Annotated in this window: 49 protein-coding genes, 1 tRNA gene and 2 pseudogenes (2 of these 52 cut by a window edge); 25 read left to right on the top strand and 27 right to left on the bottom strand. The window is 70.8% G+C overall.

Annotated elements, in window-relative coordinates:
• From ABH926_RS07960 to ABH926_RS07975, 4 genes are all read left to right on the top strand, one after another.
• Positions 1–1,190: the 3' portion of an FtsK/SpoIIIE domain-containing protein gene (locus ABH926_RS07960; RefSeq protein WP_370364737.1), read on the top strand. Its footprint begins 199 nt before the window's first position; the window shows 1,190 of its 1,389 coding nt (coding positions 200–1,389); the start codon falls outside the window, past its left edge; its stop codon occupies positions 1,188–1,190.
• Complete coding sequence (locus ABH926_RS07965; protein WP_370364738.1) at positions 1,181–1,423, top strand: hypothetical protein; 243 nt, start codon at positions 1,181–1,183, stop codon at positions 1,421–1,423. The genes ABH926_RS07960 and ABH926_RS07965 overlap by 10 nt, the downstream gene beginning before the upstream one ends.
• Complete coding sequence (locus tag ABH926_RS07970) at positions 1,420–1,572, top strand: hypothetical protein (RefSeq protein ID WP_370364739.1); 153 nt, start codon at positions 1,420–1,422, stop codon at positions 1,570–1,572. The genes ABH926_RS07965 and ABH926_RS07970 overlap by 4 nt, the downstream gene beginning before the upstream one ends.
• A gap of 289 nt (positions 1,573–1,861) precedes the next feature.
• Positions 1,862–3,301: a replication initiator gene (locus ABH926_RS07975; protein WP_370364740.1), complete on the top strand. Its 1,440-nt coding sequence runs from the start codon at positions 1,862–1,864 to the stop codon at positions 3,299–3,301.
• Positions 3,302–3,607: 306 nt separating this feature from the next.
• Here the strand turns inward: ABH926_RS07975 and ABH926_RS07980 are convergent, their stop codons facing one another.
• From ABH926_RS07980 to lepB, 4 genes and pseudogenes are all read right to left on the bottom strand, one after another.
• Positions 3,608–3,832 (bottom strand): hypothetical protein, encoded by a 225-nt coding sequence (locus tag ABH926_RS07980; protein ID WP_370364741.1) that lies wholly within the window; start codon positions 3,830–3,832, stop codon positions 3,608–3,610.
• Between the two features lie 50 nt (positions 3,833–3,882).
• Positions 3,883–5,565, bottom strand: a complete 1,683-nt coding sequence (locus ABH926_RS07985; RefSeq protein ID WP_370364742.1) for a recombinase family protein — start codon at positions 5,563–5,565, stop codon at positions 3,883–3,885.
• A 23-nt stretch (positions 5,566–5,588) separates the two neighbouring features.
• Positions 5,589–6,050, bottom strand: a pseudogene (locus ABH926_RS07990) (alkaline phosphatase family protein); the annotation flags it as partial.
• A 97-nt stretch (positions 6,051–6,147) separates the two neighbouring features.
• The gene (gene lepB, locus ABH926_RS07995; protein ID WP_370364743.1) at positions 6,148–7,050 is read right to left on the bottom strand and encodes a signal peptidase I; all 903 of its coding nucleotides are present in this window, start codon (positions 7,048–7,050) and stop codon (positions 6,148–6,150) included.
• 171 nt (positions 7,051–7,221) lie between these two features.
• Here lepB and ppc point away from each other — a divergent pair, with 171 nt between their 5' ends.
• Complete coding sequence (ppc, locus tag ABH926_RS08000) at positions 7,222–10,008, top strand: phosphoenolpyruvate carboxylase (RefSeq protein ID WP_370364744.1); 2,787 nt, start codon at positions 7,222–7,224, stop codon at positions 10,006–10,008.
• Between the two features lie 104 nt (positions 10,009–10,112).
• Here ppc and ABH926_RS08005 read toward each other — a convergent pair whose 3' ends face one another.
• On the bottom strand, positions 10,113–10,256 hold the full coding sequence (locus tag ABH926_RS08005) for a hypothetical protein (protein ID WP_370364745.1): 144 nt from the start codon (positions 10,254–10,256) through the stop codon (positions 10,113–10,115).
• A gap of 142 nt (positions 10,257–10,398) precedes the next feature.
• Between ABH926_RS08005 and ABH926_RS08010 the strand changes: the two genes are divergently transcribed.
• The gene (locus tag ABH926_RS08010) at positions 10,399–10,737 is read left to right on the top strand and encodes a DUF1330 domain-containing protein (protein ID WP_370364747.1); all 339 of its coding nucleotides are present in this window, start codon (positions 10,399–10,401) and stop codon (positions 10,735–10,737) included.
• Here ABH926_RS08010 and ABH926_RS08015 read toward each other — a convergent pair.
• The 9 genes from ABH926_RS08015 to ABH926_RS08055 all read right to left on the bottom strand — a co-directional run bounded on the left by ABH926_RS08015 (position 10,730) and on the right by ABH926_RS08055 (position 18,708).
• A complete protein-coding gene (locus ABH926_RS08015) occupies positions 10,730–11,383 on the bottom strand; it encodes a response regulator (protein ID WP_370365187.1) in 654 nt (217 codons plus the stop codon). The two genes, ABH926_RS08010 and ABH926_RS08015, sit on opposite strands and share 8 nt — an antisense overlap.
• Positions 11,383–12,666, bottom strand: a complete 1,284-nt coding sequence (locus tag ABH926_RS08020) for a sensor histidine kinase (protein ID WP_370364748.1) — start codon at positions 12,664–12,666, stop codon at positions 11,383–11,385. The genes ABH926_RS08015 and ABH926_RS08020 overlap by 1 nt, the downstream gene beginning before the upstream one ends.
• Positions 12,666–13,454 (bottom strand): ABC transporter permease, encoded by a 789-nt coding sequence (locus ABH926_RS08025; RefSeq protein ID WP_370364749.1) that lies wholly within the window; start codon positions 13,452–13,454, stop codon positions 12,666–12,668. The genes ABH926_RS08020 and ABH926_RS08025 overlap by 1 nt, the downstream gene beginning before the upstream one ends.
• Positions 13,454–14,422 (bottom strand): ABC transporter ATP-binding protein, encoded by a 969-nt coding sequence (locus ABH926_RS08030; protein WP_370364750.1) that lies wholly within the window; start codon positions 14,420–14,422, stop codon positions 13,454–13,456. The genes ABH926_RS08025 and ABH926_RS08030 overlap by 1 nt, the downstream gene beginning before the upstream one ends.
• A gap of 111 nt (positions 14,423–14,533) precedes the next feature.
• Entirely contained in the window at positions 14,534–15,130 is a 597-nt protein-coding gene (pth, locus tag ABH926_RS08035) for an aminoacyl-tRNA hydrolase (RefSeq protein ID WP_370364752.1), read from the bottom strand.
• A gap of 29 nt (positions 15,131–15,159) precedes the next feature.
• On the bottom strand, positions 15,160–15,786 hold the full coding sequence (locus tag ABH926_RS08040) for a 50S ribosomal protein L25/general stress protein Ctc (RefSeq protein ID WP_370364753.1): 627 nt from the start codon (positions 15,784–15,786) through the stop codon (positions 15,160–15,162).
• Positions 15,787–15,916: 130 nt separating this feature from the next.
• Positions 15,917–16,897: a ribose-phosphate diphosphokinase gene (locus tag ABH926_RS08045; RefSeq protein ID WP_370364754.1), complete on the bottom strand. Its 981-nt coding sequence runs from the start codon at positions 16,895–16,897 to the stop codon at positions 15,917–15,919.
• A gap of 63 nt (positions 16,898–16,960) precedes the next feature.
• Positions 16,961–18,487 (bottom strand): bifunctional UDP-N-acetylglucosamine diphosphorylase/glucosamine-1-phosphate N-acetyltransferase GlmU, encoded by a 1,527-nt coding sequence (gene glmU, locus ABH926_RS08050; protein WP_370364755.1) that lies wholly within the window; start codon positions 18,485–18,487, stop codon positions 16,961–16,963.
• A gap of 149 nt (positions 18,488–18,636) precedes the next feature.
• Positions 18,637–18,708, bottom strand: a tRNA-Gln gene (locus ABH926_RS08055).
• Between the two features lie 233 nt (positions 18,709–18,941).
• On the opposite strand from ABH926_RS08055, the gene ABH926_RS08060 reads away from it, so the two are divergent.
• Both ABH926_RS08060 and ABH926_RS08065 read left to right on the top strand, forming a co-directional pair.
• On the top strand, positions 18,942–19,907 hold the full coding sequence (locus tag ABH926_RS08060; RefSeq protein ID WP_370364756.1) for an acyl-CoA desaturase: 966 nt from the start codon (positions 18,942–18,944) through the stop codon (positions 19,905–19,907).
• Positions 19,908–20,035: 128 nt separating this feature from the next.
• Complete coding sequence (locus tag ABH926_RS08065; protein WP_370365188.1) at positions 20,036–20,698, top strand: TetR family transcriptional regulator; 663 nt, start codon at positions 20,036–20,038, stop codon at positions 20,696–20,698.
• A gap of 190 nt (positions 20,699–20,888) precedes the next feature.
• Here ABH926_RS08065 and ABH926_RS08070 read toward each other — a convergent pair whose 3' ends face one another.
• From ABH926_RS08070 to ABH926_RS08100, 7 genes are all read right to left on the bottom strand, one after another.
• A complete protein-coding gene (locus ABH926_RS08070) occupies positions 20,889–21,650 on the bottom strand; it encodes an AMP-binding protein (RefSeq protein WP_370364757.1) in 762 nt (253 codons plus the stop codon).
• Positions 21,651–21,726: 76 nt separating this feature from the next.
• Positions 21,727–23,715 carry a biotin carboxylase N-terminal domain-containing protein gene (locus ABH926_RS08075; protein ID WP_370364758.1) on the bottom strand — a complete coding sequence of 663 codons (1,989 nt, stop codon included), beginning with the start codon at positions 23,713–23,715 and terminating at the stop codon, positions 21,727–21,729.
• Positions 23,716–23,795: 80 nt separating this feature from the next.
• Positions 23,796–25,388, bottom strand: a complete 1,593-nt coding sequence (locus tag ABH926_RS08080; protein ID WP_370364759.1) for an acyl-CoA carboxylase subunit beta — start codon at positions 25,386–25,388, stop codon at positions 23,796–23,798.
• Positions 25,389–25,524: 136 nt separating this feature from the next.
• Positions 25,525–26,328: an SDR family NAD(P)-dependent oxidoreductase gene (locus tag ABH926_RS08085; RefSeq protein ID WP_370364760.1), complete on the bottom strand. Its 804-nt coding sequence runs from the start codon at positions 26,326–26,328 to the stop codon at positions 25,525–25,527.
• A 121-nt stretch (positions 26,329–26,449) separates the two neighbouring features.
• The gene (locus tag ABH926_RS08090) at positions 26,450–27,094 is read right to left on the bottom strand and encodes a DJ-1/PfpI family protein (RefSeq protein ID WP_370364761.1); all 645 of its coding nucleotides are present in this window, start codon (positions 27,092–27,094) and stop codon (positions 26,450–26,452) included.
• A 31-nt stretch (positions 27,095–27,125) separates the two neighbouring features.
• Positions 27,126–28,097 (bottom strand): GlxA family transcriptional regulator, encoded by a 972-nt coding sequence (locus ABH926_RS08095; protein WP_370364762.1) that lies wholly within the window; start codon positions 28,095–28,097, stop codon positions 27,126–27,128.
• 123 nt (positions 28,098–28,220) lie between these two features.
• Positions 28,221–29,288 (bottom strand): hypothetical protein, encoded by a 1,068-nt coding sequence (locus ABH926_RS08100; RefSeq protein WP_370364763.1) that lies wholly within the window; start codon positions 29,286–29,288, stop codon positions 28,221–28,223.
• A gap of 138 nt (positions 29,289–29,426) precedes the next feature.
• Here ABH926_RS08100 and hisC point away from each other — a divergent pair, with 138 nt between their 5' ends.
• Positions 29,427–30,497: a histidinol-phosphate transaminase gene (gene hisC, locus ABH926_RS08105; RefSeq protein WP_370364764.1), complete on the top strand. Its 1,071-nt coding sequence runs from the start codon at positions 29,427–29,429 to the stop codon at positions 30,495–30,497.
• 84 nt (positions 30,498–30,581) lie between these two features.
• On the top strand, positions 30,582–31,826 hold the full coding sequence (locus ABH926_RS08110) for a GAF domain-containing sensor histidine kinase (RefSeq protein WP_370364765.1): 1,245 nt from the start codon (positions 30,582–30,584) through the stop codon (positions 31,824–31,826).
• 16 nt (positions 31,827–31,842) lie between these two features.
• Here ABH926_RS08110 and ABH926_RS08115 read toward each other — a convergent pair whose 3' ends face one another.
• The gene (locus tag ABH926_RS08115) at positions 31,843–33,447 is read right to left on the bottom strand and encodes a multicopper oxidase domain-containing protein (RefSeq protein ID WP_370364766.1); all 1,605 of its coding nucleotides are present in this window, start codon (positions 33,445–33,447) and stop codon (positions 31,843–31,845) included.
• Positions 33,444–33,827, bottom strand: coding sequence for a hypothetical protein (locus tag ABH926_RS08120; protein ID WP_370364767.1), 384 nt, complete (start codon positions 33,825–33,827; stop codon positions 33,444–33,446). The genes ABH926_RS08115 and ABH926_RS08120 overlap by 4 nt, the downstream gene beginning before the upstream one ends.
• A 175-nt stretch (positions 33,828–34,002) precedes the next feature.
• Here ABH926_RS08120 and ABH926_RS08125 point away from each other — a divergent pair, with 175 nt between their 5' ends.
• From ABH926_RS08125 to ABH926_RS08160, 8 genes are all read left to right on the top strand, one after another.
• A complete protein-coding gene (locus tag ABH926_RS08125) occupies positions 34,003–34,542 on the top strand; it encodes a DUF501 domain-containing protein (RefSeq protein WP_370364768.1) in 540 nt (179 codons plus the stop codon).
• A gap of 15 nt (positions 34,543–34,557) precedes the next feature.
• The gene (locus ABH926_RS08130) at positions 34,558–35,514 is read left to right on the top strand and encodes an exopolyphosphatase (RefSeq protein WP_370364769.1); all 957 of its coding nucleotides are present in this window, start codon (positions 34,558–34,560) and stop codon (positions 35,512–35,514) included.
• An 88-nt stretch (positions 35,515–35,602) separates the two neighbouring features.
• Entirely contained in the window at positions 35,603–36,103 is a 501-nt protein-coding gene (locus tag ABH926_RS08135; RefSeq protein WP_370364770.1) for a SigE family RNA polymerase sigma factor, read from the top strand.
• A gap of 43 nt (positions 36,104–36,146) precedes the next feature.
• Positions 36,147–37,118, top strand: coding sequence for a hypothetical protein (locus ABH926_RS08140; RefSeq protein WP_370364771.1), 972 nt, complete (start codon positions 36,147–36,149; stop codon positions 37,116–37,118).
• Between the two features lie 315 nt (positions 37,119–37,433).
• Complete coding sequence (locus tag ABH926_RS08145; RefSeq protein WP_370364772.1) at positions 37,434–38,771, top strand: NAD(P)/FAD-dependent oxidoreductase; 1,338 nt, start codon at positions 37,434–37,436, stop codon at positions 38,769–38,771.
• 134 nt (positions 38,772–38,905) lie between these two features.
• Complete coding sequence (locus ABH926_RS08150) at positions 38,906–39,670, top strand: alpha/beta hydrolase (RefSeq protein ID WP_370364773.1); 765 nt, start codon at positions 38,906–38,908, stop codon at positions 39,668–39,670.
• 64 nt (positions 39,671–39,734) lie between these two features.
• Positions 39,735–41,006, top strand: a complete 1,272-nt coding sequence (locus ABH926_RS08155; protein WP_370364774.1) for a class I SAM-dependent methyltransferase — start codon at positions 39,735–39,737, stop codon at positions 41,004–41,006.
• Positions 41,003–41,161: a hypothetical protein gene (locus ABH926_RS08160; protein ID WP_370364775.1), complete on the top strand. Its 159-nt coding sequence runs from the start codon at positions 41,003–41,005 to the stop codon at positions 41,159–41,161. Before ABH926_RS08155 ends, ABH926_RS08160 begins: the two co-directional genes overlap by 4 nt.
• A gap of 133 nt (positions 41,162–41,294) precedes the next feature.
• Here ABH926_RS08160 and ABH926_RS08165 read toward each other — a convergent pair whose 3' ends face one another.
• Positions 41,295–42,377, bottom strand: coding sequence for a PP2C family protein-serine/threonine phosphatase (locus ABH926_RS08165; RefSeq protein WP_370364776.1), 1,083 nt, complete (start codon positions 42,375–42,377; stop codon positions 41,295–41,297).
• A 493-nt stretch (positions 42,378–42,870) separates the two neighbouring features.
• On the opposite strand from ABH926_RS08165, the pseudogene ABH926_RS08170 reads away from it, so the two are divergent.
• Positions 42,871–46,203 (top strand): annotated as a pseudogene (locus tag ABH926_RS08170) (HAMP domain-containing protein); the annotation flags it as partial.
• A complete protein-coding gene (locus ABH926_RS08175; protein ID WP_370364777.1) occupies positions 46,200–46,823 on the top strand; it encodes a two-component system response regulator in 624 nt (207 codons plus the stop codon). The pseudogene ABH926_RS08170 and the gene ABH926_RS08175, both read left to right, overlap by 4 nt.
• Before the next feature lie 62 nt (positions 46,824–46,885).
• Here the strand turns inward: ABH926_RS08175 and ABH926_RS08180 are convergent, their stop codons facing one another.
• Positions 46,886–47,797, bottom strand: a complete 912-nt coding sequence (locus ABH926_RS08180; RefSeq protein WP_370364778.1) for an EamA family transporter — start codon at positions 47,795–47,797, stop codon at positions 46,886–46,888.
• Positions 47,798–47,834: 37 nt separating this feature from the next.
• Positions 47,835–48,893: a LacI family DNA-binding transcriptional regulator gene (locus ABH926_RS08185; protein WP_370364779.1), complete on the bottom strand. Its 1,059-nt coding sequence runs from the start codon at positions 48,891–48,893 to the stop codon at positions 47,835–47,837.
• 93 nt (positions 48,894–48,986) lie between these two features.
• Here ABH926_RS08185 and ABH926_RS08190 point away from each other — a divergent pair, with 93 nt between their 5' ends.
• Genes ABH926_RS08190 through ABH926_RS08200 form a run of 3 tightly spaced genes read left to right on the top strand, consistent with a single transcriptional unit; the run spans position 48,987 to position 52,062 of the window.
• On the top strand, positions 48,987–50,147 hold the full coding sequence (locus tag ABH926_RS08190) for a Gfo/Idh/MocA family protein (RefSeq protein WP_370364780.1): 1,161 nt from the start codon (positions 48,987–48,989) through the stop codon (positions 50,145–50,147).
• Positions 50,148–50,155: 8 nt separating this feature from the next.
• A complete protein-coding gene (locus ABH926_RS08195) occupies positions 50,156–51,235 on the top strand; it encodes a DUF993 family protein (protein ID WP_370364781.1) in 1,080 nt (359 codons plus the stop codon).
• On the top strand, positions 51,232–52,062 hold the full coding sequence (locus tag ABH926_RS08200) for a sugar phosphate isomerase/epimerase family protein (RefSeq protein ID WP_370364782.1): 831 nt from the start codon (positions 51,232–51,234) through the stop codon (positions 52,060–52,062). The genes ABH926_RS08195 and ABH926_RS08200 overlap by 4 nt, the downstream gene beginning before the upstream one ends.
• 106 nt (positions 52,063–52,168) lie before the next feature.
• Here the strand turns inward: ABH926_RS08200 and ABH926_RS08205 are convergent, their stop codons facing one another.
• Positions 52,169–54,046, bottom strand: coding sequence for a putative Ig domain-containing protein (locus tag ABH926_RS08205; protein WP_370364783.1), 1,878 nt, complete (start codon positions 54,044–54,046; stop codon positions 52,169–52,171).
• Between the two features lie 257 nt (positions 54,047–54,303).
• Between ABH926_RS08205 and ABH926_RS08210 the strand changes: the two genes are divergently transcribed.
• Together ABH926_RS08210 and ABH926_RS08215 are read left to right on the top strand one after the other, a co-directional pair.
• Positions 54,304–57,183 (top strand): LuxR C-terminal-related transcriptional regulator, encoded by a 2,880-nt coding sequence (locus tag ABH926_RS08210; RefSeq protein WP_370364784.1) that lies wholly within the window; start codon positions 54,304–54,306, stop codon positions 57,181–57,183.
• A 32-nt stretch (positions 57,184–57,215) separates the two neighbouring features.
• Positions 57,216–57,671: the beginning of a LacI family DNA-binding transcriptional regulator gene (locus tag ABH926_RS08215; RefSeq protein ID WP_370364785.1), read on the top strand. Its footprint extends 627 nt past the window's final position; 456 of the gene's 1,083 nt are visible here — the first part of the coding sequence; the start codon lies at positions 57,216–57,218; its stop codon lies off the right edge, out of view.

Genomic DNA, 57,671 nt, shown 5'->3' on the forward strand with positions numbered 1-57,671 from the left:
ACGCCATGCTCGGGGGGATCCTGATCAAGGGCAAAGAGCTTGATCCGGTGGTCCCCCGCCTGTCGATGGCCTGGCCCCGGCCGTTTCTGGTGACGGTGCGGGCCAGGATGTTGCCGGGTCAGACTCCTGATGAGTTCGTTGACGCGGCTGAGGCGATGGCGCATGCGTGGCGGGTCCATTCGGTGCGGGTGTCGTCATCGGCTCGGGGCGAGGTGGAATTCACGATCTCGGCGAGGGATCCGCTGGAGAACGTCACGTCGTCGGTGCCGTCTGGGCGAAAGCACCACGGGCGGCCCTGGTTCCGCGTCTCGGTCACGACGGAGACGCAGGAGTCACCGGGCGCTGCGGCTGCGGCCCAACTCTTGCGGATCTTCGTCGGGTTCCTGGCGGACTGGAACGCGTGGGTTCTGGACCTGCGCCTGTTGCCGCACTGGCTGATCACCGGTGCTACGCAGTCGGGGAAATCGACGCTCATGAACGCGGTGGTGGTGGAGCTGGCGCCGCGTCCGGTCGCGCTGGTCGGGATCGACTTGAAGGGAGGTATGGAGCTGGGCAACTACACCGCGCGTCTGTCCGCGCTGGCCACGGATCGCCGATCAGCGGTGCGGGTGCTGAGCTACCTGGTTGATGTGGTGCTGGAGCGCACAACACAGTGCCGCATCGCTCAGGTTCGCTCGATCTGGGATCTGCCGGAGCAGATCAGGCCGGTGCCGATCGTGCTTCTGGTGGATGAGCTGGCGGAACTGTGCATGGCCACGGATCCGCGAGAGAAGGCCGATGCGCTGGCCTGCTCCACCAACCTGGTTCGCCTGGCACAGCTGGGCGCGTCCCTGGGGGTGCACCTGCTGGTGGCCGGACAGCGGGTCGGCTCAGACCTGGGGGCCGGGGTGACCATGCTGCGTTCCCAACTCAGTGGCCGGGTCTGTCACCGGGTCACCGATCCGGAGACGGCCAAGATGACGCTTGGGGACCGGTTCCCTGACGCGGTGGACGCAGCGCAGGGGATCAGCCCGCTAGAGCGGGGCGTCGCCGTGACCACCACCAATGAGGGCGGTTGGATGCGGGCCCGGTCGGCCAACATCGGCGCGGAGCAGGCACAACGGATCACCACTGACTACGCACACTGCCGGGTCCTGCTGCCCGGCCTGTCTGACATTGACCTGTCTGGGGGTGACACAACATGCCGGTGACCACCTCGGCGGCGCTGCTGTTCGGGATCGCAACGTTCCTGATGCTGCGGGCCCGAACCGTCAAAATACTGGAAACGATCATCGTGGCCCTGTTCGGGTTCACCCTGGCTAGCTCGATGTTCGGGACCATGATCAGCGCGGCGCTTCACTCGATCTTCTACGCGCACGCGACGAAGAACGGTGTGCCCGTCGCACCGGGTGCACCCACAGCGCCATGGACCAGTGGTCCGTGATGAACCGTGATTCGGACACGATCACCATGCTGTGGCTGCTGGCCGCGATTGGGGTCGTGGCCTACCGGTGGCATATCGCCTATTGGCTGGGGATAGGGCTGGTCATGCTGGTTCTGACAAGCCTGCTCCTCGGATCGCAGCACTCCTAGAGAACAGCGCCACCTGGGGCGCCGGACCGAACTCGACTCGGGTCCGGCGCCCCGCCCCTACAGATCACACGCGCACACACGCCACACCTCACATCGCCTCTCGCCCAGATCATGCATGCGGCCTTCTGTCGCACGGGGCCCGCCCCGGCAGACGCCTTCCGCCGCGACTCACTGACCCCACCTCTTGCCTTCTCCCGATGCCCCGCACCCGCGCGTGCCGTCCGCATCGTCCTGAGGCGCCTGCCAGCTTCATCGGCCGGCGCCGCCCGGTCTGCAAGGAGAAGCAGACATGCCCACCACAGGGTATGAAGACGCAGCACCCAACCCCGCCCGACTGGCACTGATCCCGATCGAGGATCGCGGCTGGTTCGAGCTGCTGTCACGGCCGGACTATCCGGCCATCGAGCAACAGATACGAGACGTCGGCGCGTGCGAAAACCCCGTCTGGCTTTCCGGCCGGACACTGCTGGTCTCCATCGCCACCGGGGAAGTCATCACCTCGTGGTCCTCGGACGGAACCCCGTTCGGCGCCATACCGATGCGCTGCATGAACCGACGCGCGACACGGTGTGCCTCATGCTCGCGGCTGTATGCCGGAGACGCGTTCCACCTCGTACGCGCGGGCCTGTCCGGCGGCAAAGGCGTACCGGACACTGTCTCCGGGCATCCACTGGTGTTTGCCACCCTGACCGCGCCATCTTTCGGGCCGGTGCACCGACGCACCAATCCCGACCGTCCCACGGACGTATGCCGGGCTCGGCGTGGCAAGCCGCGGTGCCCCCACGACATGCCGATGACGTGCCAGCGGCGCCATGAACCCGGGGATCCGCTGGTCGGGCAACCGTTGTGTGTCGCCTGCTACGACTACCCCGGGCATGTGCTGTGGAACGCCGGAGCCTCGGCGCTATGGGCTCGGATGGTCGACTTCCTGTACTGGCGGCTTGCCCGAACCGGCGGAGTCACCAGGTCGCGAATCCGGCGCACCCTCCGCGTGGAGTACGTGCGGGTTGCCGAATACCAGGCACGCGGACTCGTCCACTTCCACGCGGCGTTCCGCCTGGACGGACCCGACGACAGGTCACAGGAACCCCCGGCATGGGCCACGGCTGAAGTGCTCGCGGATGCCCTCGCGGAGGCGGCCTCTTCGGCACGCGTCCGCCTGGCCGAAACAGTCGCGATCGGCGCCCCGGTCCTGTCCTTCGGGCGACAGTTCGACGCCCGACCCATCGTGTTGGACGCTGAGCTGCCAGCAGAGCGCGCGGCGGGTTACCTGGCGAAGTACGTCACCAAGGGCACCGAGGATGCGCACGGGTCCGATGTGCCGATCACCCACCGATCGCAGATCGCCGCCCTGGCACGGACCGGCCATGTCCGGGCACTCATGCACACCTGCCGCATCGTCGGCGTGCTGCCGGAATATGAAGCGCTGGGCCTGCATCGCTGGACACACATGCTCGGATTCGGCGGGCAACCTCTGACCAAGACCCGCCGCTACTCCAGCACCTTCACCGCGCTACGGCAGGCACGCGCCGAATTCAAAAGCGCGGGTAGGCCCAAAGCTGATGGCGAAGAGACAGTGCGTGACCGTCAGTGGCGATACGCCTGGCAGGGATGGCCAAGCGGCACGATCGCGGAACAGGCCGCTGGCATCCGGGATGAGATCGAGAATGATCGGCAGTTGGCCAGTGATGCTGTTGGTGAGCAGGCACCAGGGCGGGGTGTCGCATGAGCCATCCGACCGCTGGTGCGGAGCCTGGACCAATGAGCCGGGAGGAGTGGTTGAACTTCTATGTCGAACAGGCACCGGCGATCACTGAGGAGCAGTGGCGGGAGACTGTGAGCATTCTGCACCTGACGCGACGGCGTCGGCGTGCCGGTGGTGGGCCGCCAGTCGCGGGTGAGACGAGCCGAACCGGCGCGTCTGGGGCGGGTGGGCGGGATGTGGAACCGCCGGCCGCCTGATCCACTGTCGATCATGCTGGCAGGTTGCGAGCCCCGACCGCTGAATAACGCGGCCGGGGCTCGTCGTCTGACGCTAGCGGCCCCACCGGGCATACCCGGCGTCGTAGCCAATCACGAACGCGCCTAGAGCGTGGTATTCGATGGTGGCCGTTCCGCCTTCGCCGTCGTAGTCGTACAGCTGCGCCGAGTCGGCATCTTCGCCTTCGCCCGGCTTCCACATGGCGATGTATCCGGCTTGGACCAGCAAATCAAGAGTCTTCCGCTGCTCGGGGGTTGGGCTGGTACCGACGTTCTCCACGGCTAGCACTCCTTTAGCTTGTAGTAGACATGGTGGCTGAACTGGGCGCGCTACGGCGTGGTTGTGGTGGAACCGATCTTCTTCCACACGGGTGTGATCGAGTTGTGGTCAAGTGGGGCGCGACCTCGTGTCGCCGACGGCGCCACTTTCACGGCGATCAGGTAGCGGGCGAGGATCGCGCGTTTGCCCGCGATGTCGTCGGCCTCCTCCCACTCCTTGATCACTTCTTCGGCGGTGTACTGGGGCGCGGTGGGCAGAGCCTGAGCTTCCACCTTTGCGGCGAGAGCTTTGATCTCTGCTTCCATCTTCGGCAGGGTCGAGAAGAACGTTTCGTCGGTCACCGTCTCGTCTCCGTCCGAGTAGCCCTGTCGAATAGCGGCTGCCCGTTGGCGCAGACGGGCCAGCTTCTCGGCCTCGGGGCTATCTGCTGCGATCGGGACCGTTGCTGCCGGGGCCTTGGTACGCGGGGCCTTGCGACGCAGATGACGGAACAGCAGATCGGTCACCAGCTCGTCGACGGGCTCGGCCAACCGGTGAATCCCGCCGCAGCCACCTATGGTTCTACCAGGGCACCTGTAGATGACTTTGGGCTCGTCAGTTCGCTTGCGCCGGAACAAGGTGCCGATCATGGGAGTACCGCATACGGTTCCGTCCTCGCGGACGTTGGCACAGCGAAGAATTCCGGAGAGCAGATACTTCTTCGTGGTCGGAATGCCGGGCGGCTTGCCCTCGGCCTTGTCCTTGACCCTGGCGCACAAAACTTCCCAGTCCTTGACGTCCAAGATCGGGGTGAGACCGTTCTTGATGTACTCGCCCTGGGGGTCCTTGATCGCGTCGGCTGCCGGGTCCTTGGCGTTCGGCTTGCCTCCGCCGGGCCGCATCACCCCCCGGTAGAGCGCAATTCCCGCGATCGTCGGCGACAGCAGCATGGCGCGTACAGACTTCTCATTCCACAGGCCACCCTTGACCGGAGGAACGTCTCCCTGCTGGAGTGTTGTGGTCGCCACGTGCCACGAACCGGTTTTCAACACGATCGCAGCTGCCTTCTGCGCCGCCTCCTTTTCTTCGGGGATGATTTCTCCAGCCATAGTCCAGCCGAAGCGGCGTACCAAGCGGGCCTTGCCTTCGACGGCATCCTCAAGCTTGGCGCGCGACACTCGGCGGGCGGTGTCCTCACTGCTCTTGACCGCCACGGCTGCCATCATCCGGGCCATAGCGCGACCCTCGGAAGTCATCAGGTTGATCTGGCTGGTAATCCCTGTGACCGGACGGTGGGTGTACTCCACAATGTCGATCAGGTCTTCCAGATCTCGCGGCTGGCGCAACAACCGGTCCTGATCCACCACGATGATCCCGTCGATCCGACCGTGGTAAAGGTCGTCAAGCATCTGCCGGAACTCAGGGCGGAACACTCGCCATGCCACCGACCCATCGGGAAGCGTGGTCTTCCGCTTGCGGTAGGCGGACGTGTCGTTCTCGCAGTAAGTCTTGCCAATCTTCCAGCCGATGTGACCGGCAAAGGTGTGCCCGTCTTCAGTCTGCCTCGTGACACCGCGCTCTTCACCGAACCGGTCGTCGGAGATGCGCACATACAGACCTGCGTTCTGCGGCTTGAACCCGAAGGTACTGGCGGCGCCGGTGATCAGTGCGGTGGTCTGGCGACGCTCCTCGGACACCGCGCTTGCCGTGACCCTGCGGCGCCTCTGAGCTGCTGTGTTCTCGGTGTCTGCCATGCTAATAGTGTACTTCTGTACGTGGGGATGTCCTCGCGCTCGAAGTGCGCCATGGTGCCCGGGCCCTTGGCCGGGATCCACTGGTCGTAGTTCCCGTGGTTCCAGGCCTGGTGCCCGCCGTTCCAGCTGTGGTCCAGGCCGTCCAGGAACTTCAGGCCGAGGTCCGGCACGCCGGCCGGCCGCCAGGGCAGGATCTCGGTGCCCGAGCCGTCCGCCTGGTGCCAGACCGCCTTGCCGTTCGGCAGCCGCGCCGGACGCGGGTCGCCGAAGCCGCGCACCCCGCGCAGCGTGCCGAAGTAGTGGTCGAAGCTGCGGTTCTCCTGCATCAGGATCACCACGTGCTCGATGTCCTTGATGGTGCCGGTCCGGCGGGCGGGCTGCACGGCGGCGGCGCGGGCGATGCTCGCGGTGAGCATCGGCATCGAGGTCGCGGCGGCGGTGCCGCCGGTGATCTGGAGGAACCTGCGACGATTCACAGCGCTCATGGGGGCGGTGCTCCTTGCGGTCATGGGAGGGCTCCCAAAGTGTCCGCAGAGCTCGACGAACACTCAACCACCGCAAAGGAAAGACTCGAGGAAGGACCTACGAACCCGCGGGATGATCGTCGCGCAGCCAGGACACGACTCCGACCACATGTCCGACCACGTTCTTGGTCGGCACGAAGCCCGCGTCGCCGCCCTTCTTCAGGTAGTTCCACGACGAGTCGCCGGAGTGCTCGCGGTTGTCGCCGAGCACCCACAGGTCGCCCTGCGGCACCGTCACCTTGTAGACGCCGTTGTAGCAGGGCATCCCCTGCTTGCCGTTCATGATGTACGGCTCGTCGAGCGCGACGCCGTTGCGGTACACCGGCCCGTCCTGCGTCTTGCACTCGATGGTGTCGCCGCCGACACCGATGATCCGCTTGATGAGCAGGTCGTCGTGCTGGTCCGGCAGGATGCCCACGGAGGCCAGGATGTCCGGCAGGTTGATCGGGCCGCCGGTGCTGCCGGCCGAGCTCATCAGCCAGTTGTGCGGGTCGTGGAAGACGATGACCTGGCCGCGCGCCGGGGCGCCGCCGACCCAGGAGGACAGCTTGTCGACGAAGACCCGGTCGCCCTTGTACGTCGTCGGCTCCATCGACGGCGAGGGGATGTAGTACATCTGCACCAGGAAGGTCTTGATCAGCGAGGTCAGCGTGAGCGAGATGACCACGTAGCCGAGGATCTCCAGCCAGGCCGGGATCCGGCGGCGCTTGGCCTGCCTGGTACCGGCCGCGCGGCGGCCGCCGCCGCGGCTGGGACGCGGCTCCGGCTCCTGCTCGGCGTTCTCGGGACCGGCAGGACCGGCGAGACTGGTGTCGGGGACGGGGACGGGGTCGTAACCGTTCTGCGCGCTGTAGCTGTACCCGTGCTCGGTGCTGTACCCGTGCTCCGTGCTGTAGCCGTCGCCGAAGGGCGGTTCCGCGGGCTGGGAGCCCACGGCCGCGTCGGGATCAGTAGCGGCCACGTGCGCCCCCGTTTCACGTCCTGGGTTATCGGTTCACCTTATGGCCGATCGGCGGGCCAAGGAAGAGCCATTGGTTCAGTCCACTGGCCGGACGGAGATCGGCCCGGACCGCGTACCAACCATAGAGTGGGCAGGAATGGGGACGATCCAGCCAGGTAACAGGAGGCTCTTGTGTCCGCCGTACCGTCGACCGAGAACGACGACGCAGCCGTAGAGACCCCGACAGAAACACCCGCCCGCACCGCCGACGACGCCGACCTGCGCGCCGCCATCCGCCGCTTGGGGGACCTGCTGGGCCAGACCCTGGTCCGCCAGCACGGCGCCGAGCTGCTGGAGCAGGTCGAGGCCATCCGCGCGCTGGGCAAGCAGGGCGCCGACGTGTCCGAGCTGCTCGCCGCGGTGGACCCCGAGCAGGCCATCAAGCTGGTGCGGGCGTTCACCGCCTACTTCAACCTCGCCAACACCGCCGAGCAGGTCCACCGCGGCCGCGAGCTGGCCGCCACCCGGGCCGCCGAGGGCTCGTGGCTGGGCCAGGCGGTGGACCGGATCCAGGCCGCGGGCCTGGCCGGGTCGGCCGCCGACGCGGTCTCGCACCTGTCGGTCCGGCCGGTCTTCACCGCGCACCCGACGGAGGCCGCGCGACGCACCGTGCTGGCCAAGCTGCGCAAGGTGGCCGAGCTGCTGGAGGCGCCGCAGACCGCGTACAACGAGCGGCGGCTGGCCGAGACCGTCGAGCAGCTGTGGCAGACCGACGAGCTGCGGATCACCCGGCCCGAGCCGGTGGACGAGGCCCGCAACGCCGTCTACTACCTGGACGAGCTCGCCGCGCACGCCGCCCCGGAGGTGTTGGAGGAGCTGGCCTTCGAGCTGCGGCGGCTCGGCGTGGAGCTGCCGCTGTCGGCGCGGCCGCTGAGCTTCGGCTCGTGGATCGGCGGCGACCGCGACGGCAACCCGAACGTCACCCCGCAGATGACCCTGGACGTGCTGGAGCTCCAGCACGAGCACGCGATCCGGACCGCGCTGGCGACCATGGACGCGCTGCGCGACCTGCTGTCCACCTCCGAGCGGATCGCGGCGCCGACCGAGGCGCTGCGGGCGTCCCTGGACGCCGATCTGGAGGCGCTGCCGGAGATCCCCAACCGCTACAAGCGGCTGAACGCCGAGGAGCCGTACCGGCTCAAGGCCACCACGATCCGGCAGAAGCTCCTCAACACCCGGACCCGCATCGCCGAGGGGCGCCTGCACGACCCGCGGCGGGACTACCTGGGCACCTCCGAGCTGCTGCGCGACCTGAGCCTGCTGCGCGACTCGCTGCGCGCGGACCGCGGCGAGCTGATCGCCACCGGGGAGCTGGAGACGGCGATCCGCACCGTGGCCGCCTTCGGCCTGCACCACGCGGTGCTCGACGTGCGCGAGCACGCCGACGCCCACCACCACGTGCTGGCCCAGCTCTTCGACCGGCTCGGCGACCAGCCCTGGCGCTACGCCGACCTGCCGCGCGACTACCGGACCCGGCTGCTGGCCAAGGAGCTGGCCTCCTCGCGCCCGCTCTCGCCGCTGGGCCAGGTGCCGGCCGACACCCTGCTGGACCCCGCCGGGGTGAAGACCTTCGGGGTGTTCACCGCGATCCGCACGGCCTTCGAGAAGTACGGCCCGGACGTCATCGAGTCCTACATCGTGTCGATGACCCGCGGCGTGGACGACCTGTTCGCCGCGGTGGTGCTGGCCCGCGAGGCCGGCCTGGTGGACGTGCACGCGCACACCGCGGCCATCGGCTTCGTGCCGCTGCTGGAGACGCCCGAGGAGCTGAAGATCGCCGGGGCGATCCTGGACGAGCTGCTCTCGGACCCCTCCTACGCGGCGATCGTCGCGGCGCGCGGCGGCGTGCAGGAGGTCATGCTCGGCTACAGCGACTCCAACAAGATGGGCGGGATCTCCACCTCGCAGTGGGAGATCCACCGCGCGCAGCGCGAGCTGCGGGACACCGCGCTGCGGCACGGCGTCCGCATCCGGCTGTTCCACGGCCGCGGCGGCAGCGTCGGCCGCGGCGGCGGCCCGTCGCACGAGGCGATCCTGGCCCAACCGTGGGGCACGCTCGACGGCGAGATCAAGGTGACCGAGCAGGGCGAGGTCATCTCCGACAAGTACGCGATCCCGGCCCTGGCGCGGGAGAACCTGGAACTGACGCTGGCCGCGACCCTGGAGGCCACGGTGCTGCACCGGGCGCCGCGCCAGTCCGCGGAGGACCTGGCGACGTGGTCGGCGACCATGGACCGGGTCTCGGCGGCGGGCCAGGAGCGCTACCGGGACCTGGTCGAGCACCCGGACCTGCCGGCGTACTTCTTCGCCTCGACGCCGGTGGACCTGCTCGGCGACCTGCACCTGGGGTCCCGGCCGTCCCGCCGCCCGGACACCTCGGCCGGCATCGACGGCCTGCGCGCGATCCCGTGGGTGTTCGGCTGGACGCAGTCGCGGCAGATCGTGCCGGGCTGGTTCGGCGTCGGCACCGGCCTGGCCGCGGTCCGCCAGGACCCGGAGTTCGCCGGCACCGACTGGCAGGACATGTACGAGCGCTGGCACTTCTTCCGCAACTTCCTGGGCAACGTCTCGATGACACTGGCCAAGACCGACCTGCGGATCGCCCGGCACTACGTGGAGACCCTGGTACCGCGCGAGCTGCACCACTTCTTCGACACCATCACCGAGGAGTACGAGCGCACGGTCGCCGAGGTGCTGCGCATCACCGGCGAGTCCGAACTGCTCGGGCGCAACGCGACGCTGGCCCGGACGCTGCGGGTCCGCGACATGTACCTGGACCCGATCTCCTACCTGCAGGTCTCGCTGCTCAAGCGGCAGCGCGAGGCGGCCAAGGCGGGCCGCCCGGTCGACCCGGACCTGGCGCGGGCGCTGCTGCTGTCGGTGAACGGCATCGCCGCCGGCCTGAAGAACACCGGCTGAGCGGTTACGCGGAAACGACAGTGGGCGGCGTCTGTACAGACGCCGCCCACTGTGGTTCTAGAGGTCTCTGATTCTGGAGTTCTGTGAGGCCTATGCGGCCGGTGTCATCTCACATGCGCCTCGTACCGATCGGCGGTGCCGCTGACCCGGGTCACCCGGCGCTCCCTGCCGCGCTTGAACAGTCCTGACAGGCAGATCCCGCCGACCGCCGCGGCGATGAAGGCATTCAGGACCATTCCCATCGACATCCACAACTCCCAGGTTAAGCACTGTTTTCGGCCCGCCCCGTGATCTAGGAATCTATTACCTGGCGGGTAATCGCGCCAGGTGTCATCCCCCTGAGAACCTTGATCTCGTCAGCGAATACGACAGCTTGAGGAGACCAGCGAAATGACCGCCTACGCACTGGCAAGCGTCCGCTCCGTCGAACTCTGCGCGGACATCATCGAGTACCTGGAGCGGATCCAGGGGACCATGGACCCCTTCGGCGGACGCTTCGCCTTCCACGGCGGCGCGAAGGACGTCGTCGAGGGATCGTGGGACGGGGACATGATCCTCATCGAGTTCCCCACCCTGGAAGCCGTCAAGGCCTGGTGGAACTCGGCGGAGTACCAGGCCATCAAGCACCTGCGGACCGACCACATGGCCGCCGACATCGTGCTGTTCGACACCCTGCCGCGGGACTACAACGTCGCGGAGACCGCGGCCAAGCTCGCGACCATTATTTGAGCAGGCCGCGCTTGTACGCCTCGGAGACCGCAGCCGCCCGATCGCGGACACCGAGCTTGGCGTACGCGTGCAGCAGGTGGGTCTTGACCGTGGCCTCACTGATGAACAGAGTGCGGGCGGTCTCACGGTTGGTGGTGCCGGAGGCGACGAGGCGCAGGACTTCCAGTTCACGGTCGGTCAGCGCCTCGCCGGCGGGCGTGGCGGGAGCCGCCGGCGCCTGGACCCGGGTCATCAGCCGCTGCGCGACCGTCGGCGCCAGCACCGGCTGCCCTTCGGCCGCGGCACGGACCGCGCGGATGAGGTCCTCGCGCGGCGCGTCCTTGAGCAGATAGCCGGTCGCGCCGGCCTCGATCGCGGGCAGCACGTCGGACTCGGTGTCATACGTGGTCAGGACCAGGACCCTGACACCAGGCTGCTCGACCCGCAGCCGCCGGATCGCCTCGACGCCGCCCATGGCCGGCATCCGCAGATCCATCAGCACCACATCGGGCCCCAGCTCCGCGGCACGCACCAAGGCCTGTGCCCCGTCGGCGGCCTCGCCGGCCACCTCGAAGCCCTCCTCGCCGTCGAAGACGCCGCGCAGGCCGTCGCGGACGATCGGATGGTCGTCCACGATCAAGAGGCGGATGAGAGTCACGCGCGCCATCATCTCGCGGTCGGCACCGCGCCGGGCAACTCGGGCAGTACTGCCGCTTCTGTCGGTGCGGTCGGTTCTGGCGGTGCGACCGGCACTCCCGCCCCCACCGGCACCACCGGCACCGCCGCGCTGATCGCGGTCCCGTCCCCCGGCTCGCTCTCGATCGTCAGCGTCCCGCCGACCTGCTTGAGGCGCGAGCGCATCGCGGTCAGCCCGTAGCCGGTCCCGTTCTCCGAGGGCTCCCCGCCCGGCTCGAAGCCGCGTCCGTCGTCGACCACGTCCAGGACGACCACGTCCGTCGTGTAGGACAGCGTCACCCCGACCCGTCCCGCGCCCGAGTACTTCCCGGCATTGGCCAACGCCTCCTGCGCGGCCCGGAACAGCACCACCTCCGCCTCCGGCGGCAGTGCCACCGCGTCCCCGGAGATCTCGACGCGCGCCGGGATCCCCGCGGTCCGCGACCAGGACGCGGTCAGCTCGGCCAGTGCCTCCGGCAGCTGGGCCACCGTCAGCGGCCCCGGCCGCAGGGCCTGGACCGATCGGCGCGCCTCGGCCAGGCTCTCGCGGGCCAGTTCCCGGGCCAGTCCCAGGTGGTGCCGCCGCTTGTCCGTGTCGTCCTCGAACCGCTCCGCGACCTCCAGCTGGCGCACGATGCCGGTCAGCCCCTGCGCGATGGTGTCGTGGATCTCCCCCGCCAGCCGCTGCCGCTCGTCGAGCACGCCGGCCTCCCGGGCCTGGGCGACCAGCTGTGCGTGCAGCCCCGCGTTCTCCTCCAGCATCTCGCGCAGCCGCTCGTTGGCCTCGGCCAGTTCGCGCCGGTGCTCCTGCTCCGCCGCACCCCGGACGGTCAGGGCGCCGGCGATCATCAGGTTCACCGCGAACAGGACGAGATACAGGTAGACGCCGGCGCCGTGGATGTATGCGATGCCGCCCATCTGCGTCGTCGCCATGGCGGCGGCGGTGCCCGCGATACCCGCCAGCTTCGTCCGGCCCGGGAGGACCATCGCGTGCAGGTATCCGGTGAAACCGAAGAAACCGAAGAGCGGACTGGTCAGGATCAGGGTCCCCATCAGCGCGAGCAGGACCACGTAGTAGACCGTCGCCCGCAGCACCGGAGGATCCGGGTCCTCCAGCATGGCCATGCCGCGCGGCAGCCACAGCGCCACCGCCGCCGAACCCCCGACGACCACGGCGTAGTGCACCGGGGTCCGGGGGCCGACGATCAGGGCCAGGGTCAGGGAGATGGCCAGGCCCGCGTACGGGATCCACCTCAGGGCCTTCGCTTCTTCCATCACTCCCACTTGAAGAATCGGGCCGCGGCCAGCGCGCCGCCGACCGTGTACGCGGCCAACACCGTCAGATGCTGCCAGGCCGCGCCGGTCCCGGACCAGGTGTCCACGATCGCGCCGTACGGCACGAACCCGCTGATGGTGCGCAGGAAGTGCGGCAGGGTCTGGAGCGGGACGTAGACCCCGGCGAAGAAGAAGTTCAGGATCATCGTCGGCACGCCGAACCCGGTGGCCACCCCGGCCGAGGGCGCGAGCGCCGAGATCAGCAGTCCGATCGCCAGCAGCGCCGTCGTCCCCAGGACGTAGGACGCCAGCATCAGCACCGGGTGCGCGGGGAACGCGGCCCCGAAGCCGACCACCCCGATCAGCACGACCGAGGCCGCGGTCGCGGCGGCCGTCGTGGCGATCACGGCGACCTGCGCCGCGAGCAGTCCGGCGGCCGGCACCGGCGAGACAGCCAGCCGCCGCAGCACTCCGCGCTCCCGCAGGTCGGCGAACGACACCGGCAGCGCGGTCAAAGCGGTCAGCACCGACGAGAGCATCGCGAAGGTCGGCACGTAGACGTCCAGCGTCGTCTTGCCGCCGAGCGAGGCCGAGGGCTTGCCGAACGCCGGGACGAAACCGAAGACGGTGATCAACGCGATCGGCAGCACGACGCCGGACAGCACCACCGCCGGCTCCCGCCACAGCAGCCGGGCCTGGGTGCGGACCAGGGTGCGGAACCCGTTGCCGGTCATCCGGAACTCGGGCAGCAGACGCGAGGAGCGGGAGGAGAAGGTCGCGGTGCTCATCAGGACTCCTGGGCGGGGGTGGCGGATACTGCGGCGGAGACGGCGGCGGCAGCGCCGGCGTCGGGGATCGTGTGGCTGGTCAGCGCGATGAAGGCGTCGTCCAGGCTGGCCTGCTCGACGCGCAGCTCGGCGGCGATGATCTGCCGCCGGGCCAGGTAGGCGGTGACCGCGCCGATCACCTCGGAGGTGCCCGTCACCTCCAGGTACGCGCCGTGCCGCTCGACGGTGCGCACCTCCGGGAGCGCCAGCAGCAGCGCGTCCTCGACCGGTTCGGAGGGCCGGAACCGCATCCGCTGGCCTGCCGCCGGCCCGCGGTCCGCCAGCCCCGCCGGGGTGTCCACGGCCACCACCCGGCCGGCGTCGATGATCGCGACCCGGTCGCAGAGCCGCTCGGCCTCCTCCATGAAGTGGGTGACCAGCAGCACGGTGACCCCGGCGGCGCGAACCTGCTCGACCATCTCCCAGGCGATGCGCCGGGCGTGCGGGTCCAGGCCGGTGGTCAGCTCGTCCAGGACCACCACCCGCGGGTTGCCCACCATCGCCAGCGCCACGGCCAGGCGCTGCTTCTGGCCGCCGGACAGCTTCCGGAACCGGGCCGTGGCCTTGTCCGTCAGGTCCCACTGCGTCAGCAGCCGCCCGACGTCGGCGGGCTCGCGGTAGAACGACGCGTACAGCTCCAGCGCCTCACGCACCTGGATCTTCGCCGGCAGCTGGCTCTCCTGCAGCTGCACCCCGAGCACCTGGCGCAGTTCCTCGCGGTCGCGCACCGGGTCCAGGCCCAGGACCCGGATGGACCCGGCGTCCGGCGTCCGCAGACCACTGATGCACTCGACGGTGGTGGTCTTCCCGGCGCCGTTCGGCCCGAGGATCCCGAAGATCTCCCCCTCGCCGATGTCGAACGAGACATCGGCCACGGCGGTGGTGGCGCCGTAGGTCTTCTTGAGGTTCCGCACCTCGATCGCTGTCATGACTCAAGGTTCGCCGCCGGGCACCCCTCGGCGGATCGACCAGCGAGCTCGTTCCCGGCGCCGATCCGGCTGAGGACCGGCATCCACCGATCGGTGGATGCCGGTCAGCCGTCAGGCCGCGTGGTAGAGGTTCTGCGCGTCGACCAGGCCGCGCCGGATCAGGTCCTCGGCGGCGTCCGCGGCGCGGTCCACGTGGTAGTCCAGGTCCTTCTTCTCGGTCGAGGAGAAGTCCTTCAGGACGAAGTCCGCGGGATCCTGCCGTCCCGGCGGGCGCCCCACGCCGAAGCGCACCCGGAGATAGTCCTTGGTCCCTAGGGCCGAGGTGATGGAGCGCAGGCCGTTGTGGCCGTTGTCGCCCCCGCCGAGCTTCAGGCGCAGCGCGCCGTAGTCGACGTCGAGTTCGTCGTGCACGACGACGATCTGCGCCGGCTCGATCTTGTAGAAGTCCCGCAGCGCCTTCACCGGGCCGCCGGACAGGTTCATGAAGGTCTTCGGCTTGGCCAGCACCACCCGCGGCCCGCCGATCCCGAGGCGGCCCTCCACGACGTCCGCACGGGCCTTGTGGGACTTGAACTTGCCGCCGACGCGCGAGGCGAGCAGGTCCACCACCATGAAGCCGGCGTTGTGCCGGTTGCCGGCGTAGCCGGGCCCGGGATTGCCGAGGCCCGCGATCAACCAGAGCTGATCGCGGGCCTCGGAAGTGGTCATGAGGACCAGAATAGCGAAGCGCGGAGTGCTTACTCCGCAGCCGCCTCCTCGGACGCGGCCTCGCCGGCCTCGCCCTCGGCGGCGCCCTCACCCTCGGCGGCCTCCTCGGACACCTCGGCGCGGGTCACGACGACCTGCAGCACCAGCTGGTCGCCGTCGGTGACCAGCTCGGAGCCGGCGGGCAGCGGGAGGTCGCGGACGAAGAGCTGGAAGCCCTCCTCCTTGCGGTCCACGTCGACCTCGATGCCGGTCGGGATGTGCGTGGCCTCGGCGGTCACGGTCAGGTTGTTCAGCGAGTGGTCCAGGACCGCGCCGGTGACGACCTCGCCGGTGACGGTGATCGGGATGTCGACGGTGACCTTCTCGCCGCGGCGCACCAGCAGCAGGTCCACGTGCTCCAGGGTCCGCTTGACCGGGTCCTTCTGCACGTCCTTGGGCAGCGCCAGCTGGCTCTTGCCGTCGCCGAACTCCAGGTTCAGCAGCACGTTGGGGGTCCGCAGCGCGATCATGAGGTCGTGACCCGGCAGGAGCACGTGCCGCACGGACTCGCCGTGGCCGTACACGACACCCGGGATCTTGCCGACAGCGCGGGCACGGCGGGCGAAGCCCTTGCCGAACTCGGTGCGGTCCTCTGCGCTTATACGGATCTCAGCCATTTCGGTTCTCCTTGTTTCGTCGATAACGGCGCAGGATGTCCATCCCCGCCCTCGCCGGACAAAGGTCCAGCCTAGCGTGCACAAACCAGTGCTCCCGACCACAACATGGCCGGGAGCACCAGGGGGAGGCTCAGTGGTTGTGGTCGTCGAACATCGACGTGACCGAACCGTCCTCGAAGACCTCGCGGATCGCCCGCGCCAGCATCGGCGCGATCGACAGCACGGTCATCTTGTCGAACCGCTTCTCCTCCGGGATGGGGAGCGTGTTCGTGAAGATGACCTCGCTGATCCGCGAGTTCTTCAGCCGGTCGGTGGCCGGGTCGGACAGCACCGCGTGCGTGGCGGCGATGATGACCTCGGCCGCGCCGTTCTCGAACAGCGCCTCGGCGGCCGCGCAGATGGTGCCGGCGGTGTCGACCATGTCGTCGACCAGCACGCAGGTGCGGCCCTTGACGTCGCCGACGATCTCGTGGACCGAGACCGTGTTCGGGATGTTCGGGTCGCGGCGCTTGTGCACGATCGCCAGCGGCGTGTTCAGGCGGTCGGTCCAGCGGTCGGCGGTACGCACCCGGCCGGCGTCGGGGGAGACCACCGTCAGCTTCGAGGCGTCGTACTTGCCCTTGATGTAGTCCACCAGGATCGGCAGCGCGAACAGGTGGTCCACCGGGCCGTCGAAGTAGCCCTGGATCTGGTCGGTGTGCAGGTCCACCGCCATCAGCCGGTCGGCGCCGGCGGTGGCGAAGAAGTCCGCCATCAGGCGCGCGGAGATCGGCTCGCGGCCCTTGTGCTTCTTGTCCTGGCGGGCGTAGCCGTAGAACGGGGTGATGACGCTGATCCGCTTGGCGGAGGCCCGCTTCAGCGCGTCCACCATGATCAGCTGCTCCATGATGGAGTGGTTGATCGGGGCCGAGTGGCACTGGATCACGAAGGCGTCGCTGCCGCGCACCGACTCCTCGAATCGGGTGTAGATCTCGCCGTTGGCGAAGTCGTGCGCCTTCATGGGGGCGATCTCGACCCCCAGCTCTTCGGCGACTTCCTGGGCCAGCTCGGGGTAGGCACGTCCGGTGAAGAGCATGAGCTTCTTCTCACCGGTGGTCTTGAGGCCGGTCACGGTGGGTTCTCCTAAGAGACGAGGGGCCGTAGCTCTTTCATACTCTCAGACGCAACGGGCTGTTCAGACCGCGTCCCCCTGCCCTTCGGGCTCGTCGCCTGTGGGATTGGTCTCAACGGCTGTCTGCACGGTCCGCGCCGCCCGCTCGATCGCACGCTCCGCGGCCTGCGCCGCCACCGAGTCCGGGCGCTTGCGCGCGACGTACCCGGCGATGTTGCGCTGCCGCCCGCGCGCCACCGCCAGTTCCCCGGGACCCACCGGCATGTTCACCGCCGAACCCGCGGCGATGTACGCGCCGTCGGCGACTTCGGCCGGGGCGATCAGCGTGGTGTTGGTGCCGACGAAGGCGTGGTCGCCGATGCGCGTGGGGAACTTGTCGTAGCCGTCGTAGTTGGCGGTGATGACGCCGGCGCCGATGTTGCAGCCCTCGCCGATCGTGGCGTCGCCGATGTAGGCCAGGTGCGGGACCTTCGTGCCCTCGCCGATCGTCGACTTCTTCATCTCCACGAAGCCGCCGGCCTTCGACTTGCGGCCGAGCTTGGTGCCCGGGCGCAGGTAGGTGTACGGCCCGACGGAGGCCTCCGGGCCGATCTCGGCGCCGTCGGTGGTGGCGTTGGTGACCCGCGCGCGCTCGCCGACGACGGTGTCCTTCAGCGTGCAGTTCGGGCCGACGTCGGCCCCGGCGGCGATCCGGGTCGCGCCCTCGAGCTGGGTGTTGGGGCGGACGGTAACGTCCGGCTCCAGGGTCGCGCGCACGTCGATCCAGGTGGTCGCCGGGTCCACGATGGTGACGCCCTCGACCATCCAGCGCCGGGTGATCCGCTGGTTCATCAGCCGCCGCAGGTCGGCCAGCTGCGCGCGGTCGTTGGCGGCCAGCACCTCGTGGTAGTCGGCGGCGACCACGGCGCCGACCGGCAGGCCGTCGCCGACCGCGATCGCCAGCACGTCGGTGAGCAGCTCCTCGCCCTGGGCGTTGTCCGTGGTCAGGCGGCTGAGCGCGTCGCGCAGGACCTTGCCGTCGAAGGCGAAGATCCCGGAGTTGATCTCGCGGATGGTGGCCTGCGTCGGGTCGCAGTCCTTCTCCTCGACGATGCCCAGGACCCGGCCCTCGGCCGTGCCGTCCGGCTCGCGCAGGATCCGGCCCAGGCCCGTCGGGTCCGGCACGACGGCGGTCAGGTCGGTCACGGCGTTGCCGGCCTTCTCGTGCGCGGCGATGAGATCGCGCAGCGTGTCCCCGGTGACCATGGCACCGTCGCCGAGCAGCACCAGGACCGTGCCCTCGACGTCCTCGCCGCCGGCGGTCAGCGCCTCCATGGCCAGCCGCGCGGCCTGCCCGGTGCCGTTCTGCGGCTCCTGCACGACGATCCGGGCCTCCGGCGCGATCGCCTCGACGTGCGGGGCGACCAGGTCCCGGCCCTTGCCCACGACCACCGCGAGCCGGCGCGGGGCCAGCTCCTGCGCCGCGGCCACCACGTGGCCGAGCATGGTGCGCCCGCACAGCTCGTGCAGCACCTTCGGCGTCGCGGATTTCATCCGCTTGCCCTCGCCGGCGGCCAGGATGACGACGGTCGGCGCGTGCTGGTCGGTCATGAAGCGACTCCTAGCGTGGGTGCGGTGCGGCGCGCCGCACTTCGGCGGCGGCGGTTCCCTAGGAGGGTAGCGATCGTGGAGAAGGGTTGCGAGCAAGCACTCCGCGGACCGGCGGCCGACGGCCGCGTCCGGAAGACGTCCCCCCAGAGCTCCGCCACCAGGACTCGAACCTGGACAAACAGATCCAAAGTCTGCTGGGCTGCCAATTACCCCATGGCGGATCGTCGTCGCCAGTTTCGCACATCCGCGGGCCTTCACGCGCTCTGGTTTGCGTGCCGCCGCACCCGGCCGCGACGGCGTGCGGAGGCCACCGAAGTGAGTACGCCGATCCGACATCCGGGCGTCACCCGCCGTGTCATCCTTGTCACCCAACCTACGGCAGCGTAAGTTGCGGTCAGTTCCCCCCCCGATCCGCCAGCCCCACCAGGGCACTTCCCCCCAAGGCATGATCGCGATGACGGCAACGTCCGTACCCCAGCAGCAGCCGGCCGCACCGGCGCCCATCCGCGGCACCCTCGGCGGCGAGACCCAGACCTTCAAGGAGCGCCTCGCGCTGAGCCTGGTCATCGGGGTGCCGTTCGCGGCCCTGGTGGCCGCCGTCCCCGTGGTCTGGGGCTGGGGCCTGACGTGGACCGATCTGATCATCGCGGTGGTGATGTACGCGATCAGCGGGCACGGCATCACCGTCGGCTTCCACCGCCTGTTCACCCATTCTTCGTTCAAGGCGAAGAAAGCACTGCGCGTGGTCCTGGCCATCGCCGGCTCCCTGGCGGTCCAGGGCCCGGTGATCCGCTGGGTCGCCGACCACCGCAAGCACCACCGCTACAGCGACCGCGACGGCGACCCGCACTCGCCGTGGCGCTACGGCGAGACCGTCCCGGCCCTGATGAAGGGTCTGTGGCACGCGCACATCGGCTGGCTGTACAACGCCGAGCAGACCAACCAGCAGCAGTACGCCCCGGACCTGCTGAAGGACCGCGCGATCGTGCGGGTCTCCCGGGCCTTCCCGATCCTGGTGCTGGTCTCGCTCCTGCTGCCGGCGGCGCTCGGCGGCCTGATCACCTGGAGCTGGCAGGGGATACTGACCGCCTTCTTCTGGGGCTCGCTGGTCCGGATCGCCCTGCTGCACCACACGACCTGGTCGATCAACTCCATCTGCCACGCCGTCGGCGAGCGGCCGTTCCGCTCCCGCGACCGCTCCGGGAACGTCTGGTGGCTGGCGGTGCTCTCGATGGGCGAGTCCTGGCACAACCTGCACCACTCCGACCCGACCTCGGCCCGGCACGGCGTGCTGCGCGGGCAGATCGACTCCTCGGCCCGGGTCATCTGGCTGTTCGAGAAGTTCGGCTGGGTGCGCGACGTGCGGTGGCCGTCGCGGGAGCGGGTCTCCATGAAGCTTGGTGGGGAAGCGGCTCCTTAACGGGTGGTCGCGTGACGCCGCCCGGCACAGACGGAGGCATCCTCCGCCCCGGTCGCGTCATGTCGCGACAAACCTGAGAGAATGCCCTGGTGACTTCCCGAACCCCCGCCCCGGCGTCCCGCACCCGGATGAGCGGCAAGGAACGGCGGGAACAGCTCATCGAGATCGGCCGGACCCTGTTCGCCGAACGCGGCTTCGACGCCACCTCGGTGGAGGAGATCGCGACCAAGGCCGGCGTGTCCAAGCCGGTGGTGTACGAGCACTTCGGCGGCAAGGAGGGGCTCTACGCGGTCGTGGTGGACCGGGAGATGGCCAAGCTGCTGTCCATGGTGACCTCCGGCCTGACCGGCGAGCACGCCCGCGAACTGCTCGAGCAGGCCGCCTTCGCGCTGCTGGACTACATCGAGTCCAGCACCGACGGCTTCCGCATCCTGGTCCGCGACTCCCCGGTCACCACCTCCACCGGCAACTTCGCCTCCCTGATCTCCGACATCGCCTCCCAGGTCGAGGACCTGCTCGGGGTGCACTTCATGCACCGCGGCTACGACCCCAAACTCGCCCCGATGTACGCCCAGATGCTGGTCGGCATGGTCGCCCTGACCGGGCAGTGGTGGCTCGACGTCCGCAAGCCGCCCAAGGCCGAGGTCGCCGCGCACCTGGTGAACCTGGCCTGGAACGGCCTGTCCCACCTGGAGGGGCAGCCGCGCCTGATCGTGCAGGAGCAGGCCGAGGCGAAGGTGCGGCGCGCGGCGCGCAAGACGGCGCGGGCCGCGCGGGTCGAGACGAAGTAGGCGCGCAGGCAGATCGCGAGGCTGCGGCCGGATCGCGCTCGGCGGGCCTGACCGCGCGGCCCGGCAAGCAGATCGGCGTCTCGCGCGGCGGTCTGCCCGATCTCCGCCGCGAGCGCCGTATCGCGCCGCGCTCCTCACCTCACACCCCGCACCCACGCCGTTCCCGAGCGCCGACCCAGCCGATCGCCGGCTACTCCTCCCGCACCAGCACCGTCGCAGCCCCCGCCGACATGTTCGCCAGCACCCGCACCGCGGCCTCGTGCACCGTCACCGGCGCGTCCACCGCCTCCACGTCGCCGCGGCTCAGCGCCTTGCGGCGCAGTGTCTCGGAGGCCGAGGCGAGCAGTGCGCGGTGTGTGTACTCGCCGCGGGTCGGCCCCTTCTTGCCGGTCGAGGAGTACAGGCGCAGCACCGGGTCCTCGCCGCGGCCGGAGCTGGCCGCCACCTCGCGGGCCGCGCGCAGCAGCGCCTCGTGGGTCTCGTGGGTCTCCAGCCACTCCTCGTACTCGTCCTCGTGGCCGCCGACGGTGATCGTGCTGACCACCGAGGAGATCTCCAGCATCGAGTCCTCGATGAGTTCCACGAACTCCCCGCCGACGAACAGGATGCGCGCCTCGGCCTCGTTCAGGGCGTGGACCAGGTGCGCCCGGTCCAGGCGCCAGTCGAGCCAGGTGCAGACCAGGCCCATGTTGCTGGCCGCGAACAGCGTCTCGAAATGGACCGGGTGGTTGCGGGCGAGCACGGCGACGCGCTGACCGCGCTGGAGCCGGTCGCTGCGGATCCCGGTCACGCATTTGCGGATCCGGGCGTCGAACTCCGTCCAGTCCCATTCCTCGGCCCCGTAGGCCAGGACGGGACCGCGCGCGTTCTCGTCGAGGTTCACGCGCACGATGTCGCCGAGCCAGTGGAACTCCACCGGGTCGCGCGTCTCAGCACTTTGCGTGGCAGGCATGCCCCGATTCTGTGCCGTAACCGCCCCGCGCGCCAGCACTATGCGCGCGCGGGACTTACGATCTCCGCACGCCTCATCAGGCCAAAGTCACCAAAATCTGGTGTGCGTCCACGAACTGCCCCACCGCGCAGTCCACCGACCCGACCACTCCGTCACGCCCGGCCTTCACCTGGTGCTCCATCTTCATGGCCTCCATGGTCACCAGCACCTGCCCGGCCTTCACCCGGTCCCCGGCCGCCACGGCCACCGCGACCACGGTTCCGGGCACTTCAGCGGCCCCGTCGTCGGAGGCGAAGGCGTCGGCGTCGTCGGGGAAACGCGGCGTCGGCTTCCACGCCGAGTGCCCGCCGTCGCTGTCGTCGACCCACACCACGGTGTCGTCGGCAACCCGCACCCGGCACAGCCGGTCGACCCCGTCGACCGCCACGCGCACCGAGTCAGGACCCAGATCCTTCAGGGAAACCTCGTACTCGGCCCCGCCGTGGATCAGGTACAGCGTGGAACCGTCAAGACGGTAGGTAACCGGTGTTTCGGGCGCGCGGCGCACGTCCTGCCGCGTCCACGCCGCGTTGGCGCCGTCGTACGGCAGCAGCCGCCAGCCCGCCGGCGCGAACGCCGTGGCGCCGCCGGCCGCCCGGCGCCGGTACACCGACACCGCGATGGCCGCCGCCAGATGCGCGGTGACGTCGACCCGGTCCTCGGGCGCGGCCAGCGCGGGATGCAGGTCCAGGAAGTCGGTCCGCGTGGTCCCGGCCAGGAAGTCGGCGTTGCGCAGGATCGCGACGAGCTGGTCCCGGTTGGTCTTCACACCGTGGATGCGCATGCCCGCCAGCGCGGAGGCCAGCTTCAGCGCCGCGTCGGTGCGGGTGGCGCCGGTCGCGATCACCTTGGCCAGCATCGGGTCGTAGTAGTGCGAGACGACGCTGCCGCTGCGGACGCCGTCCTCATAACGGATCCCGGGCACATCGGCGTGCTCGTACAGGGCCAGCGTCCCGGGCGAGGGGATGTACTTGCGGGCCGGGTCCTCGGCGTAGAGGCGGACCTCGATCGCGTGGCCGCGCATGGCGTCCGTGCCGGGCGCGGTCAGCACCGCGCCGGTCGCGACCTCGAACTGCCGGCGCACCAGGTCCTGGTCCCACACCTCTTCGGTGACCGGGTGCTCGACCTGCAGCCGGGTGTTCATCTCCAGGAAGTAGTAGGAGTCGTCGGTGTCGTCGAACAGGAACTCCACGGTCCCGGCGCCGACGTAGCCGAGCTCGCGCACCAGCGCGCACGCGACCTCGCCCATCCGCGCCCGGACCGGCGCGCCGACCGCGGAGGACGGCGCCTCCTCGACGACCTTCTGGTGCCGCCGCTGCACCGAGCACTCGCGCTCGCCGTAGAACACGGCGTTCCCGTGCATGTCGCCGAACACCTGGATCTCGATGTGCCGGGACGCGGCCAGGTAGCGCTCCAGGAACACCGTCCCGTCGCCGAAGGCCGCCGCGGCCTCGCGCCGGGCCCCGGAGACCGCGTTCTCCAGCTCCTCCACCGAGGACACCAGCCGCATGCCCTTGCCGCCACCGCCGGCGGAAGCCTTCACCAGCAACGGGAATCCGACGCCTTCGGCGGCCTGGCGCCAGTCCTCCGGCTCGTCGGTGGTCAGCAGCGCGTCCGGCAGCACCGGCACGCCGGCGTCCTTCGCGATCGCCTTGGCCACGTGCTTGATGCCCATCTTCCGGATCGCCTCCGGCGAGGGCCCGACGAAGACGATCCCGGCCTCGGCGCACGCCTCGGCGAAGCCGGCGTTCTCCGACAGGAAACCGTAGCCGGGGTGGACGGCGTCGGCGCCGGTCTTGCGCGCGGCGTCCAGGATCTTCGCGACGTCCAGGTACGACTCGGCGCTGGTACTGCCGCCGAGGGCCACCGCGACGTCGGCTTCGCGCACGTGCGGCGCGTCGGCGTCCGGGTCGGAGTACACGGCGACGGTGCGCAGGCCCATCGCCTTGGCGGTGCGGAAGACCCGCCGGGCGATCTCGCCCCGGTTGGCCACCAGCACTGTCGAGAACGTCGGATACGTCGGCATGGCGTCACTGTCTCACAGGTCGGACAGTGGTTCATGGAGCTGTGAGCCGCGTCACCCGGCCCGCGCCACCCACCTCGGCATCACATCCGGAACGGCGCGAACGCCCGCGTCCCCGCCACCGGTCCGGAGTCGATCGCGGACAGCGCCAGACCCAGCACGGTCCGGCTCTGCCGCGGGTCGATGACGCCGTCGTCCCACAGCCGTCCACTGGCGTAGACGGCGTCGGACTGCCCGTCGACCATGGCCTCGATGAACTCGCGGGTCTGCGCGTCGGCCGCCTCGTCGTACGGCTGCCCGGCCTTCTCAGCCTTCTGCCGCTGCACGATCGACATCACCCCGGCCAGCTCCCGGCCGCCCATCACGGCGATCCGGTGGTTCGGCCAGGTGAACACGAAGCGGGGATCGTAGGCGCGGCCGGACATGCCGTAGTTCCCGGCGCCGTAGGAGGCGCCGACCATCAGCGTCACGTGCGGCACCGTGGAGTTGGAGACGGCGTTGATCAGCTTGCTGCCGTCCTTGATGATGCCGCCGCGCTCGTAGCGCGAGCCGACCATGAAGCCGGTGATGTTCTGCACGAACAGCAGCGGCACCTCGCGGGCGTTGGCCAGCTGGATGAAGTGCGCGCCCTTGTTGGCCTCCTCGGAGAACAGGATGCCGTTGTTGGCCAGGATGCCGACCGGATAGCCGTGGATCGAGCCCCAGCCGCAGACCAGGGTGGTGCCGTACAGCGGCTTGAACTCCGAGAAGCGGGAGCCGTCCAGCACCCGCGCCAGGATCTCCCGCACCTCGACCGGCCGCCGCAGGTCCATCGGGGCCAGCGCGAGCAGGTCCTCGGCGTCGTACAGCGGCTCGTCGGGACTCTCGGTGGGCCCCGGGCCGGCCTTGCGCCAGCGCAGGTCGGCGATGATCTGGCGGCCGATGCGGATCGCGTCCCGCTCGTCGCGCGCCAGGTGGTCGGCCAGGCCCGAGATCCGCGCGTGCATGTCCGCGCCGCCGAGCGTCTCGTCGTCGGTGTCCTCGTTGATGGCCATCTTCACCAGCGGCGGCCCGCCGAGGTAGACCGCGGCCTGGTTCTTCACCATCACCGTGAACTCGCTCATGCCGGGCACGTACGCGCCGCCGGCCGTCGAGGACCCGAAGACGATGGACAGCGTCGGGATCCCTGCCGCCGACAACCGCGAGATCCCCTTGAACGAGGCCCCGCCCGGCACGAAGATGTCCGCCTGCCGCGGCAGATCGGCGCCCGCGGACTCGGTGAGCGAGATCAGCGGAAGCCGGTTCCGCTCGGCGACCTCCAGCATCCGCAGCTGCTTGGCCACGCCCGACGGCCCGACCGCACCGCCCTTCACGGTCGGGTCGTTGGCGCCGATCACACACTCGACGCCGGACACCGTACCGATCCCGGACACCCCGCCGACCGTCTCGGCCGGATCATGCGTCCCGGCCAGCGCGGCCAGCTCCAGGAACGGCGAGTCCTCGTCCAGCAGCAGATCGAGGCGCTCCCGGGCCAGCAGCTTGCCGCGCGAGCGGTGGCGCTCGGCGTACTTCTCACCGCCGCCGGCCATCACCTTGCGCTGCAGTTCCCTGATCCGCTCCAACGCGGCCAGCACCGCCTCGCGATCGGCGCGCGGGCCTGGCGACGACGGGTCCAGTTGGGAGCGGAGCACGGGCATGGCAGCCTCTTCCTCGGCGCACGGCGTTCGGCACTACTGGTCGGTAACCTAAACCGGCGCGGGCGCCTCCGCAATCGATCACGGGACGCGCGCGCCGGTCGGGTGGGCTGTTCGGGCAGCCGCTCCGGAGCTTCGCCTACAACTCCTTCAACATGCCGCCGTCCACGACGAACTCGGAACCGTTGGTCCCCCGCGACCGCGGCGAGGCCAGCAGCACCACCGCGTCGGCGACCTCCTGCGGTTCCACGATCCGCCCGGTGCTCAACCGCAGATTCTCCGGCAGCACCTTGTCGAGCAACGTGTCCCGGTCGATCCCCATGGCACCTGCGAACATGTCCGCGACCCCGCCCTCGTCGGTCCACCAGTTGGTCCGCGTGACCCCCGGCAGCACGGTGTTCACCCGCACTCCCCGCGGCCCGAACTCCTCGGCGAGGCTCTTGGAGACGTGGCTGAGCGCCGCCTTCGCCGCCGCGTACTCGTAGTTGTTGGTGGCGGGCTGCCGGGCCAGCGTGGAGGAGACGTTGACGATCGCGCCCCCGCGCCCGACCAGATGCGGCAGCGCGGCGCGCGTCAGCCGCACCACGGCGAACAGGTTGAAGTCGAAGACGGCCTGCCAGTCGACGTCACCGCCGTCGAGGAAGGGACCGCGCGGCAGCACGACGCCGGGCGGCGGCCCCCCGGCGTTGTTGACGAGGACGTCCAGGCCGCCGAACGCATCGACAGCCCGCGCCACCAGCTCCGCCGGAAATCCCGGATCCATCAGGTCGCCGGCCGCATGAAGCAGATTCGGCCCGGCCAGCTTCGCCAACCCGGCCGACTCCGACCGGGAGGCGGCCGCGACGAAGGCACCTTCATCCAGCAGAGTCCTGACAACGGCGAGGCCGATACCCTTGCTGCCACCGGTGACGACGGCCACGCGGCCGCGCAGTGCGAGGTCCATGGGGACTCCTTGAGGTTCGATACAGGTGGTTGAAATCTCAACCACTCATCGATCCTGCGCTCCGGGGCAAGGCGGCGCTGGCGGGCTTCGGACGGGTCTTTTGGCCAAGCGCCCTACCGCCCTACCCTCGCCGAGCCCCGCCCGCGATCAGCCCCGGTGTCCGGGCCGCCAGCTCCGCGCCGGCCTTCGCCACCGAACCGGTGTCGTACGGGGGCTGCGGGTCGTACTCGATCCAGAGCTGCAGCGCCTGCGCGAACTCCTCGCCCTCGATCAGGCCGGCCAGGGTCAGGGCCATGTCGATGCCGGAGGAGACGCCGGCCGCCGTGACCACCTTGCCGCGGCGGACCACGCGTTCGGGGGTGTAGCGCGCGCCGAAGGCTTCGAGTTCGGGGACCGCGTTCCAGTGCGTGGTGGCGTCGAGGCCGTCGAGGATGCCCGCCGCGCCGAGCAGGAGGGCGCCGGTGCAGACCGAGGTGGTCCACGTGGTGGTCTTGTGCATGCGGGCGATCCAGTCCGTCAGGGGCTTGCGGGCCGCGTAGTCGCGGGTGCCGCGGCCGCCGGGGACCAGGAGGATGTCGCAGGCGTCGATGTCGTCGGGGGTGGCCTGGGCCTGCAGGCCGAAGCCGCCGTCGGCGCCGGGGATCAGGTCCGGCTTCGTCGCGACGAACACGACCTCGGCGCCCGGCAGGAAGCGGAGGACGTCGTACGGGCCGACGAGATCCAGCGGCATGAAGCCCGGGAACAGGGGGATGGCGATGCGGGTCATGGTCAACTCCTTGCATTAAAAAGCAGTGCCCTTATGTGCGGACACTGAAGTGCCGCCGGTACTCGCCGGGCGTGACCCGGACCGTCCGGTTGAAGGTCCGGTGCATGGTCTCGACCGTGCCGAAGCCGCAGGTGCGGGCGATCCGGTCCAGGCCGTCGCGCGTGCTCTCCAGCAGCCGCTGCGCCGCCTCGATCCGCGCGGCCTCGACGTACGCCGCCACCGTCATCCCGGTCTCGGCGCGGAACACCCGCGAGAAGTGCCGTTCGCTCAACGCCGCGCGCCGGGCGAGCGCCGCCAGGCTCAGGTCGTCGTCGAGATGGTCGGCGATCCACGCCTGCGCCTCGCGCAGCGCGTCGCGCCCCGGGCGCTGCGCCGCCAGCTGCCGGCTGAACTGCGCCTGCCCGCCGGGCCGCTGCACGAACACCACCAGCTGTTTGGCGATGCGCCGCGCCACCTCCGCGCCGTGGTCGTCCTCGACCAGCGCCAGCGCGAGGTCGACGCCGGCGGTGACGCCGGCCGAGGTCCAGATCGGGTCGTCGCGGATGAAGATCGGGTCCGCCTCGACGCGCACGCCGGGGAACCGCGCGGACAGTTCGTCGCAGGACTGCCAGTGCGTGACGGCCCGCCGGCCGTCCAGAAGTCCCGCGGCGGCCAGCAGAAACGCGCCGGAGCACACCGACGTGACCCGCCGCGCCCGGCCCGCCGCCGCCCGGACCCACTCGACGTGCACGGGATCCTCGCTCGCGGCCCGGACCCCGCGGCCGCCGACCACCACCAGGGTGTCGATCGGCAGCTCGGCGGCCCCGGCCAGGGTCCGGTGCGGCACGACGGCCAGGCCGTCCGACGCCGGCACCGGCTCGGCGGCCAGCGCCACGACCTCGGTCTGGTACCACCGGCGGGCCGGCGAGTACAGCCTGTCGGCCTGCGAGAACACCTCCAGCGGCCCGGTGAGGTCGAGCACCTGGAAGTCCGGGAAGACCAGGAAGACCACGCGGCGGCTCATGCCTCAAGCCTCGCCGCCGCCCCCGGAGTCCGCAATGACACAGGAGTGACGGATCCGGCCATGCCGGCCGGCCGGATCCGCCCCGGCCCCGCCCCCTGGAACCGAAGCCCAGGAACCGAACCCCTACTCGTGCGCTGTCATCGCGGCCACCAAAGCCTTCCCCATCTCCGGCGTCATCACGTGGAAGTGGCTGGTGATGAACTCGGCCGAATCCAGATTGCTGATCGCCCCGGCCGCGAACGCGTACCCCGCGCCCTGAACCGGGAGCATCTTGCTCCAGACCGACTCCGGCGAGGACAACGCGCCGTGCCGGCCGATCGCGCCGAACTCGTCGCGCACATCGCTGTCGCGCACCATCCCCGTCATGTCCGGCTCGTCCCCGGCCATCCGCGAAGCCAGCTCATAGGCGATGCCGACCATCTGGTCGTGGTGCGAGTACGTCACGACCACCGGCCCCCGCAACCGCCCGCCGAACAACCCCGGGCGGAACAGGCCGTCGTGTACACCGTCCCACTGCTTGGCGAACCCGAACTGGGAGAACGCCCCCTGGATCAGCGTCATCGACGACACCGGGAACGGCTCGCAGTCGGCCAGCGCCGAGGCCATCACCCGCGCCCCGAAGCTGTGCCCGGCCAGATGCAGCCGGACGTCCGGCCGGGCGGCGCGCACCGCGGCCAACACCGGGACCAGTCCCTTGCCGACCGCGCCGGCGCGCGCCTTCATCTCGTAGTAGGTCGCCAGGTTCATGACGGCGGAGATGCCGTCCTCCAGCGACCCGAACTTCTCCAGCAGCGCCCGGGGTTCCAGGCCGAAGAAGGCGGCCTGGTGGTCGCCGGGGTTGGCGTACTCCGCGGACACCGGCAGGCGCTCGATCTCGGCGCCGACGCGGTGCCGGATCCGGGTCACGAAGGACTCCGCGGCCCGGCCGCTCGGATCCCCGGCGGCCGCCGCCACCGCCGCGGCCTCGACCTCCGGGTCGGCGTCGAATCGTTTGGCCGGCCACAGGATCCCGAGGACGGCCAGTGCCGGCGGGGCGCCGCCGGCCTGGGCGATGGCCGCGGTGAGGCCGGTGTACAGGATCTGCGCACGTGGCGGGTCGTCGAGCCAGCCGTGCGAGAGCACGAGCAGGTCCGTCACGTCCGCGCCGAGGGCCACCGCCGGGGCGGCTCCTCGCAGGCTGGGATCGGCCACTTGACCGTCCGCTCCGAATGACAACTCTCCGTAGGCGAATCCGTTGAGGGTCACACCTGATATGTCCCGCTTCGGGCGGTCGGCGAAAAGTCCCGGGGCGGTTAATCTGAGATCAACCCCGAGAAGGAGATTCCAGCCGTGGCCGACGACGTCCAGACCCCGAAGCTCCGTGAAGCATTGAGCGGCATCCCCGCCTACAAGGCGGGAAAGAACCCCGACACTTCCGCCTTCAAGCTGTCCTCGAATGAGAACCCTTACCCGCCGCTGCCGGGCGTGCTGGAGGCGGTGCAGAAGTCCGCGGAGAGCTTCAACCGCTACCCGGACATGGGCTGCTCGGCGCTGAGCGCGGAGATCGCCGAGCGGTTCGGCGTGCCGGTGGAGCACGTCGCGACCGGCACCGGCTCGGTCGGCGTGGCCCAGCAGCTGCTGCAGGCCACCTCGGGGCCGGGCGACGAAGTGATCTACGCGTGGCGCTCCTTCGAGGCGTACCCGATCATCACCCAGATCTCCGGCGCCACCTCGGTGCGGGTGCCGCTGACCCCCGGCGAGCACCACGACCTGGACGCGATGGCCGCGGCGATCACCGACCGCACGCGCCTGATCTTCGTGTGCAACCCGAACAACCCCACCGGTGTCGCGATCGCCGAGGACGACCTGGTGCGGTTCCTGGACCGGGTGCCCCGCGACGTGCTCGTGGTGATCGACGAGGCATACCGGGAGTTCGTGCGGGACGAGGACATCCCCGACGGCGTGGACCTCTACCGCGACCGTCCCAACGTGGCGGTCCTGCGCACCTTCTCCAAGGCTTACGGCCTGGCCGGGCTGCGCGTCGGCTTCGCGATCGCGCACGAGCCGGTGGCCGCGGCGCTGCGCCAGACCGCTGTGCCCTTCGGCGTGAACAGCCTGGCGCAGGTGGCCGCGATCGAGTCGCTGCGCGCCGAGAAGCAGCTGCTGGAGCGCTGCGAGGCGCTGGTCCAGGAGCGCGACCGGGTCACCGCGGCGTTGCGCGAGCAGGGCTGGACCGTGCCGGAGAGCCAGGCCAACTTCATCTGGCTGCGCCTGGGCGAGCGGACCGCGGAGTTCGCCGCGGCGGCCGAGGCCGCCGGGATCGTGGTCCGGCCGTTCGCCGGCGAGGGCGCGCGCGTCACGATCGGCGAGGTCGAGGCGAATGACATCCTGCTGCGGGTCACGGCCGGATTCCGAGAGTAGGCCTGGTTCCGAGACTAGGCCTGGTTCCGCGAGCAGCCCGAGGCCCGGGGGCGCCCTCGCAGCCCCCGGCCTAGACTCGGACCGATGTCCGAATCGAGCGAATCGCCGGAAACCGCCGATCTGCGCGCCGCCCTGGCTGCCTCCCGCCGCCGCGAGTCCTGGCTCTCGGCGGCCACGGACGTCATCACCCTGATGCTGCTCGCCGAGGACCCGCACGACGTGCTGACCCTGGTCGCCGAGCGGGCCAGGGGGGCCTCCGGCGCCGACCACTGCTCCCTGCTGCTGCAGCACACGGACGGCAGCTGGCGCATCGACGTGGCCTCCGGACTGGCCGCCGACCGGGTCCGCGGTTCGCTCGTGGACCCGCACCGGCGCTCGGTGCAGGTGGCGGTCACCGGCCGGCCGTTCACGCTGGAGGCCGGGACCGCCGGGGCCGCCGGGGAGGCCGGGACCGCCGAGCTCGCGCCGCCCTTCCGCCGCTTCGGCGCCATCGTCTACGCCGCGCTGGCGCAGCGCGACGACCGGCCCATCGGCACGCTGGTGCTGGCCAACGCCCCCGGCGGCCGGAGCTTCGACGACGAGGACGTCCGGCTGGCCACCGCCTTCGCCCACCAGGCGGGCCTGGCGCTGGCGCTCACCGAGGCCCGCGCCGCCGAGGACCGGCTGGCCGTCTACGCCGACCGCGAGCGCATCGCCCGCGATCTGCACGACCTCACCATCCAGCGGATCTTCGCCGCCGGCCTGTCGCTGCAGACCCTCAGCCGCCGTATGGGCGGCCCCGATCCGGACCTGCCGGCCGCCGCCGAGCGGCTGGACGCCGTCATCGACGAGCTGGACGCCGTGATCGCCGAGATCCGCACCACGATCTTCGACCTCCAGCTGACCGCCGACCAGGAGGCGACGTCCACCCGCGCCCGGGTCCTGCGCGAGGCCTCCCGCGCGGCCCGGGTCCTCGGCTTCGAGCCCTCGGTCCGCTTCACCGGTCCGCTGGACGCACTGGTCGGCGGGGACAGCGGCGCGCACCTGGTGGCCGCCGTCCGCGAGACCCTGGCCAACGCGGCCAAACACGCCGGCGCCACCCGGGTCGAGGTGGTGGTGGCCGTCGAGGCCGGGCCCGGGGACTCCGCGACGGCCTCCACGCTGACCCTGGACGTCCTCGACGACGGCGGCGCCCCGATGCCGCGCTGGCGGCCGAGCCCACGCACCGCCCGGCAGGGGCTGACCAACCTCGCCGCCCGCGCCCGGGAACTCGGCGGCAGCTTCCACGCCGGTCCCGCCGACGGCGACCGGGGGACCAGGGTGACGTGGCGGGTGCCGCTGAAGCCGTGACGGCACCCGCCGGGCGTCACACGACCTGGACGGTCGCCATCATCCCCATGTCCTCGTGCTCCAGGTTGTGGCAGTGCGCCACATACCGCCCCCGGTAGGAGTCGAACCGCACCGCGAAGGTGATCTCAGAACCCGGAGACAACTCCACGGTGTCCTTCCAGCCGTGGTCGTACTCCCCGGGCCCGCCGGAGCCGCGGCCCGTCACCTGGAAATGGGCCCCGTGCAGGTGCACCGGGTGCCGCTCCACAGAGGTCACCGTCCACTGCTCGGTCTTGCCGAACACCGGCTTGAGCAGCGGACGCGCCGGGTCGAAGGCCTCGCCGTTCACGTGCCACTGGTCGCCGTCCAGCGCGAAGACCACGCGGCGCTTGGCCCCGTCCACGGTCAGCTTCTCGATCGTGGACAGCGTGGACGGGACCGAGGAGTCGTCCGAGGCCCGGGACGTCACCTTGAACTGCATCACCTGGCCGGGGCCGCCGCTGTCGGCGGTGTTCCGCAGGGTCACCGTCGAGCCGGCCGGGTACTTGGCGAAGTCGACGACCACGTCGAAGCGCTCGGCCGGGGACAGGTGCAGCGTGGAGTGGGTGATCGGCGCGGCCAGCAGACCGCCGTCGGAGCCGACCTGGACGAACTCACCGCCGCCCGGGCCGTCCAGCCTCAGTTCGTAGCGCCGCGCGTTGGAGGCGTTGACCAGCCGCAGCCGGTACTTCACCGCGGCGACCTCCAGGTACGGCCAGGGCGCGCCGTTCACCAGGATCACGTCGCCCTGCGCGCCGGGGGCGATCGACTTGTCCATGCCCGGCTTGCCGAGCAGCGTCGGGTCCTTCACCGGGTAGATCAGCTGGCCGTCGGCGTCGAAGGCGCGGTCGGCGATCATCAGCGGGATCTCGCGCTCGCCCTTGGGCAGCGGCAGCTTGTCGTCCTCGGCGTCGCGCACCACGCAGAGCCCGAACAGGCCGCGCCAGACCTGCGCCCCGCTGAAGTCCATGCGGTGGTCGTGGTACCAGAGCGTGGCGGCCCGCTGGTTGAGCGGGAACACGTAGTCCCGCCGCACGGCGGTCAGGTGCGCCTGCGGGTCCGCCATCGTCGGCATCCCGGCCATCCCGGCCATCCCGGCCATGCCGGGCATCGACGCGGCCGCGCCCGGATCGGCCATGTCCGCCAGCGCCTGCGGGAACACCAGGTCGGTGGGGAAGCCGTCGTCGCTGGGCGGCGTCAGGGCGCCGTGCAGGTGGGTGACGATCGGCACCGGCAGCTGGTTGGTCTGGTGCAGGACCATCGGCGTGCCGGCGTGCACATCCAGGTAGGGCCCCGGGAAGGTCCCGTTGTAGCCGAAGATCCTCGTCTTGTACCCGGGCAGGATCTCGACCTCGGCCTGCTTGAGCGTCATCGAGAAGTGGACGCCCTGGGCGTCGGTGGAGTCCGGGGCCAGCGGCTTGAGGACCGGCAGCGGGATGCTGAACGGCTCGGGCAGCCTCGCCTCGCTCGTCAGGGTCCCGGGGTTGATCCCGTCGTTGCCGGGCTTGGCGCAGCCGGCCAGCGTCGGCGCCAGCACCGCGGCCATCCCGGCGCCGCCGAACAACCGCAGCGCGCCGCGGCGGGACAAGCGCGGGCCACTCATTCGCCGGCCTCCGCGGCGGGGAAGGGCACGACCGCGGCGGCGGACGCGGCCGCCGGCGTGTAGGTGCGCATGATCATCGGCATGAGCTGCGCGACACCGCCCATCATCAGGACGCCCAGCGGGATGTGGATCCACATGACGTGGCCGAAGCCGGCCCCCGTCTGCACGATCTCGACGACCAGCAGGGCCGCCGAGATGGTGAACGCGGCGCGGGGCACCAGGCCCCTGCGCCACGCCGGAAACGCCAGGACGGTCATGACCAGGCACAGGGTCACGACGACCATGGCGTTGGTGGCATGCGAGTCGATGGCCGTGTCCTGACCGGACAGGAACAGACCGGCCAGGATCGGTTGCAAAAGGAAGGAAAGCGCGTGGAGCACAGCGACCACGCGAAGGGCAGGAAGCATCGGTACGTCCCCCTCGACGTATTCGTCTCTTACAGTTCGCGATGACCTCACGACCCTGGCACACCCGAGTTGATCTCTGCGTCCCTCAGCGGAAGGCAGCCGTCATACTCCGCTGGAAGTACCTGTCAGGACGTAGGCTGGTCAGGCCATGACGAACGACGCCCCCACCCCCGAGTCCACTCCGCCGCCCCCGGTCGACCAGGTCGACCTGGCCGCCGTCGAGGCCCAGCTGAGCCGCACGCCCCGGGGCGTGCGCCGGATCGCGCACCGCTGTCCGTGCGGCAACCCGGACGTGGTGGAGACCGCGCCGCGGCTGCCCGACGGCACGCCGTTCCCGACGCTGTTCTACCTGACCTGCCCCAAGGCGGCCTCGGCGATCGGCACCCTGGAGGCCTCGGGCCTGATGAAGGAGATGACCGAGCGCCTGACGGCCGATCCGGAGCTGGCCGCGGCCTACCGCGCGGCCGACGAGGAGTACCGGGCCCGGCGCGACGCCATCGAGGTCCTGGACGGCTTCCCGACCGCCGGCGGCATGCCGGACCGCGTGAAGTGCCTGCACGTCCTGGTCGGCCACGCCCTGGCCGCCGGGCCCGGCGTGAACCCGCTCGGCGACGAGGCGCTGGCGCTGCTGCCGGAGTGGTGGAAGTCCGGGCCATGTGTCACACCGGGCATGGAACCGGGTGCGTAGCGGAACATGAACGCTATGACCAAGCGCGTGGCCGCGATCGACTGCGGCACCAACTCCATCAGGCTGCTGATCGCGGACGTCCACCAGCGGACCGGCAAGACCGAGGACGTGGTGCGCGAGATGCGCATCGTGCGCCTCGGCGAGGGCGTGGACGCCACCGGCCGGCTGGCCCCGGCCGCACTGGAGCGCACCTTCAACGCGTGCCTGGAGTACCAGGACCTGATCGAGCGAAACAGCGGCGGCGAGCCGATCCCGCTGCGCTTCGTCGCCACCAGCGCCACCCGCGACGCCGAGAACCGCGGGGAGTTCGTCAAGGGGGTCAAGGGCATCCTCGGCGTCGAGCCGTACGTGGCCACCGGGGACGAGGAAGCGCGCTTCGCCTTCACCGGCGCCACCGCCGAGCTGCCGCACGACCGGCACCAGGCGCCGTACCTGGTCATCGACATCGGCGGCGGCTCGACGGAGTTCGTGCTCGGCGACGACGAGCGCGGCGTGATCGCCGCCCGCAGCGTCGACATGGGCAGCGTGCGGATGTACGAGCGGCACCTGAAGACCGCCGGCGTCGCGACCGAGGCGCAGGTCAAGGCCGCCCGCGCGGACATCGAGAAGCTGATCGACCGGGCCGCCGAGGCGGTGCCGCTGGACGAGGCGCGCACCCTGGTCGGCCTGGCCGGCACCGTGACCACGCTCGGCGCGGTCGCGCTGGACCTGCGGGAGTACGACTCCTCGCGCGTCCACCTGTCGCACATCTCGCTGGGCCGGGTCCGTGACATGACAGCGCAGCTGCTGGGGATGACGCCGGACGAGCGCAAGGCGGTCCCGGCGATCCACCCGGGGCGCGCCGACGTGATCGGGGCCGGGGCGCTGGTGCTGCTGGCGATCATGGAGCGGGTGGCGGCCAGCCTGGGAACGCCGGAGGTCGTGATCAGCGAGCGGGACATCCTGGACGGGATCGCCGCGAGTATCGCCTGACCTGCGAAAAGCATCCGAAGGCCGCTGCCACCGCATACCAGTGGGTGACAGCGGCCTTCGGGCTTTCACACGAGGGAAGCGGGTCGGGGTGGACCAGGCGATCAGGGACCAGCAGTTCACGGAGTTCGCGGTGGCGCGGGCCGAGAGGCTCCGGCGCACCGCGTATCTGATGTGCGGGGACTGGCACCGCGCGCAGGACCTCACACAGATCGCGCTGGCGAAGACCTACGCGGCCTGGCACCGGATCCACGGTGACGGGGCCGTCGAGGCCTACGTGCGGCAGATCATCGTGCGCGAGTTCCTGAGCCAGCAGCGGCGCCGCAGCTGGCACGAGCGGCCGTCGCGGGACCTGCCGGAGCAGGCCCTGGACGGCGGCCAGGACCAGGCCGACCTGCGCCTGTCGCTGCTGGCCGCGCTGGCGCGGCTCACCCCGAAGCGGCGCGCCGTCGTCGTCCTGCGGTACTGGGAGGACCGCAGTGTCGAGGAAACGGCGTCCGTTCTGCGCATGAGTCGCTCCGCGGTGAAGTCCGCGAGCCTGCGCGCCCTGGCCGACCTGAGGGTCCTACTCGGCGAGGACCTGCCGGTGTGAGAGCCCCGCGGCCATTTTCCGTGGACGTGATTGGAGAATCCTCATGACGTCTGAAGACAGTTTCCACGACCGGATCGAGGACGAGCTGGCGGCTCTGCGGCCGCCGCCGATCGGCGGGCTCGCCGGCGAGGCGCTGGAGCGGGGACGCCGGATCCGGCGCCGCGAAAGGGCGTTCGGCATGGCCGGCGGCACGGCGGCGGTGGCCGGTGTGGTGGCCGCGGTCGTGGCGCTGAACGGCGGCTTCGGCGCGGGCGGGGGCACCTCCGGCTCGGTCGGGCCGGGCGCGGCCGGTGCACCGACCTCGCCGCAGGCGCCGACGCCGACGCCGACGCCGACGCCGACACCCTCGCCGGATCCGAGCACGAGCTCGTCCCCGTCCGGCGCCGTGGACCTGACCGCGCCGCCGTCCTCGGCCGACGGCACGAGCTCGGGGCCGAACACGGTGATCGGCACGATCCCGGCGTCGTGGCAGCCCCCGGCCAAGGGCGGCCCCCTGTCCGACCCGACGAACACGGACGGGCAGTCGGTCGCCGAGCTCGTGCTCGACGGTCTGCGCCTGACCGGGTCCGGGACCGGATCGGACTTCAGCGGGAGCTCGATCAACGGCATGAACGCCAATGCCACCCTGACCTGGTCGACGCAGCACGGGTCGATCAGGATCTCGGCCTCGGTGAGCAACGACGGCGCGGATGGGAAGTCGACACCGACGCCCGAGTCGCTCTGCCACCCGATGTACGAGACGGACTACTGCGCGGCGGCCATGCTCTCCGACGGTTCGGTGGTGGAGGTGTCGCACGGCACCGGCGAGTCCGGCGGTTCCAACACGCCGACCCACGACAACGCCGTCATGCTCTATCGGCCGGACCACACCGCGATCAACGTCGTGGAGTGGAGCAACGGCCCGCTGACCGACGACCAGCTCTACAAGATCGTGTCGGATCCGCGCTGGGGCCTGAAGATGGACGGCTCCTTCGTCGCCAACGCGGACCGGGTCATCCGTCCCTTCTCCGGATGATGCGCGCCATTTCCCGCTGATCCCCCGCGGGAACTCTCCCATGGCGCCGCTCGTATTCACGGGCGGCGCTATTCTTCTACACATCGTCGAATGTGTCTCACTACCTGACACTGTGTCGGGATAGCTGTAATGTTGCTCACAGTGTGACCAGCGTCACCAGCGCATCTGATGCCAAACGCGCACAAATCTTCCCGCCGACATCAGCTGTTAACTCGCGCCGCACAGGGCACTGTCTGAACCTCTCTACGCTTGAGAAGTAAGAAGATCGAGCGTCGAGAAGGCGGCCTTGGACTAGGCGGCGGAGGCGAGCATCAAGTGGGTAAGGCGAGCGGGAACGGCAAGGCGATCCCTCGGATTCTGATCGTTGGCGGCGGCTACGTCGGGATGTACACGGCGCACCGCATCCTCAAGAAGCTCGGCAAGGACGAAGCGCTGGTCACGGTCGTCGACCCGCGCTCGTACATGACCTACCAGCCGTTCCTGCCCGAAGCGGCGGCCGGCTCCCTGTCCCCGCGCCACGTCGTGGTGCCGCTGCGCTCGGTGCTCAAGCGCGCCGAGGTGCTCACCGCGCGGGTCACCGACATCGACCACGAGCGCAAGGTCGCCTCGATCGAGCCGATCGCCGGCGAGCCGTACGAGATCGAGTTCGACCAGGTGGTGATCGCGGTCGGCTCCATCGCGCGCACCCTGCCGATCCCGGGCCTGGCCGAGAACGGCATCGGCTTCAAGCAGATCGAAGAGGCCATAGCGCTGCGCAACCACGTCCTGGGCCAGATGGACATCGCGGCCACCACCAAGGACGAGAAGATCCGCCGCCGCGCGCTCACCTTCGTCTTCATCGGCGGCGGCTTCGCCGGCATCGAGGCGATCGCCGAGCTGGAGGACATGGCCCGCGACGCGTGCAAGATCTACCCGAACATCCGCCCGGAGGACATGCGCTGGGTGATGGTCGAGGGCTCCGGGCGCATCCTGCCCGAGGTGCGGCCGGCGCTGGGCGAGTACACGGTCCACGAGCTGGAGAAGCGCGGCATCCAGGTCAAGCTGAACACCTTCCTGGAGTCCTGCGTCAACCGCCGCGTGCAGCTGTCCGACGGCACCAAGATGGTCGCCTCCACCATCGTCTGGACCGCCGGCGTGAAGCCGAACCCGGTGGTGCAGAAGTTCGGCGTCCCGCTGGGCGAACGCGGCCATGTCAAGGCCAACCCGACCCTGCAGGTCGAGGGCTTCGCCAACGTCTGGGCCGCCGGCGACGGCGCGCAGGTCCCGGACCTGGCCAACCCCGGCAAGTGGTGCTCCCCCTCGGCCCAGCACGCGGTGCGCCAGGCCAAGCAGCTGGCCGACAACGTGGTGGCGGCCGTCCGCGGCTTCGAGCCCCGCGAGTACAAGCACAAGCACGTCGGCTCGGTGGCCTCGCTGGGCCTGCACAAGGGCGTCGCCGACGTCTACAACATCCGGCTGCGCGGCTGGCCGGCCTGGTTCATGCACCGCACCTACCACATGAGCCGGGTCCCCACCTTCAACCGCAAGATCCGCGTCATCGCCGACTGGACGCTGGCCCTGTTCTTCCGCCGCGAGGCCGTCGGCCTGGGCTCCATCGAGCGTCCGCGCGACGAGTTCGCCGAGGCCGCGGGGGAGCAGCGCAAGGCCGCGTAGGGCGGCAGTCGCTTTGGCTGTAGCTGTAGCTGTAGGGCCGGGCCCGTCGGAGCTTTCGCTCCGGCGGGCTTCGGCTTTCTCGCACGCGAGAGGATCCTTCGCATCGCGAACCTCCCAGCGGTACCCTCGCTCCCGTGAGCAGGGAACCCGAACCCCGCCTCGACCCCCCGACCACCGCGCTCTCAGCTCCCGTGATCGGCGCGGTCCTGTTGGCGCACGGCGGCAAAGAGATCTCGCACCAGGCGCCCCATCGGCGGGGCGGCCCGGTGACGCGGATGCGGATGATCGCGCGGGCCGTGGCGCCGCGCCTGGCCGGCCACGGCATCGCGGTGCACACCATGTGCTTCCGCTATCAGGGTTGGAACGGCGACGAGCGGGCACCAGTGGCCGATGTGCACTGGGCTGCCGCTCGGCTGGCCGAGCAGTACGGCGACGTGCCGCTGCTGCTCGGCGGCCACTCGCTCGGCGGTCGCGCCGTGGTCAACGCCGCCGACGCGCCGGGGGTGGCCGGGGTGCTGGGCCTGGCGCCGTGGCTGCCGGGCGAGGAGCCGACCGCGCAGTTGGCCGGGCGCCGCCTGCTGCTGGCGCACGGGACGCGGGACCACGTCACCTCGCCGCGCTCCTCCTTCGAGTACGCCGCGCGCGCCCGCGCCGAGGGGCACGACGTAGCGCGGATCGTGCTGCCGGGCTCCGGACACACCCTGCTCTCCCGCGCCCGGGATTGGAATCGGCTCGTCCTGGCGTTCAGCCATACGTGTCTTCTCGATCACCACGGTGCGGCGGACCCGGCCGGGGCGCGCCCGCCCCGCTACACCGACGTGATCGCCGAGGCGTTCAAAGCGGCCGCCCCCGAGGGCTTACAACGAGTCCTGACCACGGCCGGGCGGGTCCGCGCCTAATGATCAAGAGCGTGTTACGTTACTGAAGGCGTCCAGTGACTGACCCGGATCTCGGAGTGGAACCATGACCCACCCTGCCATCCCGCTGATCGACACCGACCGCTGGCCCGACCTCGCGCGGGTCCCGGACCGGCCGGTACGTGCCCGCATCGCCCGCCGCCTGTTCACCCACGCGCTGAGGGACGTCCCGGTGACCGTGGTGGCGCCCAACGGCCTCGCGCTGGCCGGCGCGGGCGTGCCCGGCGGCGGCGGACCCGTGCTGCGGGTGCGGCGGCCGGAGGAGTTCCTGAACCGGCTGGGCACCGACGGCCTGATCGGGTTCGGCGAGTCCTACCAGACCGGCGCGTGGGACACCGAGACCGGCGACGAGCTGGTGGCGCTGCTGACCGAGCTGGCCGCCCGGCTGGAGGACCTGGTCCCCAGGCCGCTGCAGCGGCTGCGCAACCTGGCGGCCCACCACATGCCCCGCGAACAGGACGGGGACCGGCACGGCGCGCGGCACAACGCGCATGCCCACTACGACCTGTCGAACGACATGTTCGAGGCCTTCCTGGACCCGTCCATGACCTACTCCTCGGCGCTGTTCGACCCGGTCGCCGACGCCGACGGCCCCGGCGACCTGCACGCCGCCCAGCTGCGCAAGATCGACGCGATGCTCGACGCGGCCGGCGTCCGCAAGGGCACCCGGCTGCTGGAGATCGGCTCCGGCTGGGGCGCGCTGGCGATCAAGGCGGCCGGCGAGCGCGGCGCCATGGTACTCACCGTGACCCTGTCGGAGGAGCAGCAGGAGCTGGCCCGCAAGCGTGTCGCCGCGGCCGGCCTGGCGGACCGCGTCGAGGTCCGGCTGGCCGACTACCGCGAGGTGGCCGAGGAACGGCCGTTCGACGCCGTGGTCTCGGTGGAGATGATCGAGGCGGTCGGCCGCCGCTACCTGCCGGACTACTTCCAGGCCATCGAGCGCAACCTGGCCCCCGGCGGCCGGGTGGCCGTCCAGGCCATCACCATGGCCCACCACCGCATGCTCGCCACCCAGGACTCGTACTCCTGGATCCACAAGTACATCTTCCCCGGCGGCCTCATCCCCTCGATCCCCGAGCTCGACTTCGCCGCCGGCACGGCCGGCCTGCGGCTGGCCGCGCGCCGCGACTTCGGCCTCGACTACGCCCGCACCCTGCGGATCTGGCGCCACCGCTTCGAGGAGAACTGGCCGCACGTCGCCGCGCACGGCTTCGACGAGGTCTTCCGCCGCACCTGGCGGTTCTACCTGGCCTACTGCGAGGCCGGCTTCGCCTCGGGCTACCTCGGCGTCTCGCAGCTCGCGTACACGAGGCGATGACCGGGGCAACCCCGCAGCGCCGGTGGTCCCGGTCCAACAACTGGACCGCCAAGGGCCCGGACTCGATGGCCGGTCCCGCCGTGCAGCACGGTCCGTGGGACGAGACCCCGCTCGCGCTGCTCCTGACCTGGCCGGACATCAAGGGCCTGCCGTAGATACAACCAGCCGGCCGGTATAGGGCGTCATTACAGGTAGGCCGTCCCAGGCCGACGCGGTCCCGAGCGGTCCCCCCAGCTCGGGACCGCACCTTTGTGTCACTTGCATCGCCGCATAATCGCCCGCGGCGTCTCAGCCCTTGGAGGCCCGCAGCGCCAAAAGCGCCAGGTCGTCCCGGGTCCCGGAGGCCCCGAAGTCCGCGACCGCCTGCCGCACCCGTGCCACCACGCCCGGCGCGGTCATGCCCGAGCAGCCGGACAGCGCCGCGGCCACGCCCTCGTCGCCGAGCATCTGCCGGCCGTTGCGGCGCTCGCTCGCGCCGTCGGTGTAGACCAGCAGGACCTCGCCGGCCGCCAGTTCCACGTCCTCGGCATACAGCGTCGGGTCCGGCAGGACCCCGAGCAGCGGCTGCGGGTTCGCGGCGGCGCGCACGCTGCCGTCCTGGCGCAGGATCAGCGGCAGCGGATGGCCGGCGCAGACCATCACCAGCTGCGCCGAGCCGTCGGGGCGGGGTTCGACCTCGCCGTACAGCAGGGTGATGAACCGGCCCGCGTCGCCGGCGAGTTCGCCCTCTTCCAGCACCGCCTGGTTGAGCCGCTCGACCACCGAGACCGGGGAGCGGCCCTCGCGGGCCAGCAGGCGCAGCGAGTGGCGGGCCAGCCCGGTCAGGGCGGCGGCCTCCGGGCCGGTGCCGCAGACGTCGCCGACCGCGAAACCCCAGACCTTCCGGCTGATCGGGAACACGTCGTAGAAGTCCCCTCCGACGTGCACACCGTCGCTGTTGGAGGCGGCCTCGTAGACCACGCCGATGTCCAGGCCCTCCACCGTGGGCAGCGTGGGCGGCAGCAGCGAGCGTTGCAGGCCCCGGACGATCTCCAGCTGCTCGGCGTACTGCCGCGCGTTGTCCAGCGCCCCGGCGATCCGCGCGGCCAGCTCCATCGCCAGCGGCACCACGGGCCCGGCGAAGCCGCGCTTGCCCGGGCCGCCCAGGACCAGGGTGCCCAGCGACACGCCGCGGGCGATCAGCGGGATCGGCAGCGCCTGGCCGTACGGCGAGGCGACCGGGACCGGCCACTGGCCGTATCCGGATCCGGATCCGGGAACGTGACCATCCTCACCCGTCGGCGGCCGCCAGTCGGCCAGGGCCGCGGCCAGGGCGTCCAGCCTGCGCTCCTCCCGGTGCCAGACGTGTTCCGGCGCCCCGTGAGATGACACGTTCGAGTGATCTGTACCTGAATTTAAACCTGTCCCCGAATATAGACCTGTCCCAGAATGCGGACCGGCGGCCGGATAGAGTGCGACCCAGTCGGCCAGCCTCGGCACGACGAGCTGGGCGGCCAGGGCCGCCAGGCGGCGCCGGTCCAGGGTGCCGGCCAGGAGTTCGCCGGCCTGGGAAAGCAGGGTCAGCCGGACCGCTTCTTCGGGGCGGTCTCGGGGAAGGGGGGTACGGGGGGTGCGAGGGGCCATCACGTTCGAGCCTAGCCCGGCCGGAGCTTGCGTGCGGGCTAATCGTATGGTTCATCCGTTTCCGCCCGGACGATCTGCGAGACTGTGACAGACCGAGAGAACACCGGGCGGCGGCCGCCGTACGACGGGTGACTCCGAGAGCACTGAGAGTCGCCATCCGTCGTGCCCCAGCGCGGGACGCCGCCCACGGCAAGGAGGCGCGGCGATGACGCTGCAATCGGACGCCAGGACGGACCCCGAGCTGGACCGCCAGCTCGGAGCGATCCTGGAGGTGGCCCAGGCGGTGGCCCGCGGCGACCTGTCGCGCAAGATCGCGCTGTCCGGCGACCTCGACGATATCGGCACCGGGCCGCTGGCCGAGCTCGCACAGACCATCGACGCGATGGTCGGACAGCTGTCGGGCTTCGCCTCCGAGGTGATCAGGGTCGCGCGCGAGCTGGGCACCGAGGGCCGGCTGGGCGGTCAGGCCACCGTCCCGCACGCCGAGGGCATCTGGCGCGACATCACCGACTCGGTGAACTCCGCGGCCCGCAACCTCACCGCGCAGGTCCGCGACATAGCGGGGGTCACCACGGCGGTCGCCCAGGGCGACCTGACCCAGAAGATCACCGTCGAGGTGGCCGGGGAGATGCTGGAGCTGAAGGACACCATCAACACGATGGTGGACCAGCTCTCAGGGTTCGCCGACGAGGTCACCCGGGTGTCGCTGGAGGTGGGCACCGAGGGCCGGCTGGGCGGCCAGGCCCGGGTCCCGGGCGTGGCCGGCACCTGGAAGGACCTCACCGACTCGGTGAACTCCATGGCCGACAACCTCACCACCCAGGTGCGCAACATCGCGCAGGTGGCGACGGCCGTGGCCTCCGGCGACCTGACCCAGACCATCACCGTCGACGCGCGCGGGGAGATCCTGGAGCTCAAGACCACCCTGAACAAGATGGTGGACCGGCTCGGCACCTTCGCCGACGAGGTGACCCGGGTGGCCCGCGAGGTCGGCACCGAGGGCAAGCTCGGCGGCCAGGCCACCGTGCGCGGCGTGGCCGGCACCTGGAAGGACCTCACCGACAACGTCAACGCGATGGCGAACAACCTGACCAGCCAGGTCCGCAACATCGCGCAGGTGACCACCGCGGTCGCCAACGGCGACCTGTCCAAGCGCATCGACGTCGAGGCGCGCGGGGAGATCCTGGAGCTCAAGACCACTCTGAACACCATGGTGGACCGGCTCTCCGCGTTCGCCTCCGAGGTGACGCGCGTCGCCCGGGAGGTCGGCACCGAGGGCAAGCTCGGCGGCCAGGCCACGGTCGAGGACGTCTCAGGGACCTGGCAGCGGCTCACCGAGTCGGTGAACGAGCTGGCCTCCAACCTGACCACCCAGGTGCGCGCGATCGCCGAGGTCGCGACCGCGGTCACCGCCGGCGACCTGACCCGGCTGATCACGGTCGAGACCAAGGGCGAGGTCGCCGAGCTGAAGAACAACATCAACCAGATGATCGGCAACCTGCGCGAGACCACGCGCCGCAACGACCAGCAGGACTGGCTGAACACGAACCTGGCCCGGATGAGCGGCATGATGCAGGGCCAGCGCGACCTGGACGCGGTCTCCGCGCTCATCATGAGCGAGCTGACACCGCTGGTGAACGCCCAGTACGGAGCCTTCTACCTGGCCCGCAAGGAGTCCGGCACGAAGGTGCTGAACCTCATCGCCTCCTACGGCGTGGACCGCGAGTCCCCGGACGTCACCTCGCGCTTCCGGCTGGGCCAGGGCCTGGTCGGCCAGGCCGCGGTGGAGCGCAAGCCGATCATGATCCAGCACGCGCCGGTGGACTACATCCGCATCTCCTCCGGCCTGGGCTCGGCCGCGCCCTCCTCGGTCGCCGTGCTGCCGGTCCTGTTCGAGAACGAGGTCATGGCGGTCATCGAGCTGGCCAGCTTCCATAGCTTCGACGAGGTCCACCGGGCCCTGCTGGAATCGCTCATGGAGATGGTCGGCGTCACGGTCAACACCATCACCGCCAACACCCGCACCGAGGAACTGCTCGGCGAGTCCCGCCGGCTGGCCGACGAGCTCAAGGCGCGCACCGACGAGCTGCAGATGCAGCAGAAGGAGCTGCGCCGCTCCAACGCCGAGCTGGAGGAGAAGGCCGAGCTGCTGGCCCGGCAGAACCAGGACATCGAGGTCAAGAACTCCGAGATCGAGCAGGCGCGCCAGGAACTGGAGGAGCGCGCGAACCAGCTCACGATGTCCTCGCGCTACAAGTCCGAGTTCCTGGCGAACATGTCGCACGAGCTGCGCACCCCGCTGAACAGCCTGCTGATCCTGGCCCGGCTGATGGCCGACAACGCCGAGGGAAACCTGACCGAGCGCCAGGTGGAGTACGCCGAGACCATCCACGGCGCGGGCAGCGACCTGCTCCAGCTGATCAACGACATCCTGGACCTGAGCAAGATCGAGGCCGGGCGCATGGACGTGCAGCCGGCCCGGATAGCGGTCAGCCAGCTGGTGGACTACGTCGAGGCCACGTTCCGGCCGCAGACCGAACAGAAGGGCCTGGAGCTGCGGGTGCGGGTCGCCCCCTCGGTGCCGGCCCACCTGTTCACCGACGAGCAGCGGCTGCAGCAGGTCCTTCGCAACCTGCTGTCGAACTCGGTGAAGTTCACCGAGACCGGGCACGTCGAGCTGGTCGTGGACACCGTCGGCGACATCGTGCTCGGCGGCCCGGAGGACAGCAACGAGGTGGCGCTGGAGCCCGCGGTGTCCTTCGCGGTGTCCGACACCGGCATCGGCATCGTGGACGACAAGATCCAGACCGTCTTCGAGGCCTTCCAACAGGAGGACGGCACCACCTCGCGCCGCTACGGCGGCACGGGCCTGGGGCTGTCCATCAGCCGGGAGATCGCCAAGCTGCTCGGCGGCGGCATCCGCGCCGAGAGCCAGCGCGGCCGCGGCTCGACGTTCACCCTGTTCCTGCCGCACGCGGTCGGACCGGACGGCGGCGCCGTGTTCGGCAGCACCAGCAGCCTCGGCTACGGCACCAGCCCGCTCCCGTCCGGCGGATCGGCCGAACCGGCCCCGACACTCCCGCTGATCCCCGAACAGGCCCCGCATCCGGACCTGTATCTGCCCTCGACGGAGCTGTACGCCGCCGGCTCGGACATCACCTTCGACGGCGAGAAGATCCTCATCGTCGACGACGACATCCGCAACGTCTTCGCCCTCACCTCGGTCCTGGAGCAGCACGGCTGCACGGTCCTGAACGCCGAGAACGGCCGCGCCGGGCTGGAGGCCCTGGAGCGCGCCGACGACGTCGCGCTGGTCCTGATGGACGTGATGATGCCGGAGATGGACGGCTACGCCACGATGGCCGCGATCCGCGAGATCGACCGGTACAAGAACCTGCCGATCATCGCGCTGACCGCCAAGGCCATGCGCGGCGACCGGGAGAAGTCGATCGAGGCCGGCGCCTCGGACTACGTCACCAAGCCGGTGGACACCCCGCATCTGCTGACCGTCATGCGAGGCTGGCTGGACGCCGAGACCGGCGCGCAGCCCGCGGCAGGAGGCCCGAGCAAGTGAACGACGCGCACCGCGGCTCGGCACCCGCCGACGCCGCCGACATCAAGATCCTGCTGGTCGACGACCGCCCGGAGAACCTGCTGGCCCTGGAGTCGATCCTGGGCTCGCTGGGCCACGAGCTGGTCACCGCGTCCTCCGGCGAGCAGGCGCTGCGCGCCGTCCTGCGCGAGGACTTCGCGGTGATCCTGCTGGACATCCGCATGCCCGGCATGGACGGCTTCGAGGTGGCCGCGCACGTCCGGCTGCGCGAACGCTCCCGCGACACCCCGATCATCTTCCTCACCGCGGCCGGCGACGGCCCGCACCAGACCCTGCGCGGCTACGCAGCCGGCGCCGCGGACTACCTGACCAAGCCCTTCGACCCCTGGGTCCTGCGGGCCAAGGTCGGCGTCTTCGCCGAGCTGCACCGCAAGAACCGCCAGCTGAAGGAGCAGGCGGAGATGCTGCGCGAGGCCGCCGGCGTCACCCCGCGGATGCTGGACGAGCTGTCGAACCGGCTCGGCGCTGTGGAGGGCACGCTGGCGCTGCTGATCGACCAGAACGGGCGCGAGGGACCGGTCGGGCGGCTGGAGCGGCGGGTCGTGCGGATGCGGGCGGCGCTGGACGCGGTGCGGATATAGTGCCGCGGCGGCGTGCGGTCGCGCGGCCTGTGCTCGATGCGGTTCCGGTTCCGGTTCCTGCCTTATGCCGCTTCCAGAATCAGGATCCCGCTCGCGATCGCCACCGCCGCGAAGATCCGATACCGCCCGAACGGCTCGCGCAGGAACACCGACCCCAGCGCGGCGCCGAAGATCACGCTGGTCTCCCGCAGTGCCGACACCGCAGCCAGCGCCCCACGCGTCTGCGCCCACAGCACCAGGCCGTAGGCGAACAGCGACAGCGCGCCCGCGATCACCCCGCGCACCACGTCGCCCCGACTCAGCTTCCTGAGCGTCGGAAGCACCCCCACCCCCTCGGGCGCCCGACCGCGCCGCACCATGATCGCCACACACGCGGCCGTCATCATCGTGCTCTCCGCGAGCATCATCCACGCCGTGTAGCCCGCGGCCGTCCCCGAATGCCGCACCGCGATACCGTCCGTGACCGTGTACGTCGCGATGGACAGCCCGGTCATCGCCGCCCAGAACAGCGCCTTGCCCTGCGCACGCTTCGGCCGCCCCGCCGAGAAGACCAGCGTCGTCAGCCCGCCGCAGACCACTGCGATGCCCAGCGTCTGGTGCCGCGACATCGGATCGCCCAACAGCGTCGCGAAGACCGCCACCACTACCGGCGACAGCCCTCGCGCCAGCGGGTAGACCTGGTTGAAGTCGCCGATCTCGAACGTCTTGATCAGCATCATGAAGTAGCCCACGTGCAACGCCGCCGAGACCAGCAACAGCGCCCACGACGCGCGATCCGGCGCCGGCAGCAGGACCGCCCCGATCCCCGCCAGCACACCGCCGGAGAGCGTCATCAGCAACGACGCGGCCAGTTTGTCGGAGACGAACTTGAGGATCGCGTTCCAGCTCGCGTGCAGAAAGGCCGCGGACAGGACGACGGGTACGAGGATCCCGGGCGCACCGGCAGCGGAGGCCTCAGCGCTGAGCAGACTCAATTCCCCACCCCTATATATACGTGTTCTGCGAATCGGCTCAGGCGGCCGGTCCTGTGCTCCCCCGCACGATCAGTTCCGTCGCGCTGTGCACGACCGCGCGCCCTTCGTCCAGCGGCGCGGCAGCCACCATCCGCATCGCCTGCTCGCCCATGCCCTCGGTGTCGACGCGCACGCTCGTCAGCGCGGGCACCAGGTCGGCGCAGATCGGCAGGTCGTCGAAGCCGACCAGGCTCACGTCCTCCGGAACCCGCCGTCCCGCCTCCCGCAACGCCGCCAGCGCCCCGATGGCCATCACGTCCGCCATCACGAACACCGCCGTCACCCCGGGATGCTCGGCCAGCAGCCGCCGGGTGGCGTCGTAGCCGCCGTCGCGCGTGAAGTCGCCCTCGATCTCGTGGCCGACCGGGTCGCCCGCGCTGTCGGCCACGCCCCTGCGGAACCCTGCGGAGCGGTCGGCGATCGTCACCAGCCCGCGGGGGCCGGCGATCATGCCGATCTCCCGGTGGCCCAGGCCCGCCAGGTGCAGGGCCGCCGCGTGGGCCCCTTCGGCGTTCGCCGGCAGCACGGCGTCGATCCCGGGCCCCTGGTCGCCGATGGCCACCACCCGGCCGCCGCCCTGCTGGTAGTCCAGCAGCCGCTCGCGCAGCGGCCCGGCCAGCGCGGGGTCCACCGGCGGCGAGCCGGCGACCAGGATCGCGCGGGCCCGCTGGGCCCCCAGGCGGGTGATGTAGTCCAGTTCCAGAGCGGGATCGCGGTAGGTGTTCGCGACCATCACCAGCAGGTCCTGCTCCCGCGCCACCCGCATCGCGCCGGCGGCGATCGCCGAGAAGTACGGGTCGTTGACGTCGTGCACGAGCAGCCCGACCAGCGAGGTGGTGGCCCGGGCCAGCGCCTGCGCCGGGCCGTGCGAGACGTAGCGCAGCCGCGCGGCGACCTCGCGGACGTGCTCGCTCAGTTCGGCGTTGACCGTCCGGGTGCTGCCGTTGAGCACCCGGGAGGCGGTGGCCAGCGAGACGCCCGCGGCGTCGGCCACCTGCTGCAGGGTGGCGCCACCGCGGCGGGGGGCCGGCGAGGGTGTTGACCGCTGCGTGGACACGCTCGTAACCTATCGCCTCGGGACAGGTTCGGAAAGCGCTTTCCAGCGCCGATCGGGCCTTTCGGTGATCACAACTAGGTCTCGGGAGCTGCGATGACGCGCGAAGTAGTCGGCATAGCCATGAATGGCGTGACCGGACGTATGGGCTACCGCCAGCACCTGCTGCGGTCCATCCTCGCCATCCGCGAGCAGGGCGGCCTGCTCCTGCCCGACGGCCGCACGGTCTGGCCCGAGCCGGTCCTGGTCGGCCGCAACGCCGAGAAGATCGAGGCGCTGGCCGCGCAGCACGGCCTGGACAGGTGGACCACCTCCCTGGACGAGGCCCTGGCCGACCCGTCCGTCACCGTCTACTTCGACGCGCAGGTCACCCAGGCCCGCGTCCCGGCCATCACCCGGGCGATCGAAGCCGGCAAGCACATCTACACCGAGAAGCCGACCGCCGAGACCCTGGACGACGCGATCAGCCTCGCACGCCTCGCCGACGCCGCCGGCATCAAGCACGGCGTGGTCCAGGACAAGCTCTTCCTGCCGGGCCTGCTGAAGCTGAAGCGGCTGGTCGACTCCGGCTTCTTCGGCCGCATCCTGTCGGTGCGCGGCGAGTTCGGCTACTGGGTCTTCGAGGGCGACTGGCAGCCGGCACAGCGCCCGTCGTGGAACTACCGCACCGAGGACGGCGGCGGCATCATCCTCGACATGTTCCCGCACTGGCGCTACGTGCTGGACCACGTGATCGCCCCGGTCCAGAGCGTCTACGCCGAGGCCCGCACGGACATCCCGACCCGCTGGGACGAGCAGGGCCGGGAGTACAAGGCCACCGCCGACGACGCCGCCTACGCCATCTTCGAGCTCGAAGGCGGCATCGTCGCCTCCCTGAACTCCTCGTGGACCACCCGCGTCAACCGCGAGGAACTGGTCGAGTTCCAGATCGACGGCACGCACGGCAGCGCCGTCGCGGGCCTGCGCAACTGCAAGGCCCAGCACCGCGCGGCGACCCCCAAACCGGTGTGGAACCCGGACATCCCGGCGACCGAGGACTTCCTGGCGCAGTGGCAGGAGGTCCCGGACAACGCCGTCCTGGACAACGGCTTCAAGGTCCAGTGGGAGATGTTCCTCGCGCACCTGGTCGCCGACGCGCCGTACACCCACGACCTGTGGGCCGGCGCCCGCGGCGTGCAGCTGGCCGAACTCGGCGCGCGATCCTGGCGCGAAGGCCGCAAGATCGCCGTACCGGACCTCGACCGGACCGGGAAGTGAGCACCCCGATGACCGGTTTCACCTCGCGCGTCGTGTACGCCGCCGCGCACGTCGTGGCGGACCCCGCCGCGGACAACGGAGCGGGCACCCCCGCGGTCCTGGACTGGGACGCGACCCTGCGCTTCCGCGAGCACCTGTGGTCGCTGGGCTTCGGCATCGCGGACGCGATGGACACCGCCCAGCGCGGCATGGGCCTGGACTGGACAGCCACGCGAGAGCTGATCCGGCGCAGCGGCGAGGCCGCGAAGGCGGTCGGCGCGGCGAAGGTGCCCGCTCTGCTCGCGTGCGGCACGGGCACCGATCAACTCGCGGCGGGCGCACATTCGCTCCCTGACATCCAGGCCGCCTATGAGGAACAGCTCGGCGTGGTCGAGGAGGCTGGGGCACGCGTCATCCTGATGGCGAGCCGGGCCATGGCCGCGTCCGCGCAGTCCGCCGACGACTACCTGACCGTCTACGGCTCACTGCTGAATCAGGCCTCGAACCCGGTGATCCTGCACTGGCTGGGCGACATGTTCGACCCGGCCCTGACCGGCTACTGGGGCTCCGCCGACATCCCGACCGCCATGGCGACGGTCCTGGAGCTGATCAACGCCAACCCGGCGAAGGTCGACGGCATCAAGATCTCGCTGCTGAACGCCGACTACGAACTCGAACTCCGCAGCCGGCTGCCGGAAGGCGTCCGCCTCTACACCGGCGACGACTTCAACTACCCGGACCTCATCAAGGGCGACGCCGCCGGCCACTCCGACGCACTGCTGGGCATCTTCGACGGCATCGCGCGGCCCGCATCCCAGGCGCTGCAAGCTTTGGACCGCGGCGACCTGGAGACTTACGACCGCTTGATGGAGCCGACAGTCGAGCTGTCGCGGCACATCTTCGAGAAGCCGACCTTCAACTACAAGACGGGCCTGGTCTTCCTGGCCTACCTGAACGGCCACCAGGACCACTTCCGCATGGTCGGCGGCCTGGAGAGAGCGCGAGACGCCGCGCACCTGACCGAACTGCTGCGGCTGGCCGAGATCGCCGGGGTCGTCGACGATCCAGAGCTGGCGGCTGCAAGATTCGCGGCGGTGGTCGCCCCATGAATCTCTCCCTCAACCAAGCCACCGTCAAGCGCCTCACCCTCGCCGAAGCCGCCGCCGGCTGTGTCCGCGCCGGCATCCCGGCCATCGGCCTGTGGCGCGACCGCGTCCAGGAGATCGGCATCGAGGCGTCGGCCAGGCTCGTGCGCGAATCAGGCCTCGAGGTCACCAGCCTGTGCCGCGGCGGCTTCATGACCGCCGCCTCCGCCGAGGAGCGCGCCGCTGCGTTGGCCGACAACCGGCAGGCCGTGCTCGAAGCGGCCGGCGTCGGCACCGACGTGCTGATCCTCGTGGTCGGCGGTCTCCCGTCCGGTTCCAGGGACCTGCCAGCCGCTCGCGGAGCCGTCGCCGAGGGCATCGCCGAGCTGGCGCCGTTCGCCGCCGAGCACGGTGTGAAGCTCGCCGTCGAGCCGCTGCATCCGATGTTCTGCGCGGACCGGGCCGTGGTCTCCACGCTCGGGCAGGCGCTCGACATCGCCGAGGCGTTCCCGGCCGAGCAGGTCGGCGTGGTCGTCGACACCTACCACGTGTGGTGGGATCCGGAGCTGGAGGCGTCGATCGCTCGCGCCGGCGCCGGGCATCGGATCCTGTCCTACCAGGAGTGCGACTGGGTCGTGCCGCTGCCGGCCGACATGCTCCTGGGCCGCGGGCACGTCGGCGACGGCCACATCGACTTCGTGCGGATGCGCGAGCTGGTGACCGCCGCGGGGTGGACCGGCGGTGCCGAGGTGGAGATCTTCAACCAGGAGATCTGGGACACGGACGGCGCCCGGACCATCGCCACCGTCAGGGCCCGCCACGAGGCGGTCTGCGCCGCCTCGAGGGTCTGAGCCGCCTCGAGGGTCTGAGCCGCCTCGGGGGTCTGAGCGGCCCCCGGACGAGAGCGGATCCGACCCGGGGGTCGGATCCGCTTCGTGTTACAGGGAACTGATCAACTCAGGACACCGTCACGTCGTCGTACAGGGTGTACGTCGGGTCGCCCGGGTAGTTGTCGTCCTTGTTGGTCAGCGTCAGCGTGTAGCTGTGGCCGGCGGTGACCGAGGCGGTCACCTGCTTCCAGCCCGAGGTCGGGTTGGTGCAGGTCTTGGGCAGGATGATCTTGGTGGTGCCGGTGGTGTTGTCCTTCAGCGTCGCCGTGGCCCAGTCGTAGGTCACGGTGTCGTCGCAGGTCACGTTGTACCAGAAGCCCAGCTTGCTGTTGCCCGTCCCGGCGGTGAAGGTCTGCGCGATGCTCGAGGTGCTGCTCGGGTTGGTGTTGCCGAGCTCGGCCGCGTAGCTGCCGGAGTGCGGGCCGGAGGTCGTCACCGAGGTGACGCCGGAGGCGGTCCAGCCGGACAGCGAGCCGTTCTCGAAGCCGCCGTTGACGATGACGTTACCGCCGCCGGTGGTCGCGTTCACCGTCCAGCCGAACGTCGCCGAGCCCGAGGCGCCGGTGGAGTCGGTGGCCGTGACGGTCACGTTCGAGGTGCCGGCCGTGGTCGGGGTGCCGGAGATCAGGCCGCTGCCACTGTCGATGGCGACGCCCTGCGGCAGACCGGTGGCCGCGTAGGTCAGCGTCTGGCCCGAGGCCGAGTCGGACGCCTGGATCTGCAGCGACACCGCGCTGCCGACCGTGGAGGTCTGGGCCGCCGGCTGCGTGACGGTGACCGTGCCGGAGCCACCGCCGTTGTGGGTCAGGATCTGGTGCGAGATCGCGCAGCCGTTGGTGTCGTTGGACCAGCTGGCCTGCTCGGCGAAGCTGTCCGAGCCCATCGTGACGTTCGCCGCGCCGCCGGTGGTGCCGGGCTTGAGCCACGCGCACTCGTCGGAGTTCTCCTGCTGGTAGTAGGAGCTCGACGAGGTCTGGTTGGTCCAGCCGCCGGCCGGGTTCTGGTCCGACATCATCTCGTGCCACTCGTGGCCGAGGGTCATCGTGTAACCGTCGAGCAGGCCGTTGCTGCCGGAGTTGATGAAGTTGGTGCCGCAGGTCTGGCCGACGTCCATGTTGTACGGCTGGTTGGAGAACGCGATGTCACCGTAGTTGCTGGTGACCGCGCCGCCGTTCAGCGTGGTGTCGCCGTTCCAGTCGTGCCAGGCGCAGTAGCCGGTGTTGGGGTCCTGGTAGCCGTCCGGGTCGGTGCCGTGCGGGGACAGGATGACGTAGTAGGCGTCGCGGTTCGCCGCCGCGCTGGTGTTGCCGAAGTGCGCCGCCGCGTTGACCGCCTCGACACCCAGTTGGTGGCCGGTCGCCGCGGAGGGGGAGGCCGCCCCGTTGTCGTACCAGACGCCGGACAGCACGCCGCCGGTCTGGTAGGGGATGAAGTTCGCGTTGCTCGGGCAGCTGGTCGCGCCGGAGGCCACGTTCGGCCCGTCGCACCACTGAGTCAGGTCGGCCGACCAGGTCTCGCCGCCGGTGCCGATGTCCTGGAACATCTTCTGCACGACCGGCGCCGCGCCGTCCGGGTCGCCGGAGAAGTTGGCGAGCCCGTTGGAGTCAGTGCTCTGAGTTCCCCACTGGGTCCCGTAGAACACCAGGTACACCTTGGCGTGCCCGTCCAGCACGCCGATGCCGTCGACACCGCCGCCGTAGGCCAGCGTCTCCGAACCCGTCGCCGCCGAGTGCCCGGCGGCGTTTATACGGTCGCAGAGCGTCTGCGTTTCCGTAGGCTGCACACCGTGCTTGTGGCTGTGCGGCGCGTGCTTGCAGGAGGCCGGGTTGATGTCCCAGGCCTGCGCGGTCTGCGCCGAGGCCGCCATCAGGCCGAAGCCGGCCGCCATGGTGGCGACAGCCGCTCCGGCCGCCGCGGCTCGTCGCCGCGTATACGTGTTTTTCATCTCCGCCTTCGGTGGAGTAGAGGGGATGGGTGGCGAGCTAAGAATTTGCTGAAGGTCACCCCCGGACCGCATCGGGGGAAACCCTTGAACAGCTCGCACATGACCAGCTCTTTACTGAAGGCGTCGTGGCCGGGAACACAGCGGGAACTCTTGTGACCGGGGGCGAGCACGGCGTAACCTTCCCCGAACAGCCGCCGCGGCCCGCCAGAGGCGGAAAACGCGGCCGCCACCGGCATCGTGACCGCCAAGGACTTGACATGATCGGGCATGGGGAGCTCGTCGCCGCCCTGGCCGCGCGCGCCGCCGAGGGGGTCCCCACGGTGCTGGCGGCGCCGCCCGGCCGCGGCAAGTCCGCCCTCCTGGACGCCGTCGCAGAGCCCTGGATCACGCGCGAGGACCACGTGGTCTGGCTGACCGCCGCCCCGGCCGACCGCGGCGTCCCCTTCGCCGCCATGGCCGATCTGCTCAGCGAGGCGCCCGATCTGCCCGAGCCGTGGCTCGCGGCGATCCGCCAGGCCCTCCGCCGGATACCCGGCACCCCCGACCGCGTGGCGATCCGCTTGGCAGCACGGGCCTGCGTAGACGCGGCGGTCCCGCCGGACAAGCGCGTGCTGCTCCTGGCCGACGATCTGCAGTGGTGGGACGCGGAGAGCTTCGACATCCTGGCCTACCTCGCCCGCCACGGCGTCCCGGTGGTCGCCGCGACCCGGCCCGGCGCCCCGGTGGACCTGCTGGGCCGCGACGCCCTGGAACTGCCGGTCCCCCCGCTGACCGCCGAGCAGACCGCGACCCTTTTGCAGCGGAGGGGAATCGGCTTCCGTGTCGCGGCCCGCGTCCACGCCGCGTCAGGCGGGAACGCCCGGCTGACCGTGGAGATCGCCCGCGGCCTGGATGCCGCCTCGGGCGCCCTCGACGCGGTGGCGACACCGGCGGCGGCCCGGCGCTGCGTGCGCGGCTGGATCGACGAACTGCCGACGCCGGACAGCGTCTGGCGCACCCTGCTGATCGCCGCGATCGCCGCCGACCCCTCGATCCCGACCCTGCGCCGCACCGCCGGTCCGGACACCCTGGAAGCGCTGGCCTGCGCGGACCAGGCGGGGCTGATCACGGTGGACGTACACGGAACGGTGGCCTTCCCGGCCACGGCGGTCCGGGACACGGTCCTGGCCGACGCGTCGCAGGAGACACTCCGCACGGCCCACCTGCTCCTCGCCGAGACGGCCACGGACCCGACCGCGCGGCTGTGGCACCGCGCATCAGCGGCGCGAGACCGGCCGAACCTGGAGGTCGCGGCGGATCTGGCGGTCGCGGCCCGCGCCGTGCGGCGCCGGGGCGATCCGGGGCGCGCGGCGGAGTTGTGGCTGCTGGCGGCGGAGATGATGCCCGCGCAAGATGCCGAGGCGGACGTCGCCGCGGCGGACGGCTCGCTGGCGCCGCTGCCGGCTCCGGTGAGCGGGACGGCCGGCTTGCAGGAACACGATCGGGTCCGGGCCGGAACCGCAGCGCCCACCATCGATTCCGCCGCCGAACCACAGACTCCACCAGCGGCGGGCTCAGCCCGCCAGCCAGCCCTCACCGCCACCCCCGCCGACCACCCGCAGCGCCCCACCGCCGTCGCCGCCCTCCTCCTCGCCGCGGCCACCGATGCCGCCACCGCCGGGCGTCCGCACCTCGCGCGCACCGCCGTCGCGCGCCTCGATCGCACCGAATCCGACCACGCGGCCCGCGCCAGGGCCCGGCTCGCGGTCGTCGACGCGGCCGGCCAGGCCGTCGGCGGCCTCGACGACATCCTGGGCCGGGCGCTGGCCGATGCCGAGGCCGCCGCCGATCCGGCCCTGCTCTCCGCCGTCCACCTGCGCGCCGCCTGGCACGCGCACCTGGCCCTCGGCGACAACCGGCGCGCCCACGACGCCGCGCGGGCCGCCGTCCGGGCCGCCGAGCTCTCGCAGAACCCTGAGTCGCAGGCCGCCGCGCTGGTCATGCTCGCGCGCATCGAGCAGCTGGTCGGCGAGCCCTCCTACCCCCGGGTGCTGCGCCGCGCGCTGGCGCTCAGCCCGGATCCGGCTCCCGGTGCGCTCATCAATTCCGCGCGCTGGCTGTCCGTCCGCTTCGCGCTCTTCGCCGACCAGCTCGACGAGGCCCGGCACCACCTGCGCCAGCTCACCTCGTACGCCGAGCGCAGCGGCAGCCACGCCGACCGCGCGCTTCTTCTGCGCGGCGCGGTCGAGATCGACGCCCGTGCCGGGCTCGGCGCCGCGGCGATCCGCAGCGCGCGCCGGCTCGAAGAGCTCCCGGGCGCCGAGCGCGCCTCCCCCGGGCCGGTGTTGTTCACCTCCGCGCTGGCGCAGATGGCCGGCGGCACGTTGGAGGAGGCGCTGCGCCTCGCCGACCGGGGCACGGCCGCCTCGGCGCAGGAGCAGGACCAGATCTTCCAGACCCGCTGCCTGGCCCTGTCCGGCACGGTGCACCTGCTGCTGCGCGACACCGCCGCGGCCGGCGAGGACCTGAACCGGGTCAGGACCCTGGTGCAGGAGCAGGGCATCGCCGATCCGGCCACCGTGCGCTTCCACGCCGACCTCGCCGAGGTACTGGTCGCGCTCGGACAGACCGACGAGGCGGCGGCGGTCGTGGCCGAGACCCGGCGGGCGGCCGAGGAGTTGGGACGGCGCAGCGTCCTGGCCGGGTTGGACCGCGCGGACGCGGTTCTCAAGGCGGCACAAGGCGATCACGCCCGCGCCGAAGCACTCCTGCACCGCGCCGACCACACCTTCCTGGCCCTCGGCCTGCCGCTGGAGCGCGGCCGCGTCCTGCTCACCCGCTCGATCATCGACAAGCGCCGGCGGCGTGCGGCCTCGGCGCGGCAGTTCCACGACCAGGCCGCGGCGGTCTTCCGCCGGGCGCAGGCGCCGCTGTGGGAGCCGGCCGAGGTCGCCGTCGAGGCCCCGGCGCCGGATCTGTTCCTGACCGCGGCCGAGCAGCGGATCGTCGCGCTGGTCACCGAGGGACTGCCGAACCGCGAGATCGCGGCGAACCTTTTCCTGTCGGTCAAGACCGTGGAATCCGTGCTGACCGGCGTTTACCGAAAGCTGGGTGTCCGATCGCGCACGCAGTTGGCCGTTCTTCTGCGCGATGATTAGGGGAAACGCTTTAGAAAACGTATTCTTTCCCCGTGCCGAAACGAGCTGACGCCGACCGCGAATCCCCCTCCGGCCGCGCGGCGACCATCCGCGACGTGGCCACCCGCGCCGGGGTCTCGGTCGCCACCGTCTCCCGGGTCCTCACCGGCAACTACCCGGTGGCCGCCGCGACCCGCACCAAGGTCCTGCGCGCCGTCCGCGACCTGGACTACGTCGTCAACGCGCATGCCCGCGCGCTGGCCGGCAACAGCTCGAAGATGATCGCGGTCCTGCTGTCCAACCTCACCTCGCCGTTCTACAACCGCGTGGCCTCCGGCGTGGAGCAGCAGGCGATGGCCGAGGACCGGCTGTGCATGGTGAGCACCACCGGCGGCGACCCGGAGCGCGAGGTGAAGCTGGTCGAGACGCTGCGCGAGCAGAACGTGGACGCGGTGGTCCTGGTCGGCGGCGTCATCGACACCCCCGAGTACCGCGAGCACATGGCGCGC

This window comes from Catenulispora sp. GP43, assembly GCF_041260665.1.
GTDB lineage: Bacteria > Actinomycetota > Actinomycetes > Streptomycetales > Catenulisporaceae > Catenulispora.

Excerpts from the sequence above, each read along its gene's own strand:
- ABH926_RS08005 (WP_370364745.1), bottom strand. The coding sequence starts at position 10,256 with ATGTCGATGGGAATGGTCCTGAATGCCTTCATCGCCGCGGCGGTCGGC.
- ABH926_RS08040 (WP_370364753.1), bottom strand. The coding sequence starts at position 15,786 with ATGGCTGAGATCCGTATAAGCGCAGAGGACCGCACCGAGTTCGGCAAG.
- ABH926_RS08080 (WP_370364759.1), bottom strand. The coding sequence starts at position 25,388 with ATGCCCGTGCTCCGCTCCCAACTGGACCCGTCGTCGCCAGGCCCGCGC.
- ABH926_RS08200 (WP_370364782.1), top strand. The coding sequence starts at position 51,232 with ATGAATCTCTCCCTCAACCAAGCCACCGTCAAGCGCCTCACCCTCGCC.
- ABH926_RS08010 (WP_370364747.1), top strand. The coding sequence starts at position 10,399 with ATGACCGCCTACGCACTGGCAAGCGTCCGCTCCGTCGAACTCTGCGCG.
- ABH926_RS08070 (WP_370364757.1), bottom strand. The coding sequence starts at position 21,650 with ATGCCTGCCACGCAAAGTGCTGAGACGCGCGACCCGGTGGAGTTCCAC.
- ABH926_RS08195 (WP_370364781.1), top strand. The coding sequence starts at position 50,156 with ATGACCGGTTTCACCTCGCGCGTCGTGTACGCCGCCGCGCACGTCGTG.
- ABH926_RS08085 (WP_370364760.1), bottom strand. The coding sequence starts at position 26,328 with ATGGACCTCGCACTGCGCGGCCGCGTGGCCGTCGTCACCGGTGGCAGC.
- ABH926_RS08155 (WP_370364774.1), top strand. The coding sequence starts at position 39,735 with ATGACCCACCCTGCCATCCCGCTGATCGACACCGACCGCTGGCCCGAC.
- ABH926_RS08115 (WP_370364766.1), bottom strand. The coding sequence starts at position 33,447 with ATGAGTGGCCCGCGCTTGTCCCGCCGCGGCGCGCTGCGGTTGTTCGGC.
- glmU (WP_370364755.1), bottom strand. The coding sequence starts at position 18,487 with ATGACCGACCAGCACGCGCCGACCGTCGTCATCCTGGCCGCCGGCGAG.
- ABH926_RS08075 (WP_370364758.1), bottom strand. The coding sequence starts at position 23,715 with ATGCCGACGTATCCGACGTTCTCGACAGTGCTGGTGGCCAACCGGGGC.
- ABH926_RS08095 (WP_370364762.1), bottom strand. The coding sequence starts at position 28,097 with ATGAGCCGCCGCGTGGTCTTCCTGGTCTTCCCGGACTTCCAGGTGCTC.
- ABH926_RS08110 (WP_370364765.1), top strand. The coding sequence starts at position 30,582 with ATGTCCGAATCGAGCGAATCGCCGGAAACCGCCGATCTGCGCGCCGCC.
- ABH926_RS08060 (WP_370364756.1), top strand. The coding sequence starts at position 18,942 with ATGACGGCAACGTCCGTACCCCAGCAGCAGCCGGCCGCACCGGCGCCC.
- ABH926_RS08025 (WP_370364749.1), bottom strand. The coding sequence starts at position 13,454 with ATGAGCACCGCGACCTTCTCCTCCCGCTCCTCGCGTCTGCTGCCCGAG.
- ABH926_RS08020 (WP_370364748.1), bottom strand. The coding sequence starts at position 12,666 with ATGGAAGAAGCGAAGGCCCTGAGGTGGATCCCGTACGCGGGCCTGGCC.
- ABH926_RS08210 (WP_370364784.1), top strand. The coding sequence starts at position 54,304 with ATGATCGGGCATGGGGAGCTCGTCGCCGCCCTGGCCGCGCGCGCCGCC.
- ABH926_RS08130 (WP_370364769.1), top strand. The coding sequence starts at position 34,558 with ATGACCAAGCGCGTGGCCGCGATCGACTGCGGCACCAACTCCATCAGG.
- ABH926_RS08015 (WP_370365187.1), bottom strand. The coding sequence starts at position 11,383 with ATGGCGCGCGTGACTCTCATCCGCCTCTTGATCGTGGACGACCATCCG.
- ABH926_RS08125 (WP_370364768.1), top strand. The coding sequence starts at position 34,003 with ATGACGAACGACGCCCCCACCCCCGAGTCCACTCCGCCGCCCCCGGTC.
- ABH926_RS07965 (WP_370364738.1), top strand. The coding sequence starts at position 1,181 with ATGCCGGTGACCACCTCGGCGGCGCTGCTGTTCGGGATCGCAACGTTC.
- ABH926_RS08160 (WP_370364775.1), top strand. The coding sequence starts at position 41,003 with ATGACCGGGGCAACCCCGCAGCGCCGGTGGTCCCGGTCCAACAACTGG.
- ABH926_RS08140 (WP_370364771.1), top strand. The coding sequence starts at position 36,147 with ATGACGTCTGAAGACAGTTTCCACGACCGGATCGAGGACGAGCTGGCG.
- ABH926_RS07975 (WP_370364740.1), top strand. The coding sequence starts at position 1,862 with ATGCCCACCACAGGGTATGAAGACGCAGCACCCAACCCCGCCCGACTG.
- pth (WP_370364752.1), bottom strand. The coding sequence starts at position 15,130 with ATGACCACTTCCGAGGCCCGCGATCAGCTCTGGTTGATCGCGGGCCTC.
- ABH926_RS08205 (WP_370364783.1), bottom strand. The coding sequence starts at position 54,046 with ATGAAAAACACGTATACGCGGCGACGAGCCGCGGCGGCCGGAGCGGCT.
- ABH926_RS08190 (WP_370364780.1), top strand. The coding sequence starts at position 48,987 with ATGACGCGCGAAGTAGTCGGCATAGCCATGAATGGCGTGACCGGACGT.
- ABH926_RS08065 (WP_370365188.1), top strand. The coding sequence starts at position 20,036 with ATGAGCGGCAAGGAACGGCGGGAACAGCTCATCGAGATCGGCCGGACC.
- ABH926_RS07985 (WP_370364742.1), bottom strand. The coding sequence starts at position 5,565 with ATGGCAGACACCGAGAACACAGCAGCTCAGAGGCGCCGCAGGGTCACG.
- ABH926_RS08090 (WP_370364761.1), bottom strand. The coding sequence starts at position 27,094 with ATGACCCGCATCGCCATCCCCCTGTTCCCGGGCTTCATGCCGCTGGAT.
- ABH926_RS08030 (WP_370364750.1), bottom strand. The coding sequence starts at position 14,422 with ATGACAGCGATCGAGGTGCGGAACCTCAAGAAGACCTACGGCGCCACC.